General features: G+C 50.8%; 40 protein-coding genes. 34 read left to right on the top strand and 6 right to left on the bottom strand.

Going from position 1 to position 57,381, the window contains the following annotated elements:
- The 9 genes from B5D52_RS13035 to B5D52_RS15955 all read left to right on the top strand — a co-directional run.
- A partial coding sequence (locus tag B5D52_RS13035; RefSeq protein ID WP_143287351.1) for a glucose PTS transporter subunit IIA occupies positions 1–1,347 on the top strand: 1,347 nt, incomplete at its 5' end.
- A gap of 2 nt (positions 1,348–1,349) precedes the next feature.
- The gene (locus tag B5D52_RS13040) at positions 1,350–2,789 is read left to right on the top strand and encodes a glycoside hydrolase family 1 protein (RefSeq protein ID WP_016147013.1); all 1,440 of its coding nucleotides are present in this window, start codon (positions 1,350–1,352) and stop codon (positions 2,787–2,789) included.
- A gap of 45 nt (positions 2,790–2,834) precedes the next feature.
- Positions 2,835–3,668 (top strand): Cof-type HAD-IIB family hydrolase, encoded by an 834-nt coding sequence (locus B5D52_RS13045; protein ID WP_016147012.1) that lies wholly within the window; start codon positions 2,835–2,837, stop codon positions 3,666–3,668.
- A gap of 337 nt (positions 3,669–4,005) precedes the next feature.
- Entirely contained in the window at positions 4,006–4,842 is an 837-nt protein-coding gene (licT, locus tag B5D52_RS13050; protein WP_159446505.1) for a BglG family transcription antiterminator LicT, read from the top strand.
- 92 nt (positions 4,843–4,934) lie between these two features.
- Positions 4,935–6,803: a beta-glucoside-specific PTS transporter subunit IIABC gene (locus B5D52_RS13055; protein ID WP_040332709.1), complete on the top strand. Its 1,869-nt coding sequence runs from the start codon at positions 4,935–4,937 to the stop codon at positions 6,801–6,803.
- A gap of 25 nt (positions 6,804–6,828) precedes the next feature.
- On the top strand, positions 6,829–8,253 hold the full coding sequence (locus B5D52_RS13060; protein ID WP_016147009.1) for a glycoside hydrolase family 1 protein: 1,425 nt from the start codon (positions 6,829–6,831) through the stop codon (positions 8,251–8,253).
- A gap of 233 nt (positions 8,254–8,486) precedes the next feature.
- Positions 8,487–8,888 carry a hypothetical protein gene (locus tag B5D52_RS13065; protein WP_016147008.1) on the top strand — a complete coding sequence of 134 codons (402 nt, stop codon included), beginning with the start codon at positions 8,487–8,489 and terminating at the stop codon, positions 8,886–8,888.
- Between the two features lie 66 nt (positions 8,889–8,954).
- Entirely contained in the window at positions 8,955–9,146 is a 192-nt protein-coding gene (locus B5D52_RS13070) for a hypothetical protein (RefSeq protein ID WP_073993887.1), read from the top strand.
- Between the two features lie 65 nt (positions 9,147–9,211).
- Entirely contained in the window at positions 9,212–9,643 is a 432-nt protein-coding gene (locus B5D52_RS15955; RefSeq protein ID WP_143149532.1) for a hypothetical protein, read from the top strand.
- A 680-nt stretch (positions 9,644–10,323) separates the two neighbouring features.
- On the opposite strand, the gene B5D52_RS13075 is transcribed toward B5D52_RS15955, so the two are convergent.
- Both B5D52_RS13075 and B5D52_RS16755 read right to left on the bottom strand, forming a co-directional pair.
- Positions 10,324–11,181: an AraC family transcriptional regulator gene (locus B5D52_RS13075; RefSeq protein ID WP_016147007.1), complete on the bottom strand. Its 858-nt coding sequence runs from the start codon at positions 11,179–11,181 to the stop codon at positions 10,324–10,326.
- A 96-nt stretch (positions 11,182–11,277) separates the two neighbouring features.
- Positions 11,278–12,213 carry a GNAT family N-acetyltransferase gene (locus tag B5D52_RS16755; RefSeq protein WP_078689225.1) on the bottom strand — a complete coding sequence of 312 codons (936 nt, stop codon included), beginning with the start codon at positions 12,211–12,213 and terminating at the stop codon, positions 11,278–11,280.
- A 261-nt stretch (positions 12,214–12,474) separates the two neighbouring features.
- Between B5D52_RS16755 and B5D52_RS13085 the strand changes: the two genes are divergently transcribed.
- From B5D52_RS13085 to B5D52_RS13115, 6 genes are all read left to right on the top strand, one after another.
- Positions 12,475–14,199 carry a sensor histidine kinase gene (locus B5D52_RS13085; protein ID WP_016147005.1) on the top strand — a complete coding sequence of 575 codons (1,725 nt, stop codon included), beginning with the start codon at positions 12,475–12,477 and terminating at the stop codon, positions 14,197–14,199.
- The gene (locus B5D52_RS13090) at positions 14,183–15,799 is read left to right on the top strand and encodes a response regulator transcription factor (RefSeq protein WP_016147004.1); all 1,617 of its coding nucleotides are present in this window, start codon (positions 14,183–14,185) and stop codon (positions 15,797–15,799) included. Before B5D52_RS13085 ends, B5D52_RS13090 begins: the two co-directional genes overlap by 17 nt.
- A complete protein-coding gene (locus tag B5D52_RS13095) occupies positions 15,796–17,079 on the top strand; it encodes an ABC transporter substrate-binding protein (protein ID WP_016147003.1) in 1,284 nt (427 codons plus the stop codon). Before B5D52_RS13090 ends, B5D52_RS13095 begins: the two co-directional genes overlap by 4 nt.
- 104 nt (positions 17,080–17,183) lie before the next feature.
- Entirely contained in the window at positions 17,184–19,544 is a 2,361-nt protein-coding gene (locus tag B5D52_RS13100; RefSeq protein WP_016147002.1) for an S-layer homology domain-containing protein, read from the top strand.
- Between the two features lie 857 nt (positions 19,545–20,401).
- Positions 20,402–23,008 carry an AAA family ATPase gene (locus B5D52_RS13110; protein WP_016147001.1) on the top strand — a complete coding sequence of 869 codons (2,607 nt, stop codon included), beginning with the start codon at positions 20,402–20,404 and terminating at the stop codon, positions 23,006–23,008.
- 30 nt (positions 23,009–23,038) lie between these two features.
- On the top strand, positions 23,039–24,331 hold the full coding sequence (locus B5D52_RS13115) for an McrC family protein (protein WP_016147000.1): 1,293 nt from the start codon (positions 23,039–23,041) through the stop codon (positions 24,329–24,331).
- Between the two features lie 453 nt (positions 24,332–24,784).
- Here the strand turns inward: B5D52_RS13115 and B5D52_RS13120 are convergent, their stop codons facing one another.
- From B5D52_RS13120 to hsdR, 3 genes are read right to left on the bottom strand one after another with little or no spacing between them, the layout of a single operon-like run.
- Positions 24,785–26,161, bottom strand: a complete 1,377-nt coding sequence (locus B5D52_RS13120; protein ID WP_016146999.1) for a restriction endonuclease subunit S — start codon at positions 26,159–26,161, stop codon at positions 24,785–24,787.
- Positions 26,161–27,579, bottom strand: coding sequence for a class I SAM-dependent DNA methyltransferase (locus B5D52_RS13125; RefSeq protein WP_016146998.1), 1,419 nt, complete (start codon positions 27,577–27,579; stop codon positions 26,161–26,163). The genes B5D52_RS13120 and B5D52_RS13125 overlap by 1 nt, the downstream gene beginning before the upstream one ends.
- Positions 27,576–30,839, bottom strand: a complete 3,264-nt coding sequence (hsdR, locus tag B5D52_RS13130; RefSeq protein ID WP_016146997.1) for a type I restriction-modification system endonuclease — start codon at positions 30,837–30,839, stop codon at positions 27,576–27,578. The genes B5D52_RS13125 and hsdR overlap by 4 nt, the downstream gene beginning before the upstream one ends.
- A gap of 808 nt (positions 30,840–31,647) precedes the next feature.
- Here hsdR and B5D52_RS13135 point away from each other — a divergent pair.
- The 19 genes from B5D52_RS13135 to B5D52_RS13220 all read left to right on the top strand — a co-directional run bounded on the left by B5D52_RS13135 (position 31,648) and on the right by B5D52_RS13220 (position 55,965).
- Positions 31,648–32,586 (top strand): flavodoxin family protein, encoded by a 939-nt coding sequence (locus tag B5D52_RS13135; protein WP_016146996.1) that lies wholly within the window; start codon positions 31,648–31,650, stop codon positions 32,584–32,586.
- 222 nt (positions 32,587–32,808) lie between these two features.
- Positions 32,809–34,917: an FAD-dependent oxidoreductase gene (locus B5D52_RS13140; RefSeq protein ID WP_016146995.1), complete on the top strand. Its 2,109-nt coding sequence runs from the start codon at positions 32,809–32,811 to the stop codon at positions 34,915–34,917.
- 3 nt (positions 34,918–34,920) lie between these two features.
- Positions 34,921–37,641 carry an FAD-dependent oxidoreductase gene (locus B5D52_RS16760; RefSeq protein ID WP_016146994.1) on the top strand — a complete coding sequence of 907 codons (2,721 nt, stop codon included), beginning with the start codon at positions 34,921–34,923 and terminating at the stop codon, positions 37,639–37,641.
- A gap of 6 nt (positions 37,642–37,647) precedes the next feature.
- Entirely contained in the window at positions 37,648–38,157 is a 510-nt protein-coding gene (locus B5D52_RS13150; RefSeq protein ID WP_016146993.1) for a DUF1097 domain-containing protein, read from the top strand.
- A 6-nt stretch (positions 38,158–38,163) separates the two neighbouring features.
- On the top strand, positions 38,164–38,955 hold the full coding sequence (locus tag B5D52_RS13155; RefSeq protein WP_016146992.1) for a DAPG hydrolase family protein: 792 nt from the start codon (positions 38,164–38,166) through the stop codon (positions 38,953–38,955).
- 388 nt (positions 38,956–39,343) lie between these two features.
- On the top strand, positions 39,344–40,390 hold the full coding sequence (locus B5D52_RS13160; RefSeq protein ID WP_016146991.1) for a Gfo/Idh/MocA family protein: 1,047 nt from the start codon (positions 39,344–39,346) through the stop codon (positions 40,388–40,390).
- A gap of 17 nt (positions 40,391–40,407) precedes the next feature.
- Entirely contained in the window at positions 40,408–41,322 is a 915-nt protein-coding gene (locus B5D52_RS13165; RefSeq protein ID WP_016146990.1) for a sugar phosphate isomerase/epimerase family protein, read from the top strand.
- Between the two features lie 23 nt (positions 41,323–41,345).
- A complete protein-coding gene (locus tag B5D52_RS13170) occupies positions 41,346–42,290 on the top strand; it encodes an ROK family glucokinase (protein WP_016146989.1) in 945 nt (314 codons plus the stop codon).
- 26 nt (positions 42,291–42,316) lie between these two features.
- A complete protein-coding gene (locus tag B5D52_RS13175) occupies positions 42,317–43,393 on the top strand; it encodes a substrate-binding domain-containing protein (protein ID WP_040332702.1) in 1,077 nt (358 codons plus the stop codon).
- Positions 43,394–43,444: 51 nt separating this feature from the next.
- The gene (locus B5D52_RS13180) at positions 43,445–44,935 is read left to right on the top strand and encodes a sugar ABC transporter ATP-binding protein (RefSeq protein WP_016146987.1); all 1,491 of its coding nucleotides are present in this window, start codon (positions 43,445–43,447) and stop codon (positions 44,933–44,935) included.
- Positions 44,936–44,937: 2 nt separating this feature from the next.
- Positions 44,938–45,960: an ABC transporter permease gene (locus tag B5D52_RS13185; protein WP_016146986.1), complete on the top strand. Its 1,023-nt coding sequence runs from the start codon at positions 44,938–44,940 to the stop codon at positions 45,958–45,960.
- Positions 45,961–46,062: 102 nt separating this feature from the next.
- The gene (locus B5D52_RS16605) at positions 46,063–47,232 is read left to right on the top strand and encodes an AraC family transcriptional regulator (RefSeq protein WP_242825617.1); all 1,170 of its coding nucleotides are present in this window, start codon (positions 46,063–46,065) and stop codon (positions 47,230–47,232) included.
- On the top strand, positions 47,183–48,454 hold the full coding sequence (locus B5D52_RS16610) for a GH39 family glycosyl hydrolase (RefSeq protein ID WP_016146984.1): 1,272 nt from the start codon (positions 47,183–47,185) through the stop codon (positions 48,452–48,454). The genes B5D52_RS16605 and B5D52_RS16610 overlap by 50 nt, the downstream gene beginning before the upstream one ends.
- A gap of 242 nt (positions 48,455–48,696) precedes the next feature.
- A complete protein-coding gene (locus B5D52_RS13195) occupies positions 48,697–49,800 on the top strand; it encodes a Gfo/Idh/MocA family protein (RefSeq protein ID WP_016146983.1) in 1,104 nt (367 codons plus the stop codon).
- Between the two features lie 12 nt (positions 49,801–49,812).
- Positions 49,813–50,244, top strand: a complete 432-nt coding sequence (locus B5D52_RS13200) for a C-glycoside deglycosidase beta subunit domain-containing protein (protein WP_016146982.1) — start codon at positions 49,813–49,815, stop codon at positions 50,242–50,244.
- 11 nt (positions 50,245–50,255) lie between these two features.
- The gene (locus B5D52_RS13205) at positions 50,256–51,239 is read left to right on the top strand and encodes a sugar phosphate isomerase/epimerase family protein (RefSeq protein WP_016146981.1); all 984 of its coding nucleotides are present in this window, start codon (positions 50,256–50,258) and stop codon (positions 51,237–51,239) included.
- A 239-nt stretch (positions 51,240–51,478) separates the two neighbouring features.
- Positions 51,479–52,834: an MFS transporter gene (locus B5D52_RS13210; protein WP_051113145.1), complete on the top strand. Its 1,356-nt coding sequence runs from the start codon at positions 51,479–51,481 to the stop codon at positions 52,832–52,834.
- Positions 52,835–52,989: 155 nt separating this feature from the next.
- Positions 52,990–53,928, top strand: a complete 939-nt coding sequence (locus B5D52_RS13215) for a flavodoxin family protein (protein ID WP_330365061.1) — start codon at positions 52,990–52,992, stop codon at positions 53,926–53,928.
- 894 nt (positions 53,929–54,822) lie between these two features.
- Positions 54,823–55,965, top strand: a complete 1,143-nt coding sequence (locus B5D52_RS13220; RefSeq protein WP_016146977.1) for a hypothetical protein — start codon at positions 54,823–54,825, stop codon at positions 55,963–55,965.
- 147 nt (positions 55,966–56,112) lie between these two features.
- Here the strand turns inward: B5D52_RS13220 and B5D52_RS13225 are convergent, their stop codons facing one another.
- Positions 56,113–57,120 (bottom strand): sugar ABC transporter substrate-binding protein, encoded by a 1,008-nt coding sequence (locus B5D52_RS13225; protein ID WP_016146976.1) that lies wholly within the window; start codon positions 57,118–57,120, stop codon positions 56,113–56,115.
- Positions 57,121–57,381 lie beyond the last annotated feature (261 nt).

Below are 57,381 nucleotides of genomic sequence, written 5' to 3' on the forward strand. Positions count from 1 at the left end.
CTGGGCTGCAATTCTTTCCTTGCAGCGATGGTTTCTTCTATGCTGGTCTATCCCAATCTGATTACCTTGCTGAGCAGTGACACGCCGACCTATCTGTTTGGTGTCATCCCGGTCATGCATGGCAGCTACGCTTCGTCGATTATCCCGGCCATGCTGGCGACCATCCTGCTCAAGTATGTCGAGATTCTGGTCGATAAGATCACGCCTGACTGGTCGAAAAACTTCTTAAAGCCCCTGCTGATTGTCATTATCACCGCACCCATCACGCTGTGCCTGCTCGCACCGCTCGGTTTGATGATTGGTAATGTGCTCCAGGTCGTCATCAACACCATTTATGGCTTTGCACCGTGGCTGGCAATGCTGCTGTTTGCGGGATTTATGCCGTTTATTGTCATGACCGGTATGCACTGGGCCTTTGTTCCGGCTTGCCTGATGTCTCTGGCAGACCCTGGTTTCGAGCTGATGCTGCTGCCTGCCATGCTGTGCAGCAACACCGCCCAGGCCGGTGCAACCTTCGGTGCAGCGTTTAAGACCAAGGATAAGGATATCAAGCAGATGGCATTCCCGGCAGCAATCTCGGCACTGCTGGCTGGCGTTACCGAGCCTGCCATGTATGGCGTTACCCTGCGCCTGAAAAAGCCCATGATCGGCGCTTGCATCGCAGGTGCGATCGGTGGTCTGATTGCAGGTTTTGTAAACCTCAAGGCATTCGCATTCGCAACTCCTTGCTTGACCGCAATTGTTCAGTTTATCTCTCCCGAGGGCGGCAGCAATTTCATGTTTGCTTGCATTATCTTTGCGGTTGTTCTGGTATTGTCGTTTGTTCTGGCCTTTATTCTGACTCCGGCAAATGCAGAGGAGGCATCTGATACGCCAGCAGCGCCTGAGACCACTCCCGCATCTGTACCGCTTTGTGATAAAATAGTAATTGAAGCACCCATCCCGGGTGAGGTCATTCCGCTGACCGAGGTGAAGGATCAGACCTTTGCCAGTGGTGTGCTGGGCGAGGGTTATGCCATTGTTCCGTCTGAAGGCAAGGTGTATGCACCCTTTGATGGCACCTGTGACAATCTGTTTGATACCCTGCACGCAATGGGTCTGGTATCCGACAGCGGCGTGGAGCTGCTCATTCATGTCGGTCTGGAGACGGTGAAACTCAACGGCGCACCGTTTACCGCACATATCAAGAGCGGAGATACGTTCAAGAAGGGCGATCTGCTGTTGGAGTTTGACATCCCGGCCATTCAGGCTGCGGGCTGTGAGATTCAGACACCGGTCATCGTAACCAATGCTGAGGATGTAGGAGACATTTCCATCCAGGGACGCAATATCGTAATAGGAGGATAATAATGGTACTTTCCAAGGATTTTCTGTGGGGTGGCGCGACGGCTGCCAATCAGTGTGAAGGCGCTTGGGATCGCGACGGCAAGGGCATATCGGTTTCGGATATCTGTACGGGCGGCAAGTTCGGCCAGAGCAAGCGCATCACGCCGGTACTCGAGCCGGATACCTTCTATCCGAGCCGTGAAGCCATCCAGCATTACGACCGTTTCCGTGAGGATATCGCACTGTTTGCCGAAATGGGCTTTAAATGCTATCGTTTTTCCATTGCATGGGCACGTATTTTTCCCAATGGCGATGAGGCTCAGCCCAACGAGGCTGGTCTGCGCCATTACGAGGAAGTCATTGACGAATGCCTCAAATACGGCATCGAGCCGCTCATCACCATTTCGCACTACGAAGTGCCGTTCGGCCTGACCAAAAAGTGCAATGCCTGGGTCAGCCGTGACATGATCGATTATTTCCTCAACTACTGCCGCGCAATTTTCACCCGTTATAAGGGCAAGGTTAAGTACTGGCTGACCTTCAATGAGATTAACAGTGCGTCCGCGCCTATGGGTGCGCTGCTCAATCAGGGTATTTTGAACGATCTTGAGCATCCGACCGAGTTCATGAACCAGCCGGATATCCCGCAGCAGCGTTATCAGGGGCTGCACCATATGTTCGTCGCAAGTGCACTCGCCGTGCAGATGGCGCACGAGATCGACCCCAATTACCGCGTGGGCAATATGATGATTTATTCGGCCAGCTATCCGCTGACCTGTGATCCCGATGACGTACTGGCTTGCCAACATTACAACCGTCTGTACAATTACTATTGCACCGACGTGCAGGCACGCGGCGCATACCCGGCGTTTGCTGCCCGTATGCTCGAGGAAATGGGCGTCAAGCTGGATGTTCAGCCCGGAGACGCAGAGATCCTCAAAAATGGCACGGTAGACTTTATCACCTTCTCGTATTACATGTCGTCGTGTCAGACTGCCAAGGATATTAAGGGCGGCGAGGGCAATATTCTGGGCGGCGTGCCCAATCCCAACCTGCCGTCTTCTGATTGGGGTTGGCAGATTGACCCCAAGGGTCTGCGCTATGCGCTCAATGACCTGTATGATCGCTACGGCCTGCCGCTGATGGTGGTAGAAAACGGTCTGGGCGCTAAGGATGTCATCGGGGCAGACGGTTCGATCAACGACGATTACCGCATCGACTATCTGCGCCAGCATATCGAGCAGATGAAGGAAGCGGTCAAGGACGGCGTCGATCTCATGGGCTACACGCCCTGGGGCTGCATCGATTTGGTCTCGGCTTCGACCGGTGAGTATGCAAAGCGCTATGGATTTATTTACGTCCGTCGTTATGATGATGGTACCGGAGACTTTGCGCGCCTGAAGAAAAAGTCGTTCTATTGGTATCAGAAGGTAATTAAGACCAACGGCGAGGATCTGGCCTGAGGTCGTGATAAGCTCGGTCGCGATTGGTATTGCAGAGGATTTGACATGCATACAAAAATCATTTTTTTGGACGTAGATGGCACGCTCGTGGATTATCAAGGGCGTCTGCCGGACTCGGCCCGACTTGCCGTACGCCAGGCGCGTGCAAATGGACACCGCGTATATATTTGTACCGGGCGCAGCCGTGCAGAAATCTATCCATTCCTGTGGGAGATCGGACTGGATGGTATGATCGGCGGTAACGGAAGTTATGTCGAGGATGCAGGAGAGGTTATTTTGCATCAGATGATGACAGCTGCGCAATGCCGCGCGGTGGTGGATTGGCTGCAGGCGCGTGGACTGCCGTTTTATCTGGAAAGCAACAGCGGTTTGTATGCGAGCGTGGATTTTGCGAGCGGGGCTGCAGATGCAGTGCGGGAGTACAGCTGCCGCAAGAATGGTGATGACGGAACAATGACCGTACAGCAGGCATTTCCGGACATGATTTATGATGGCGAATTGTATCGAGCGGATGTCAATAAAATCAGCTTTGTATTGCGGAGTATACAAGATTATGAAGATGCAGCGGCGGCGTTTCCTGATTTAAAAGCGGGAACTTGGGGTGGAAGCGGAGAACGTGCGCTGTTTGGTGATCTGGGCGTCAAGAATATCACCAAAGCCCATGCGATTGATACGCTGCTGAACCATCTGCACGCTGACCGGGCAGATACCATTGCCTTTGGCGATGCGAAAGTAGATATTCCGATGCTGAAATACTGCGCATACGGGGTCGCAATGGGCAATGGTGGCGATGAGATCCGTGAAATGGCGGATTTGGTCACAGATGATGTAGAGCAGGATGGCCTGCTGCATGCGTTTTGCCGGTTGAGGCTGATCTAACTTCAAAATTGCACTCCGCTTGTTATGCAGTATCATGTACTGATAATGGGTGGAGTGCCTTCTTTATGCTAAAGTATAATTGTGGGCGCAGTAAGAAACCGGATTTTTCACATCAGCATACCGGGTTTCGTGTAAAACGTACAAAAAGTTTTAAAATATTTGTTCACAATCGCAGTAGACAAGTGTTCATAAAGTGAATATACTATGTACAGTAATCAAATACTTGGATTGTCACTGGTAATGCAGGCAAGACCGCTATGAAACCTCGTATTGGGAGGTTTTTATGGTGGTGCTTGCTTTTTTTGTATTCTTTTTTAGAAAAAAGAGGGGGATTTGGTTGGGAAACTTTATTGTGCGGCGTATCCTGAACAACAATGCGTTTGTGTCCACGGACGAGCAGGGACAGGAGATCGTCGTCATGGGCAAGGGCATTGTGTTTCAAAAAAGCGCTGGTGACCGCGTTCCATTCGCGAGAGCGGAACAGGTCTTTCAGCTCTCACAGGAGAACACCAGCCGCTTTCAGGAACTCATCGCCCGGATTCCGATGAATTACATGGTTCTCAGCGAAAAAATCATCCAGATGGCCGAGGATAAACTCGGAAAGAAGCTGGATGAGAGCATTTACATCACCATTACCGATCATATTTATTCGGCTGTCCAGCGCTATCAAAATGGCCTGGTGATTCGCAATACCATGCGCTGGGAGATCCAGCGCTACTACCCGGATGAGTACGCTGTCGGCTTGCAGGCCGCGCAGATCATTCGGGAAGCCCTGTCGGTTTCTTTTGCTGAGGACGAGGCCGCATTTATGGCGCTGCATTTTGTCAACGCCGAAACCGGCATCGAGATCGGACAGATGTATGAAGTAACCGAGTTGATTCACGCCATCTGTGATCTGGTGCACCAGCACTTCCAGATGGATTTCGATACGACCTCTATGGCCTACTACCGTTTTTTGACACACGTCAAATTTTTCGCTCAGCGCCTGATGCTGGGCACCTATTACGAGGATGACGACAGCGAGTTGCTGGACGCCGTCCGCAGCAAACACCCAGAAGCCTACGCCTGTACGCAGAAAATCGCGGCTTATATCGCTAAGACCCGCGGTCAAAAACTGGGCGAGGAAGAAGAACTCTACCTGACCGTGCACATCGCACGCGTCGCCAAGTCCTGATAAGAAAACCGATCTCAAGCGCGCGGAGGTTTGGTTTTTTGATAAAAAACAAAAAGTTCCTCTGTCTTCAGAGCAGAAAGGTTGAATCGTTCATGGATTGGAAAGAAACAGCAAAATTGATCACCGAGCGGGTGGGCGGCAAGTCCAACATCCGCGGTGCGACATATTGTACCACTCGTCTGCGCCTGACACTGGCCGATGAAAGTCTGGCCAATGACGACGCAGTATCCGAAGTTCCCGGCGTCATCAGCGTCGTACATGCCAGCGGCCAGTATCAGATCATCATTGGCAATCGCGTTCCCCGCGTCTTCCAGGCAATGCAGGAACTCGGTATTCTGGATCAGGCTGCCGCTCCCGAACCCGAAAAGAAGAAAAAGAGCATTCCGGCTGCCATGATGGACGCCCTGCTGGGCTCCATGACCCCGGTTATTCCGGCGGTCATTGGCTGTGCCATGATGAAGGTTCTGCTCGTCCTGCTGCCCATGCTGGGTGTGCTGACAAGTGAGAGCATGACCTATCAGGTATTGACCGTCATCGGTGATGGCTCGTTCTACTTCCTGCCCATTCTGGTCGCCGCATCGGCTGCCCGTTACTTCAAGGCAAACCTGTTCCTGAGCATCACCATTGCAGGCATTCTCATTCATCCGACCCTGCAAACCCTGTTTTCGTCCGGTGACCCGGTATCGCTCTTTGGTATCCCGGTAACCGCTGCAAACTATCCCTATTCCATTCTGCCGGCCATCATTATGGCTTGGGTACTGTCCAAGGTAGAAAAGGCAGTTGACCGCATTACCCCTGCAATCACCAAAACCTTCCTTGATCCCATGCTGATCGTGCTCATCTGCGCACCGATCGCTCTGTGGATTGTCGGCCCTGCCGGTGCCATCGCTGGCGATGCACTGTCCGGTGCACTGGTATGGATTCAGGAGAATCTGGGCTGGCTGGCTGTCGGCATCATCGGCGGTATCTATCCGGTACTCGTTCTCTTTGGCATGCACCACGTCCTGACCCCGATTGCCATTGCATCCCTGAGCTCTCTGGGCTTTGAAACCATCGTTATGGTCGCACAGCTGGGCGCAAACCTGGCACAGGGCGGTGCTTCGATGGCTGTCGCACTGCGTTCCAAGAATAAGAATATGCGCCAGACAGCTGCCGACGCTGGCTTCTCCGCACTGGTCGCTGGTATCACCGAGCCTGCCATGTACGGTGTTACCCTGCGCCTCAAGCGCCCCTTCATTGCTGTTCTCATTGCATCGTTCACCTCGGGCTGCTTTGCCGGTCTCATGCAGCTCAAGAGCTTCTCGACCGCATGCCCCGGTCTGGTTACTACCATTCAGTACATTGAGGCTGACCGCCCGATCTCCATTCTGTACATCGCACTGACCTGCGTCATCGCGATCGCAGTTTCCTTCGTTCTGACATTGATTCTGGGCTTCCGTGATCCGGAATCGGCTTCCGCAGAGACCGCTCCGACCGCTGCTGCACCGGCAGTACAGCCGTTAACCACCGAACGCCGTCTGGTCGATTGCCCGATGGATGGTAAGCTTATTCCGTTGGGTGAAGTTGCTGACGAGACCTTTGCATCCGGTGTTCTGGGTGCAGGCGTCGCACTCGAACCCACCGACGGTACGGTTTACGCACCCTTTGACGGCACGGTTGAAACCCTGCTCGACTCGCATCATGCCATCGGCCTGCGCAGCACGGACGGTGTGGAACTGCTGGTACACATTGGACGTGACACGGTTGCACTGAATGGCCAGCACTTCACCGCCTTTGTCAAGGTAGGCGACACCGTGAAAAAGGGTCAGCGCCTGCTCGCATGCGATCTTGACGCAGTGCGTGCAGCTGGATATGATATTACTACCCCGGTAATCGTTACCAATACCGACGAATTTCTGGATATTGTCCCGGTACAGCAGCCGGCCGTCAAGCACGGAGATCGCTTGCTGACCATTCTGTAAAACCAATCGGAAAGGAAAGATAATCATGCAGATGCAGTTTCCAAAAGATTTCCTTTGGGGCGGCGCGACCGCTGCCAATCAGTACGAAGGCGGCTGGGATGAAGGCGGCCGCGGCCCGTCGATCGACGACGTGTTTACCGGTGGTTCGGTCAATACTGCTCGCCGTATTACCATCCCGCCCGAGGCGGATGCTTTCTATCCCAACCACGAGGCAACCGACTTCTACCACCACTGGAAGGAAGATATCGCACTTTTTGCCGAGATGGGATTCAAGGTCTATCGTATGTCGATTTCCTGGTCGCGTATCTTCCCGAACGGAGATGACGCACAGCCCAACGAGGAAGGCCTGGCATTCTACGATGCTGTGTTCGACGAGCTGGCAAAGTACGGCATCGAGCCGTTGGTCACGCTGTCGCACTACGAGAATCCGCTGCATCTGACTACGGAGTACGGCGGCTGGAAAAACCGAGCACTCATTGACCATTTCGTGCGCTATGCGGATACCGTTCTGCGTCGCTATCGCGGCAAGGTGCGCCGCTGGCTGACCTTTAACGAGATCAATATGCTGTCGGTTCCCTTTGGCTCGTTCATTGCAGGCGGTATGCTGCCTGAGACCTGTACCGCACAGGATCGCTGGGATGCGATGCACAATCAGCTGGTTGCCTCGGCGCGCGCTGTACGTCTGGCACATGAGATCGACCCGGAAAATCAGATGGGCTGCATGATTGCTTATATGTGCGTCTATCCTCGCACCTGTTCTCCTGAGGATCAGCTTACCCAGCTGTCTGTCGATCGCCTGCACAACCTGCTTGCCGGTGATGTGCACGTACGTGGCGCATATCCCAGCTATGCCGAGCGCCTGCTGGCAGAGGAGGGCGTGACCCTGAAGGTTTCTGAGCAGGATGCAGCAGACCTCCGTGCGGGTACGGTTGATTTCTATACCTTTAGCTATTATGATTCCCGCTGTGTCGGTACGGCGCAGGAGGGCGATCCTTCGACCGGTAACGGCGCACTGGGCGGTCTGCGCAATCCCTATCTGCAAGCGACCGAATGGGGCTGGCAGATCGATCCCAAGGGCCTGCGCTGGGTGCTCAACCATCTGTATGATCGTTACCAAATTCCGCTCATGGTCGTCGAAAATGGCCTGGGTGCAATGGATGAGGTCGCGCCGGATGGTCGGATTCACGATCCCTACCGCATCGACTATCTGCGCCAGCATATTGAATCCATGCGGGAAGCCATCACCGATGGCGTCGATCTGATTGGATACACACCCTGGGGCTGTATCGATCTGGTATCGGCCAGCACGGGCGAGATGCGCAAGCGTTATGGTATGATCTATGTGGATAAGCACGATGACGGAACGGGAGATCTTTCCCGCCATCGCAAAGATTCGTTCTATTGGTATCAGAAGGTGATTGCAACTAATGGCTCTGATTTGAATGATTGAGGTCATCTTTTTAAAAGTGAAAACGAGATAAAAATAGAACCCTCGGCTTAGCCGGGGGTTCTTTCTGCTTATGCGCGGCGGGAAAAGTAGAAATCAGAGATAGAAGCTACAAAAAACTATTGATTTTTGTGGGGTTATGTTATACTGACCCTATAAATGTATGCTTGATTTTGCGATAAATGAATCTGGGTCAGTTGGGCTTGGTGATTGAAGAGGTCAGAAGGAGGTTGTGTATGCCCGGTGTCTTATATAGTTTAACGCTGTTCAATCAATGGCAGGAAGGATTTTTTATTGGACTGTTTGAGTCGCATGAGTACGCGCAGCAAACAGCAGAGCGTTACTTGTCTGCCGTCCCGGGGTTTCGAGACTATCCGTGTACTTATGAGATCACAGAAAAATCGGTGGTTGGTTCTGTAGCGCCATCTGGGAAAATCTATGTGGTCTGGGGATGGAATGAGAATCAGGAAGGATATGATACGGATATTTGGTGCAGTGACTGCTATACAGATCGCGAAGAAGCAGAAAAGGTTCTTGCAGATACGAAGCAGTGTCTGAACAGGCAGGAGTGGAGTTTAGATGGCTATCCAATAAATCAGTGTCATTGGACGGATGGTTTTGTGCGAATGTTTTATTAGAACAGAAGAAAGACAGGACTGGAAAAATATTAAAATGGTAGAGTTTACTGCGAAAGGAAGAGTGCTGTGCGAAAAGAATTTGAAATTCAAGGATGCATTGAAGTCTCACTCGAAGTAACAGAAGATGAATTTTGGAATGCGTTTATTGGATTTGTGGAGTCCAAAGGCTGGTCATTTGGCGGCGGCATCCGAGAAATTCAAGATGGATACTATATTTTGGCTGATGGCAGCCGAGGGCAGCGGGTATTGGACGGGTAGAGGATACAACCAAGATCTCTTAGCTTTTTGGGGATTTGTCTTGAATATTGGGAGATGTGATTTTTGTGAAGCAAATACAGATGCAAATGACAGACTATTCGGTATCATCAGAATGGTGGAAAAAACTGATCACACATTTTATTCAAACCAATGATGAAATAGAAATTCGCTGTTGGAAAGAGGAAATTTCAGAAATTGCACAGGCTTCTTTGTATGGAACACCTGTATCTGACGGTTGGGAGGTATCCATTAGAACGATAGTTACGAGAAACCTTTTGCAAGAATTACAGACAGAAAACCCGACTGATAAAAGCATTTACAATAAAATGACAAAATATTGCACACTCCGTGTAAAAAATCCTTCTTACTCGTTTGTCAGCGAACACTATGGAACGGAAATTTATATAGCTGTGAGTTCTGATTGTGCCGTTGTTTGTTTCACTGAACTCATTCATCCGTATACAGATTGTTTCAGCATCAATATCACAGGCAGTTAAAACGTTAGATGTACTGTTCGTTGCGGACGGTTTGCTCATGTGCATAACTTTAGACTAAATAAAAATCCCTCCTGCATTTTTAATAGGAGGGATTTGCTTTACTTCATTTTTATTGTAAAGCTGCGGATGATCGATCCTGCACCAGCAAATACTCGATCAGGTTTCGAGTTGGTCTGTATTTATAACTCCAATCTACGATTTGCTTGAGCTGAAGTTCGATCTCTTTATCGCCCAAAGTGCTTTGTTGAGTGTAAAACAATCTGCGTGGATGAAACAGATATCCAGAAGGTCTTGCAGCCACTTTTGCTTAGTATGGATAGGATGCGTTCGTAATGTTCATCACGCGTAATAAGTTCAAGCATAGATAACTCCTTTGACACCGTAAAATTGCGATACGAAGGGGATATTTCTAAACGTAACTATATCATATTATTTGTTCTTGTAAAAATTAATACCGAATCATGTGTTTCACGAAATATATCTGTCAAAATACGCGTGCTTTCAATCGATTCATGTTTGACGTATATGCAAGCAAAGCTGTTTTATGCAAAAATAAATGCGGTGGAGAGATATTCCACCGCATTCTGATAAAATGTTGACATTCCTCCAAGTGCCTCTGGTGTAGATGAGAATAGCGATCATCATACGCCGAATAAGGGTATGCTGATGAAGCACATGCGTTATTTCTTTTCCACAGGCAGCCAGATCTCGCAGTAATAGTCTTGATCTTGAGCACCGTTTTCAAACTTGCTGGCATCGCTGTACAGTTCTACGTTGATACCGGCGGCAATTTTGTAGTCCGGATTCGTTGGCAGCCACTGAGAGAAAATCTCGTGGTTCAGTCCCTGGAGGGCTTGGGGCATTCGGCCGGTGCAGGGGAATACCGCCCAAGTGTGGGCGGGAATGGTACGGGTCACAAAGCCGTCAGGAATTTCCTTGGCGGGATCGTAATTGTCGGCAATGAGGTATTCAAACTCGTTGCCGCTCATGCTCTCGTCCAGGTTGATACCGTACATACCACATACTACCTTGCCGCCGCCTGTGCTGAAGTGTTCCGCCCAGAACTGAGGAACCTGTACGGCAGCATCCTCATACTTAAAAGTTTTTGCGCGGCAGAGCACGGTAAAAGCATCTTTTTTCATAATCTTACAATCCATGTTTTGACCACCTTCCAATGTCACTTTGATTCGAAGCGGAGCAAAGGAACGCACCGCGCCTCCGCTTTTTCTGAGTGCGGTAGGCGTGAGACCGTGGAAGCGGGTAAAAGCTTTGGTAAAGCTATCCGGTGAATCATAACCGAACTCGAGCGCAATGTCGATAATCTTCCGGTCCGTCGTGAGGATCTCCAGACCGGCGACGGAAAGCCGGCGCTGACGAATGTAATCACCAACCGTAATACCGCATAGCATGGCAAAACCTTTCTGAAAATAAAAAGGGGATAGAGCTGCTTGCTGTGCAATATCGCGGATGGATAGTTCCTCCCGGAGATTGTTCTCGATATACTGAATCGCTTGATGAATACTTGTTACCCAATCCATAGGCTACACCGTCCTTCTGTATTCAGCATACTCGCAATCAAAGTGCGCTGCCCGATTTTTTGTGCGAAGGTTTGTCCAATACGTAAGTTTGGTGATTTACCGCTTCAAAATGAATTCCTGTACAGGATAGCCAAACTCTTCGGTCAGTTTTCCTGCTGAAAAACCTAAGTTTTTGTACAAAGCTCGTGCGGCAATACCGTTCGGATCGCCTTCGCGATAGGTGAAAACTGTGATGTCCTTGTGAGCGCCCATCTGCGTCAGCATAAATGATATCATCTGCTGCGCAATGTGCTGTCGCCTGTACGTGGGATCTACAGCTAAAAAGCATAGTACATTATCTTTTCTAGAAAATAAGAGGGTGCCGACAATATGATTTGCCTTTACTGCACAGATGGCAGATGCGTTTTCCATAAAATGCAAAACTGTTATTTTGTGTGCCTCCAGAGCTTCCTGGGTTTCTAGTCCCGGAAAGCTATCTTTCACGCATTCAACCAGTTCCATCCATGCGTCAATGTCTTGCGTTTGAGCAAGTCTAATTTTCAAACAAGGATATTTCAGAAGCATTAAATACTCTGTGCCTTTCTCCTCTAAAATTTGAAATCCTGCTCTTTTGTACAAGTGAAAAGCAGGATTTTTCTTTTGGACAGAGAGGGATACCTGAGAAAATCCCTTTTTATAAAGCAGAGATAACAGGTTGCTTAATAGCTTTCTACCAATACCTTGGCCACGATATCCCGGCAGCAGCGAAATGGCAAGAGAAGGCGTATCTTTGTCAATGTGGCCATAATCCTCCATGATACGGCTCCATGCAGCGCCTACGATTTTCCCGTTTATCTCAGCTACAAGGCAGTGATCTCCGAACCGAGTGCCAAAGTCGGCAATATAGAGTTGTAACTCGGGCAGATCGATAACCGATCGGGACGGAGGCACTGTCCCCTCGGGAAGAAAAATCGCCTGATAGAGAAATTCTCGTAGGAGGGGATATTCTTCTGGTTGCATTGCGCGGATGATAAAGTCTGATTGTTTCATCATTCAGCCCTCCTTTTGGCTCTTATCATAGTATATCATACAGAGGAATGGACTGTCTCGAATATAACGAAATCATATCAAGTCCATGGATAGAAAGGACGATCTTTGAAAAGCAATCGAAGAATAAGGTGTTTGCGAACCCAGCAGGATAATCGGACGATTTAGAAGAGTGCTTGAGACCTTCTCAAAAGGTGTGTTAAAATGAAACCAGCTTGGCGGGTATACTTGTCGATTCAGTCGTTGTGGGGAAAGGAGGAACCGGGTATGAAAAACCATCAGTTACAGCATCGCCTGCTTAAATATTTTATTTTTGTGGCGATCGTGCCTGCCGTATGTATTGCACTGCTTTATTTCGGTATTACGCAAGCCGACACACGTGCGCGTCTGGAACAAGACTGCAATCAACGTCTGACGCACGCGATGAATAAGATCGAGAACAAAGTGACTCAGCTCAATGAGTTTACCGGATGGATTTTCCGTCAAGAGGACTTACAAATGCTGCTTGCCCGCCCGGAAGCGCAGGCCAGTTGTTATGATGAAGTATTCCATCAGGCGGTACAGGAATTGCGGTCTCAATTTTCATATCGACCGGTCACACGGGGTATTCTGTCTCTGTTTTTAATCGGGGACAATGGGGTAGACATTCGAGCGGGCAGCGAGGCATCGCTCATCGATCCGAAGGATTTGACCGATCTTATCACTTGCAGTGACGCATGTGATACCTACTGGGGGTGTTTGACCGATAATCTAACTGCTTTCACCGACCATCCGCAGGTGCTTTTTTATCGCCATCCAATGATCGATTCTGATACCGGCGCGCAGACCGGTTGGCTGGTGCTGTTGTTTTCCAGCGATCTGTTCCGGGACGAATGCGCTGATTTGTTGACCAATGCTGAAAATCAGGTCATACTGTCCAATCAAAACGGCGGCACGCTGGCTTGTTTCGGTTCGCAGCAATCGCAGGAAACCCGACTGGAAGGCAATGTGGAGTCACTGTCTACTGGTTGGACATTGTCTGTGCAGATGAGCGCCGCAGCGCTGGGGGAACAACGACGGACTGCGCTGTGGATGACGGGCCTGATCTTTTTGGTGGCGCTCATTATGACGGCTATTTTGGCCTGGATGCTGTCGCGCAGTCTGGCTCGTCCAGTCGAACGCATGATGCAGACTGTGACCCGCATCTCACAGGGCGATTTTTCACGCAATCATCCGGTCGTGCTTGGCGGCACAAGCGAGATGGACACGCTGGAACGACATATTGGAGACATGGGAGACAGTATGGAGCGCCTGCTGCACATCCAGCTCGAGCGCGAGCAGGAAAAACGGGCACTGGAGATTCGGATGCTGCAAAACCAGCTCAATCCACATTTTCTGTACAACACACTCAATACGATTAAGCTCATGGCGGCACTGCAAGGCAAGACTGCGATCCAGAACATGATCGAGGCGCTCGGCCGACTGCTGCGTGCCAATTTGTCAGCCGGAGAGGAACAAATACGCCTGTCGCAGGAACTGGACATGCTGGACAGTTATTTGTACATCCAGAATACAGCCAAAAAGGGCGTTTTACATCTGGTGAAGGAGATTTCAGAGCCGGATGTGCTGGAATGCCTAGTGCCAAAGTTTCTGCTTCAGCCGGTGGCCGAAAACGCGATTGTGCACGGATTGGTACAAAATCCGTTGGGCGGGACGATTACGCTATCGATTCAAGCTGTTGAGCATACGCTGCATTTGATTGTGTCTGACACCGGACAGGGGATGACACCAGAGACGTTGGATGCGCTGCGTCATCGAATACGTGCTGCCGAACCGCCTCGCACTGACGGAAAACACGGTTTTGGTTTGTGGAGCACGGCGGCACGGCTGCGGCTGCAATATGATGATAAAGCGGGGATATCGATCGACAGTCGGGAAGGACACGGGACAACCGTGCATATTTGGCTGCCGGTACAGCGGGGAAGGAGGACACAGGATGCCAAAAAGGAATAAGCGAGTATTGCTGGTGGATGATGATGCTATGGTTCGCATCGGTCTGAAAACGTTGGTAGACTGGTCAGGGCACGGCTACCAGCTCATCGGTGAAGCGGAGAACGGTGCGCAGGCGCTGAAAATCGCACGTCAGGAACAACCTGAAATTGTGATTACCGATATGAAAATGCCGGGAATGGATGGTGTTGCGCTTATCCGAGCCCTGCAAGAGATACAGCCGCCGCTGTATGTGGTCGCGCTAAGTGGTTACGATGATTTCCCACTGGTACGCGAGGCTATGAAGCAAGGTGCTAAGGATTACCTGCTCAAGCTGGAACTGACACCTGAGACTTTGCTGCAAAGTTTGGCTGGTGCGCCTGATACACCGACCAATGATATACCTCAACCAGACCAAACTATGCTGCGCAGTCGAGTGCTGCGTGATTTGGTTTTCCATTTTTATTTGAACGAGGACGACTTGGAAAAGCGCATTCGAGAAACTGGGATTTGTTGGACTGGGGAGACCGTTTATTGTCTGCTGCTCAAAGCCGGAGAATTGTTTCGATTTGAAGAGGCCACCGAGGAGGAATGCCACACTTTGCTGTTCTCTATCCGCAACATTGCGGAGGAAATTGTGGGAGCTTGTCTGGATACGGTCAGCACCGAGGGCAAGACCGGAGAGCTGTATATTTTAGGTGCATTGCGGCCTGAACTGACAGGACAGGATGCCGACGCGTTGGTCGAACAGACTGCCCATCGTCTGCATGATATGCTTCAGCAGTATGTTGATGTTTCGTGTACGATTGGAATCGGACAGGGCGAGAATACAGCTGGTGGTATGGCAGAGGCGTGTAACCGGGCGGCGGATGCCATGCGCAGCCGGTTTTATCGGCTGAACGATCCGGTCATCTGGTGGCAGGCCGATCTTTGTCCACAGACCGAACCAGAGACTTTTTCTACAGCCGAAGCCCGCAGGCTGCTCGCTGAGGGGATTTCTTCGCTGTCGGCTGAGACTGTCGATGAGGCTATCGATCTGGTGCAGAAAGCAGCTGCGCGTCAGCATTGGACACAGCGCAACGCCTATGCGGTCGCCTTTGCACTGGCGGTCACGGTGCAAGACTGTCTGGAAGCGTATGGATTCGATATTCCGTCCCAAATGCCGCGCAGTCATGGCGATCTGCTGCGCTGGATGGATTTACACCATATGGGAGATGTCCGTGATTGGCTGGAACGACTGCGTCAGGATCTGCTCGAGTACATTCAGAAGGAACGTGCGGACGGCAAACAGGCGGTGGTGCGACGTGCACAGGATATCCTTACGCAGCGTTTTGGTGGAGAAATTACTCTGCCGGAGTTGGCTGAACAGTTGGATTTAACACCGGGATATTTAAGTGCGCTGATGAAGAAGTATACCGGAAAGACCTTTTCCGAGTATCTGACCTATTTGCGCATTGAGCAGGCCAAAAAGCTGCTGCGTGAGACCAATGATAAGATCTATGCGGTGGCAGTAGCGGTCGGATATGAAGATGCATTTTATTTCAGTCGCATTTTTAAGCGTGAGACCGGAATGACGCCGGGAGATTGGCGGAAAAGGGCAGAGCAGAGGGGAGATGCCCTATGAAACGACGTATAACGGTGATTTTTCTGCTCTGTGTGCTGACGATTGGAGTGACGGCTGTTTATCTGTTGCCTCAAAAGAGAACGGAGGACGACCAAACCGTCCATACGCTGCGTGTCGCGCTGTGGGATTACGGCACGGTCAGTTATGACCGCCGTATCATCGAGCAATTCACCCAAGAATATCCCAATATTCAGGTTGAAGTGGTCAGCTGCTCGCCTGAGTATTATGACAGCAGTCTCGAATCCATGCTGGACAGCGGAGAACGGTTGGATGTGATCTTTGTCAATCAGCTTCCGCAGCTTGCCAAGTTGATTGCACGAGATATCGCATTGCCGCTGGATGATTATGTCGAGCGGGACGTGATTGATCTGGACGTTTATCCCGACACCGATGTTCTGCGCGATCCGGATACCGGTGCCTTAATGGGATTGCCGTATCGCCAAGATAAATTTGTGCTCTATTACAACAAGGATTTGTTTGAACAAACTGGATGTAGCATCCCGGAAAACGGCATGACTTGGGAGAAATTTGCCGATCTGGCGCAGACGCTGACTGAACGGCTGCAAAAGACACAGGCGAATCGGTGGGGCGCGACGCTGATTTTGGAGCCGAAGCATATTTTATATTATATGAGCCAGCATGCATTTGACTGGTCACAGGATGATTTTCAAAATTTAGCAGCGGGATTACAGTTATGGCTGGACATGCAGGATAGCGGCGGCGTTGCGGATATTGTAGGCAATCAGATGCGCTTGGATTCGCAGCGTATGTTTGAAACCGGGCGGTATGCAATGTTTATACAGGGAAGCTGGTATATGAACTTCTTGCATATGGATGCCCAAAGTGGTCAGCTGGATTTTTCGTGGGGTGTGATCGAACGACCGGTTTGGTCGGAGGAACAGCCCAATGAGAATGATGCTTGGATCACACCGCTTATCATACACCGCGACACGACTGAACCCGAAGCGGCTTGGACATTCTTAAAGTTTGTGTGCGGAAAGCAAGGTGCGGAGATCCTGACAGATGAATGGATTTTACCAGCTTATCAGGATGCCGACATTAGGGCGCAGCTGCGTCGAAATATGCAGGCAGAAGGTATTGATGCAGATATTTTTTTAGAAGGTTTGTCCGATCCGCGGCCCCTGCCAACTCAGCAGGAGCTTGCGCTTTCCGAGCAAATTTATGAACTGTATCGGCGGGTGTTGCTTGGATTGGATACAGTGTCGGAAGGCATCGAAAAGATGGAGCAGACCCGACAAAATTGGAAAAATGCAGGCTAGTGTGGATTTGTACAAAAAATCGTTTGATTCTCCATGTTCTTGTTCCAGCCTTTCCCGTATACTGAAATCAGCATCTAAGGATGCAGATGAAAGGAGGATTTCTCATGAAGAAGGGCTGGAAACGAGTAGGAGCGGTTGTTCTGACTGCTTCAATGTTAGTTACAGTGGCAAGCGCTGCGGCACAATATGGAGCGGTGGACCCCAATGATCCGTATGCGCCGCCGGTCAGCGGTATGTTCCACGAGCAAAAGATCAATGCCGATGGCTTAGTCGGACAGTACAGCGTATATATTCCGGAAAATTTTGAGCCGTGCACCGATGGCGTGATGATTTTGACTCCGGATGGCATGACGGCTAAGAGTTTTGTGGAAAGTGAAGAAGGACAGGCGTGGAAGGCTCTTTCAGACGAGCTGGGTATCGCGACCGTCTATGTAGAGCCGCAGGATGGACAGACTTGGAATCTCGATCTATCGGACGACGATCGTGACGATCAGGCGTTCTTAAAGAAAGTTTACGATACTATCCGCAGTAAGTCTCAGACATTGGATGCGCCGTTTGACATGGATGAGCGTGCGTTTTATCTGGTTGGATATGAAGAAGGCGGTGCTTCTGCACACGAATTTGCAATGGCATGGCCGGCAATCTTTGCGGGTGCAGCTTCGGTCGGCGGCAGTGCCGTACCGGAAAGTGCGATTGATACGCTGGGTGATGCGTTGAGTTATCCGTTTGCAGAGGCAGATAGCTTGGCAGGACAACAGGAAAATGCGATTCCAAACTGCGATGTTCCGGTTCCCATGTGGATCGTTGAGTCAGAGGATGAAGCAGATAACAGTGATGCAGTGGAAGCTTACTGGGCTACGGCCAACGATGCTGAACAAACAAGTGCAAACTCGTATGCACAGACCGTATATGTCAGTGAAGAAAATGACCGGCAGCGCGTCTGGGTGACAGACGGCGCAAAGGCTGATGAGATGACACCAGAAGTTCTCTATGAAGAGTTTCTGTCTAAGGTGCAAAGATTTGTTGGCGATCCGGAAGGTCGTCTGGAGTGGACGGTCGAGCATACCAATGACGGAAAGACGGGATTTTTCACCTATGAGCAGATGATTGATGGCAAGCAGCGACGCTGGATGGTATATGTCCCCTCGTCTTATAACAGCAGTGAAGCAGTGCCGCTTGTAGTCGCGACGCATGGCTACTCCAGCGCAATGACTGCGTTTACCGGAGATAGCCGCTGGCAGGATGTTGCAGAGGAAAACGGTTTCATTGTTGTGTTTACACAGGGATATCCGACTGATGGCGTCATGGGTAATATTCCAGTACCGTATTGGAATAACCCGCTGATGGGCCTGACCGTCGAGGAACCGGTTGATGAACTGTCGTATTTTCGTCAAGTCGTTGCACAGGTTAAGGAAGACTACACGATTGACGCGACACGCGTTTATGCGACCGGACATTCCAACGGTTCTTGCATGACATGGCTGTTGGCACTGAAAGAAAGTAACTTGTTTACCGCATTTGCTCCCATTGGTTCCAATATGGGTGCTTATTATGAGACGATAAAGATGAATGATGTTGCTGTCCCAGTTTGGAATATGAAGGGTGAGTACGACAATGAAGACGGTGCGTCGCTGGCAGAGGGCACGCTCAGTCATGATACCATTTCGTACTGGACGCAGGCCAATGGTGTAAGTGCAACAGCAGTCGAACAAACCGATGAAACTGGCCGGTATGTGACGCAGGAATATCAGGATGCAGATGGTGTGCCGCTGGTTCGGTTCACGGAGGTCAAAAATTCTCCACATGCATATCTGCCTGCGCAAGCTGAGATGATCTGGGAAGACTTTTTCTCCAAATATAGCAAGAAGGACGGCGTTCTGTACTATGAAGGTAAGGCTGTCACAACGCCTGAGGCAGCACCGAGCGAGTTTACCGACATTGACGGTCATTGGGCACAGGATGCGATTGAGCAGGGCGTAAAGCAGGGCCTGTTCAGCGGAACTTCAGCTACACAGTTTAGCCCGGAGCAGACGGTAGATCGTGCAATGGCAGTCACAATCTTGGGCCGCAGTGCAGGCACTGCAGGGAACGCATCTGCTGCCGCAGCTTATACTGATGTAAGCGCGGATGCGTACTATGCACCGTATGTCGGTTGGGCAACTCAGCAGAGCATTACCAACGGCACTAGCCAGACGACTTTTGGACCGACTGAGGCGGTAACGCGGGAACAGATGGCCGTTATGCTGAGCGCATATGTCAAGGCCCAGGGTAAGACACTGCCCGTAGCCAATGAAGCTGCAGCTTATGCGGATGATGCTTCGATTAGCAGTTGGGCCAAGGACGCAGTTGCGCAGATGCAGACTTCGGGTATCATGACCGGTAAGGAAAACAATCAGTTTGACCCGGCAGGTGCAGTTACCCGTGCGGAACTGGCGGTTGTTATGCAGCGTATCGCAGCTTTGTGATATCATACATCCCCCTTTTTTACATTCTGGATACCCTAGGTGAAACGGCGCTATATTATAGCGCCGTTTTGCTTTTGAGAGAGGTGTTAGGATAAATGGTTTATGGAGACATATGGGAATGAATCGGGTTATAGATCCGAGTGAATAGGTAAGTACTGGAAAGAGGAGATGTAATAGCAGATGCTTTTGATAAGTTGTGAGTGGGGAAGATGGATTGGTACAGGCAACTAGACTTGTGTGAATGTGATTTCCTTGCAGATCTCGGCTGAATATGCTATCATTATATACAACGCTGTCAGGTGTTGGAATTGGCCTTGGCGGTACGAATGTATGGATCAAATGCTCTGCCGCATGGCAGAGCATTTTTTTGTATACTCCGCCTCTGACGAATTATACAGAAGCCGCCTTTTAGGAGAAGATCAAGGATGATTTGCGCAGGTGTACTTCCTGTTGCTTTTCGGCCAGCTTTATAAAAAGGCAGGCCTGGTTTTACCATTCAAGGATATAGCGGCTGCTGTGGAGCGAGGGCGTACAGGTTACTTCCACCTGATATGATTCGCGTTTTACATCAGATACTTAGTTCGACACAAGAGATCAAAATTGGTCGCAAGCAGAATAAGACAAACTGGTTGATGAATTTCATTCTGGGATGAAGTTATCAGAAATAGCAAAAGAACACGAAAGAAGTCGTGGATCGATCGAAACCAAATTGGCGCACCTAGGTTTGCTTGAAAACGCTTACTATAACAGAAAATAGAGTTGATCTATATGCTTATCTACTACTTTATCGCCGGAAATGGTCTAAAGATTTGTTCTGTGACTGATTCTGGACTTTACAGATGGAGGGTACCATCTAAATGAATCAAGAGATACTGAAAAAAATGAAAAGTCGCCCGGAAGTGGCTGTCAATTCCATCCGTCGTGTTGTCAGTCAATATAAGGAATCCTTTGAAGCCTGGTTTCCAGAAGAAATGTATAAGTGGCGGGCAGTCCAGTGCTTTCAGGAGCATTGGAACCCGGAAAGAGTGGATTTTGCAGAAATGCTGAAGGAATCTCTGGCACAGGCGGGCAATCTGATGGACACCAATTACGCGTATCCCTGCAAGATGATCGCATTTTTTGCGGAAAAGGAGCCTAATACGGTTCGATTCATGTTTCAGCGACTTCTGGACCCTCAAGCAGATGTGGTCGAGCAAATACAGAGCTTTGAGAAGAGCGCAGATGGTTTGTTAGCCAAGTATCAGTTCAAAGAGAGCATGAAACAGCATTATCAAGGCGATCGAACGATCTGCACCTACCTGTTCTTTGCGCAGCCAGACCGGTATTTTCTTTATCAATACGGTAAACTCAAGGCTTTTCTGGCAGAGACTGGCTTGCGCGCCACCTGTAAAATGGGAGATATCCAGAATGTACTTACCTACCAGGAGGTTGCCAATCAAGTTCTCTCTTGTGTTCGGCAGGACAGTGAGCTGCTGAATCTGTTTGAAACAAAACGGGCGGAGTTGGGAAACTCGTATTATCCCGATTCTGAGCATCACCTTTTAACGGACGATATTATCTACTTTGCAAGTCGGCTTTATAAAAGCGGCTACTGGCCGGCTTCGGCAGAGTATGATCCGGAGATCAGTGCAGAACAGTGGTTAGAACTTCTTGCAGACAGATCGGTCTGCACAGCAGAAAATTTGGAGATTCTGAAAACCATGCAGGAGTTGGGAGGCGAGGCGACCTGTAAACAGCTGAGCTTGCGATCTGGAGGAAGTTCTGCCCATTATAATGGCAGTATGATCCAGTTGGCCAGACGGGTACAGGGAAAAACCGGTTGTCCATTAGTTCAGAGTAAAAATGAAGATCAGAAATGGTGGCCGATTTTGTTTGTGGGCCGCACGGCCCTTCCCGATCAGCCTGGTACATACTCTTGGAAACTTCGCGATGAATTGGCAGAGACGCTGGAACTTCTGTCGCAGAAAGAGGTGAATAATCCCATGCCTTTTGCAAAGAATACAATTCTTTATGGTCCTCCTGGAACGGGCAAGACTTACCAGACAGTCAACTATGCTGTAGCGATCATAGAGGGAAGAGCCCTGGAAGAAGTTCAGACAGAAAACCATGAGGAGGTTTTGCAGCGATACCGAAAGTATCGGCAGGATGGGCGCATTGAGTTTACAACTTTCCACCAGTCTTTCGGCTACGAGGACTTTATTGAAGGCATTCGCCCGGTTTTTGCGGAGGATAACGAAGAGGAAAACGGTGACATTTGCTATGAGATTACAGATGGTGTGTTTAAGAAATTCTGTGCGACCGCGCAGCCTCCAGCAGTAGACCCAAATCAAAACCCCTACGGCTTCTCAGCATCTCCCACGATCTGGAAAGTGTCGCTTGGAGGTACAGGGCAGCACCCACTTCGGGATTACTGCATGGCAAATAGCTGCATCCGCATTGGATGGGATGAATACGGAGAGAACATTACCGATGACATGGACTACCATGTAGGCGGAAAAACGGTGTTGAACGCATTTTTGTACAGAATGCAGCCTGGAGATATTATTCTTTCCTGCTATACCGCGCACTCCATTGATGCGATTGGTGTCGTAACTGGAGAGCCTGAATGGCATCCAGAATTTGACCACTATAAGCGGCTGAGAACAGTGAGATGGCTGATTCAAGGCCAAAACATCGATATTGAAGAGTTTCGACTAGAAAAAAGTCTGACGCTGTCCACGGTTTACCGGCTTAACACGACGGTTGAAACGGTCATTGAAGTTTTAGGCAAGCATGGATTTTCAGGTGCAGCCCCAGTAAAGGGCACCAAAGGCCCCTATGTATTTATTATTGACGAGATCAACCGCGGCAACATCTCCAAGATTTTTGGAGAACTCATCACTTTAATTGAGCCTTCCAAGCGCCTGGGGCAGAGTGAAGAATTGCAAGCCAAGCTGCCTTACTCTCACAAAGCCTTTGGAATCCCTGACAATGTCTATTTGTTGGGTACCATGAATACAGCGGATCGCTCTATTGCTCTGTTGGATACTGCCCTCCGTCGTCGGTTCAGCTTTGTGGAAATGATGCCGGACAGTGGTGTTCTGGATGACGTAAAAGTCGAGGGTATTTCCATCAGCGGTCTGCTTACGACACTAAACCGCCGGATCGAGGTGCTGTTTGACCGGGAACATACGCTCGGCCATGCTTTCTTTACGCCTCTGCGTCAGTCTCCGACGATTCAGACCTTAGGTGAGATCTTCCGAGATAAGGTTGTTCCGCTTCTTCAGGAGTATTTCTATGACGACTATGAAAAGATCTGTCTGGTACTGGGGGACAGGAAACGGCCAGAGCAGCAGCAATTTTTTAAGGTTGAAACAGTTGATTTGCAAAGCTTGTTTGGCGTGGAGCCAGAGTTTGAGGTAAATCCCACATACCGTATCAATCCAGATGCCTTCTTTGATGCGGAAGTATACCGAAATCTCTGACTGGTGCATTCCATTGGGAGGTGAGCTCCGTTGAAACAATATACCATTCGGGAATATATGGGTTTTAGCCGAAATGGACCACCGCGGGCAGGTATAGTCTCTCTGCCGGAACACGCCTTCGATCAGCTGGAGCAGTTTATTCTATCCAATCGGGATGCAAATTCCGGAGCCGAACCACTGGAACTCATGAGTCTGAGTGCCAGGCAAGGTTTGGGTAAGGTGATTACTGCCAAAAATTATGTAGGAGTTATCACCACTAGAGACGGAACTGAGATCGAAATTCTGCCCAAACTGACGTTGGCAGGGGACAACAGTGACCAGGCTGTTCGTAAAGTGTTTCTTACTATGCTTCGAACGGTTCAGGAGGCTCCGTTCAAGGCATTTCGCACTGCCCACTTGAATACCTCTCGCATGCACTTATTGGATCTGTTCGTGCGCATGTTTTTGGACGAGGTACATCGGCTGATTAGGCGAGGGTTGAAATCGGATTACACAGCAAAACAGGATAATGAAACTTGTGTCCGCGGGAAAATCGTATTTTCGGAGCACATCCGAAAAAATCTGCTGCACCGGGAACGAGTCTTCGTGGAGTACGATGTATTTAGTGTGGATTGCCCGGAAAATCGCTTGGTGAAGTCTACGGCGCTCTACTTACAGCGGAACACCACGAATTTGCAAAATCGCAAAGATCTTCGGAAGGTATTATCCGTTATGGAGCAAGTCCCGGTGTCCCAAAATGCAGAGCAGGACTTCCTACGCTGTGGTCAATCCCGCACCATGGCAGACTACCAGCGACTGCTGGAGCTGTGCCGGGTATTTTTACAGGGTAAGAGTTTTACCGCATTTTCTGGCGGACAGGCTGCCCTAGCGCTTCTTTTCCCTATGGAGCGAATTTTTGAGAGCTATGTGGCAACGGTTTTACGACGGTGTTTGGATGCCAAACAATATCGTGTGCATGTGCAGGCGAAAGGCAAGTATCTCTTTGAGTTGCCTCGGAAACAGTTCGCTCTGCGGCCGGACCTCGTCATTGAAGATTTGAATAGCGGGGAGCAGACCATATTAGATACCAAGTGGAAACTATTGTCTCCTCAGTGGCACAATTATGGAATTTCGCAAGCAGATATGTATCAGATGTACGCATACCAGAAGGAATATCAGGCGAAACAGACGGTGCTGCTTTATCCAGATTGTGATGCAATGGCAGGTCAAAAGGTGCCGCTCTGCTATTCTTCTACTAGTGGGAGCCTAGTCAGGGTGCAGACCTTGCATTTGGACGATCCAATTGCCGTAGTCGAAGCTGTAAAACAGCTGTTGGATTTATGATACCCATATCACCCAGAGAAGGGGGAAATACCCAATAAAGATGATCTACTTTGCATGCTGCTATTGACTGGGTGCGGCGGGAATACTACAGATGATTCCTATGGAAGCTAAAGAAGTGATGGACACGCAGGAAGTCATTAGCCGGTTGTGGCAGCAAACGAGTTTCCGCTGAATCTGTTGTAGGAAACGGAATGAAAGCATTCCAAAGCCAAGTGAGGAAGAGCTCAATGCCATGTATATGGACAGTTTAAATTCTGTAAGCAGCACAAAATCTATATTGCCGAAACAAAGAATAGGGGACTGGCCGTACAGGCCAGCCCCTTTGTTATTGTGGTCCCTTTGCCGCTTCTATCGTTATGCTAGACATGTCCTCGGCTTTTTTTGTAAAGATCGATATAATTACCCATGAATAAAATTTCAATCATACGCGATCTGTTGCATTCCGTGGATACGCTACCTGTCGGATGCGGACAAGACTTGCCGGAGCAGCTCGACCGCACTCTCCTCGCTGGGGTCATTGGTGCCGAGTTCGCCGCGGAAGGCACGGGCGAGGATGGATTTTTTGATGAGGTCAATCTGTTCGAGAACTTTTTCGGCGGCTTCCTTGGCCTGCTGTTCTTTGGTGAGGAGGTTGTTGAGGATGCGGACGATTTCAGTTTGTTCATAGACAGAAGGTGTTAGTATAGGAATCCTTGACAATGCTTGACCTGTTAGATGTTTTATAGTTGTTCCCGTAAAATATTTTGCCAATGTTCCATTGATACTCATAAAGTATAAATTGTAACAAAGGAATTCACTGATAACTTTTTCATTTGGACGAAATCTATGTAATGCTTTTTGGAAAATCAAGCGTGCATCAGGTCCTTTCCAAATTGCACACCTACCCGGTTCACCACCTTCGCATATAAATAAATCTCCATTCTTTACAGAAAGCAATTTTATTTCCTCTTCGGTTGCCTGCATCAAAGATACATCGCCCATATCAAAAGAAAACCAACGAACATTAACATTACGCAGATAAGGAACCATATCTCCTTTATTTTTTGCTTTATCCAGCATTTTACCTAACTTTGAAATTCCAAGCTCTGAATATGTAAGATGTTTCCAACTCTCCATCCCCACGCCATGTTCTTTTCTCCACTGGGCAGTGAGTTCACCGGTAAAGGCTTTGTGGAGAATGGCAGCTTTGCGAGTTTCAAAGCTATCCAGTGCATCCTGTGCCTTTTGCTTGGCCTCATCCAGTTTGGCGAACAGGCTTTCAATGCGGTCCACAATGCGCTGCTGTTCTAGCAGAGGAGGAACTGGGATGGGGTAAGTTCGCACATGATCCATGCTGATACGCTGCTGACCAACGGTTCCACTATATGTTGCAATACCGCCACGAATAAACTGTTCCTGAGATATAAACCAGAATGTATATTTTTGATTCATGTGTGATTGGCGCAGTATGACAAGCTCAGTTGTACCCCCGCCGATTCCATTAGGCAGATTGTTTAGGAGCATAGATTTTCGATTTTCAAAACATGGGGAAATCTTTGCAAAAGCAACATCACCATCTGCAAATTGTGTGTGTCCTTTTTTTGCTTTACACCATGGCTGAACATCAAACGAATATTCGTTTACAAACCCCGGTGCTATCTTTTCCATAGGTATAAATGCTGCATCTACGAAATCTTCTGCAAGATTTTTGGGATTTATTTGATACAACTTACCTAAATGAATCCAACACCAATTCTCCGGAATCTTGTACGGCTGCTCGCTCTCGGGCACCAATGCCGCCTGTAAGAGCTCTTCCGGCGTCAGGTTCTCTTTTTTTCGTCCTCTCGCCATCAGTCCTGCACCTCCAGCGCACGCAGTTCCTTCACAACGCTCATGAGCAGGTCGACAGCCTCTTCCAGGTTAGCTGCCGCTTCCTCTGCACTTTCTGCCGGGTCTGGCAGGTCGTTGTAATCGAGGACCGAGTCGTCCCGAATCAGTCCCAGATCTAGGCTGTTGCCCTTTTCCGCGATCTGCTCCCGCGTGAACACGCTCCAGCGTTCGTTCTGTACTGCGTGACGGTCTTTGGCTTCGTAAGCCTCTTCAAAGTTTGCAAAATGCTCAGCTTTCAGTGGTGTGTTCTTGCCAAAGCTGGGCATATTGGTGCGCAGGTCATAGAACCAGACCTCTTTGGTGTTTCCCTTGTCGGTCGTGCCGCGCTCAAAAAACAGAACGTTGGTTTTGACACCCTGCGCATAGAAAATACCAGTCGGCAAGCGCAAAATGGTATGTAAATTGCACTTATCCATCAGGTCACAGCGAATCTTTTCGCCGTCACCGTCGGCAAAGAGCACGTTATCCGGCAGTACGACTGCTGCGCGTCCGGTTCCGTCGGTCACCAGACTGCGGTAGATATGCTGTAAAAAGTTGAGCTGCTTGTTGCTGGTCGGATAGGTGAAGTCGTCACGGGTCGCACGCTCACCGCCTTTTTTAGTGCCGAAAGGCGGGTTGGTTAGCACCAGATGATATCCGTTCATGCTCCTGCCAATGTTGGACAGGGTATCTCCAAGGATGATCTGACCCTCAATGTCGTGCAGCATGGCATTCATCAGCGCCAAACGGTGGGTATCATGCACCAGTTCGCAGCCGGTAAACGCCTGCTTGCGCTCAAATTCTGCTGTTTCGGCATCCAGATCGTAAAATTCATCGGTTTGATCTTTCACGTACTGGCTGGCCGCAATCATGAAACCGAACGTACCACACGCCGGGTCATTGCAGCGCTCACCCAGCTTGGGCTTCATCAGACGGGTCATAACGTCGATCAGCACACGGGGCGTAAAATACTGCCCTGCGCCTGATTTCTTTTCGTTTGCGTTCTTTTCCAGCAAACCTTCGTAAAGATTGCCCAGACCTTCTTCCTTGGCCGAATACCAATCCAGTTCGTCGATGGTCGTGATGATCTTTTCCAGATTCTTGGGCTCGTCGATATTGGTGGCAGAACCCTGATAGATTTCGCGCACACGACCGGTGCACTCATCGCCCAAGTGGGTCAACAGCTCCTTGTAAAACTTTTTCAGCTCAATGCCGCTCTTTGCCCTGAGCTTGTCCCAGCGGTACGCCTCTGGAATCTGACGCTCTGCACCGGTCTCCTTAGCCATCTTGAGAAACAAGATATAAGTCAGCTCGGTGACGTACTGGTGATAGGTGATGCCGTCATCTCGCAGTACATTGCACAGATTCCACAGCTTGGATACGATTTCTTGGGTTGTCATGCGATGGTTCCTCCATCATCGTACAGGTATCCGTTCAGCTCCTGCACGATGCTTTCTAATTGATTTTCAAATATTTTATTGATTTTTGCAAAACCGCCTCTATTGCGAAAACGGCCGTCTTCGTCAAATACCTGAACGCTGAAGACCGATTCTTCTAACAGATATTTCTCCATACGTCCGATCCAGGTCAGCTCCTGTTTGGAGAAGTCGTGCGCCTTCTTGAGCTTGTCCACAGCTCTGTGAATGCGCTCCTCATGACCGACCAGCACTGAGCCGATGGCATAGCGGCGGATGAGACTGATGAGGTCTGCCGCGATTTCCTCGCTGGTCAGTTCAGAAATTGCCGTGTTGAGCTGCTGCACGGTGAATCCTTCTCGATCGAGCGCCAGTCGCAGCGATTTCAGGCTCTCGCGCGTGAGATCGCTCGGTCGGGTGCAGACCAGATTGAGCGCCGTGATTTCGTCGCGGTGGTTCTGGACATACTGCGCAAATGCATCTAGATAATCTTCCGGCCGGCTGCCCTTGCCATAGCTGCGCGTATGTGAGAGCAGTCTGTCTTCCTTGTCGGAGATTACAACCGTTCGGCCGCCGCTGGGCTGCATCTGCTGCACCATTTGGAATAAGTCCCGGCAGGAAAGCAGACGGTTCCGTGCAGCGGCAGGCGACTCGTGTTCAATTTCGGCGATAAACTGTGACGGGTCTTTTCCACCGGTCATCGCTCGGAAATGCTCCTGCGTATCCTTGCTCATACGGCGCTTTTTTCGCTGGAGCTTGGCAATGATCTGGTCAATCTGGTTTTGAATCTTTCGGTTATCGTTCAGCACTTCCAAGCCGTCCAAAAGCTCATCAAAGGTCGCCGAAGGATTGACAACGACCGGCTTCATAGTGTTCACCGGATCGAGCGCGTCATATACGCCAACCGCGTCGTAAATCTCAAAATGTGTCTTGTCGATCTGCGGGCATAAACGGGTCGCGCGTCCCAGCATCTGCTCAAACAGAATACGAGACTTTACGCGACGCAGAAATACCAGCGAGGTGATCTGCGGTACGTCAATGCCGGTGGTCAGCAGGTCAACCGTGACCACCATACTGGGGTAGCGCTCGTTTTTGAAGCGCTTAATCATTTCCATGATTCGCTTTTTATCGCCGCCGCCAGCTTTGCCGGTGATCTTCATGATTGCATCGTTATCTACACCTTGCTCCGCATAGATTTCCTTCAAAATCTTTACGATCAGGTCAGCATGGTCGTCATTGACGGCATAGATGAGCGTTTTACCCTGTTCTTCCGGGTTTTCTGGATCAATCTCACGGGCAATTTGGGTCAGAACGGTACGGTTAAAACTCTCGGTGATGACTTTGCGGTTAAACTGGTCGATGTCAAAATCCAGTTCATCTTCTAGAAGCTCACTGTTGGTCACCTCGCCCGTAACCGGGTCATAAAGCGTGACCGTATCGCCAAGCTGATAATAGATTCCTTCCGTACCCAGCTCTGTTGTGTAATAATGCGGCGCATCGTGGTCTACCAGATAGCCTTCGATGACCGCCTCACGATAAGTATACTTGAACACCGGTTCTCCGAAAATTCGGGTTGTCTGCAAGGCGGGTGTTGCGGTCAATCCGATTTTAACCGCATCAAAGTAGTCGATGACCGCACGGTATTTGCTCTGGTAGTCGGTCTGATCTCGGTATAACAGCTCATCATCGCTCATGTCACGGTCAAGAATATATCCACGGTGTGCCTCGTCCACGATGATGACGTCGTAGTCGGTGACAGCCGGCATGGTGTCTCCATCCTGATACAAAATCCGCTTGACCATGCCCTGCACGGTGGCAATCTGAATACGCGTTTCCTTTTCGATGCTTTTATCTTCCAGACCCTTGATGTTGTAAATGTCGTCCAGCGTCATCAAGTCTTCCAGCTTGACTTCCTTGAATACGTCCATAGCTTGCTCGCCCAGCGCGGTGCGATCGACCAGAAACAGAATCCGGCGAAAGCGCTTGGTGGTCAGGAAACGATAGATCATACCCAGCACCGTGCGGGTTTTACCGGTGCCGGTTGCCATGGCAATCAACGCAGTCTGTCTGCCGGAGATGATTGCCTGCTCGGTTGCACGAATGGCTTTGATCTGGTATTCACGCAGGTTTAATCCATCCGGATCGCGCAATAGATCGTATGACAGCGCCTGCAAATTGGCATTGCCCGCAGCAATGTCTTTTTGCAGCAGTTCCTGTATGCCCGTCGGACTCATCCAACCGCGCAGCGCTCGGGGCACATTGGAAGGACTGCGCAAGTCCAGAAACCAGATGCCGGATTTGGTTTGCAGCTGCTCCAGATACGGTCTGCCGTTGGTGGCAAAGGTAAACGGGACCTTGTATTCTCCCCAGGTGCCAATGGTGTATTTGGTATCTTCTGCACGGATATTTCTGGGATATTCCTTGCCCTGATAATCGATGACCGATGGAATGTCCTTGTGAATGGCTTTGGCCTCAATGATTCCCACAAGCTCTAGGTCGATGAAAAGCGCATAGTCCGCAAATCCGCGTTTTCCGATCTTGGAATCGGTCGGCCATTCTGCAATGGCACGGTAATGCCCGCGTGCCGGACGAGTTCCTTTGGAATACCGCAGGTTTTCCGTGTCCGCTTCCCATCCGACCTTTCTTAACTGCTCGTCAATTAAATAGCGTGTTTCTGCTTCTGATTTCTGTCGTTGACTTGCTGCTCGCTTTGCACGTTCTTTGCGTTCAGGAAAGGGAATAACCGAGGCAAATTGTACCTGATCTTGTGCCTGCTTGGCGAGCCTAGCATCTTTTTCATTCTCTGCATCCCGATCTTTGACGACCGCATTTTGCTTTTGCGGCATCACGAAATTATGGTGCTGGTAGTTCCAATCTCCGTATGTCTGCATAAACCATTCGCATAAGCTATGTGCCATTTGCAGCAGAGATTTCGCATCGGAAACAGAAGCATAATTTTCATGGGCGGCTTTGTTTCTGACTTTACGCAGCGAATGGAGAATGTCGCACAGCTCTCGGTCGATGAGGCCTTCACGAAACAGAATATCGATTTTGGACGCAGCGGTCTGATCGAAAGGAAGGGGGAGTTTGTCATAGGCAAACATTAGATTTACGATTGTTTCACCGATCATGCCCAATTTCATCAGACAAGAATTGGGATCTGAGTAACAATATCGCTCTGCCAGACAGCCGAAATCTGCGAGAACGGGAAATTCTTCTTTCAAAAAGTCAAAATTAGAAGGCATGTTGTTACTCCTCTCTTTTGTTTCGATGCAAGCGAATGATAAAGCAGTAAATCTATAATCGCGCATACTATTAAAATTGTATCATGAATGTATGGTGTTCTCAACAGAGAGCACCTAGCTTTCATAATTTGAAGTTATTTTACCATGATTGTTCTAATGTGGAAGATAAGGATTGCTCTAATGTAATGCAAATTTTCACCTCGTTTTATATCCGGAATGTTCTCTATTTGTGCAATAATCTAGTTGATAGCATTCTCTATTGTATTCCCAACAAGTCCGCATATAAAAGCACGTAAAATCTCCTAAATACCTTCTTATTTCCATATTATCAGATAGAAATAAGGGGGTATTTTTTGCACGCAGATCGAATAGTTTGATAAAAAAGAGCATAATTTTAAGACCAGAGGGTGCCCTGAACAAAAAAATTTATATCACACTGTGCATCGACTGAAAAAATCAGCAGAATTTTGGATAATGCTCTCCACTTATATTATGTTCTTAACTCGTATATTTCAAAAATGACAATGCCCCTTGATGCAACAATAAATCTATTGCATCAAGGGGCTGTATCTTTAAATTTAGATGCATTTTAAGAAGCATCCTAGCCGTGTGTGAGCATATGTAAGATCAAAATTTCACGATTAAAATTGACCTAACTTCGGGGGAGAAGGAATGAGAAAACGCAAGGGGTCAAAAAAATATAATGAATCTAAAAGAAAAGGAACGGCGCGAAATAAATAGGGACGGTATAATGGACACAACAAGACAACCTTTTGGATGATCGGTTGATAGAAAGGAATGAGGCTGTATGTATAAGGTGATGGGTATTACGGCAGGGCGCAAGAACAGCAACAGTGAAATTTTGCTCAAGGAAGCGCTCATGGCCTGTGAGGAAGCTGGCGCAGAGGTGACGATGATTAACCTGCGTGACTATAATATTCTGGATTGTACGGGCTGTACGGCGTGCACCAAGGGGATGAGTCAGGGCAAGAATGTGGGCTGCGTGCTTGACAGTAAGGATGATAAAAAGAAGATCATGGAAGCCATGCTGGAACAGGACGGCGTGATTATTTCGGTACCGACCTATGATCTGATGCCGGCATCTCCGTATCTGACCTTTGCGCAGAGAAGCCTGAGTTATGAAACGTCATTTCTTGAGACCATTGGTGCGATTGCGCATAAAGATCGCGTTGCCGGTTTAATTGCGGTTGGAGGTTCGACGCGGTCGTGGCAGTCGATGGCGCTTGAGGGCTTGCAAGCGACGATGTTTACGACAGACTTGAAAGTCGTCGATATGCTGCTGGCTACCCGGGTACCGGGCAATGCACAGTGCCTGCTGGACGATGCACTGATGGCACGCGCGAGAAAAATGGGTGAGCACATCATGCAGGTAGTACAGACCCCGCCGGAGGAACGCACTTGGCTGGGTGAGGAGGACATGGGTTGGTGCCCAAACTGTCACAGTAACGCACTGGTACTGGGTGAACCCCAGTGGGATGGTCTGCACTATCCGATCGAGTGTCAGGTTTGCGGTGCAGGCGGAACGCTGGAGCAGGTAGATGGCAAGTGGAAGTTTGTCATTGCTGAGGACGGTCTGCTCAAGGATCGTACGACGGTTGCCGGACGTGCCAAGCATCTCGAGGAGATTGCAGCCACCCAGGGGGGCTATTATGGCGATCCAGAAGCTATGAAGAAGGTACAGGAGCGCAAAGCAAAGTATGTACGCAAGACGTTTCCTGCAGTTTGAGTATAGAGCGTGCAATAAATGACGGTTGATTATTGCGCGTGCGGATAACCGTATGAAACAAGATGTAAATATCGACAAGAAAATAGAAACGAGAAGGAAGTGTGCGCGCGGATTGGCTGATATACTGAAATATAGAGAGAATATCGGCAACCCGGACGGTATGTGACCGTGCACATCGGTTCGGAACGCACTTTTGAGAATGCTTTACATGGAGGATTGTCTATGATTACACTCCAGATTGATGGAAAAACCGTGACCGTCCAGTCCGGAACCAACGTGCTGGAGGCTGCGCTGCAAAATGGGATCTATATCCCACACTTGTGTCATCATCCCGACCTGCCTGACATCGGCTCGTGCCGTCTGTGTCTGGTCGAGGTTGAGGGCAGGGAAGGGGTCGTCCCTTCGTGCAAGCTGATGGCCGAAGAGGGTATGGTCATTCGCACGGACAGCCCGGAGATTTCGCATCTGCGCCAGCTGTCCATGGAACTGATTCTGGCTGCCCATCCGGAGGACTGCTCGACCTGTCCCAAGTACGGACGCTGCGAGCTGCAAACCCTTATCCAGTATATGGGCACCTCGGCAACCCGTATGCATACCCGCGTTAAGGGTTTTACCCGAGATGAGCGCAATCCGCTTTTGATTCACGACATGAACCGCTGTGTTCTGTGCGGTCGCTGCGTGCGCGCCTGCCAGGATCTGCGCGGCGTGGGCGTGCTACAATACAATCAGTCGAATATGGAAACCTACATCGGCACCCTGCATGATAAATTACTTAAAGATGTCGATTGCCGGTTCTGCGGTGCGTGCGCCGAGGTCTGTCCGACCGGTACCATCCGTGACCTGATCAACTACACCCCGACCGAAAAGCGGGACACGCTCATTCCCTGTCAGGCGACCTGTCCGGCGCATACCGATGTACCGCGCTATGTCCGCTATGCCAAGGAGGGAAAATTCGAGGAAGCCACCGCGGTTATCCATGAAAAACTACCGTTTCCCGAGTGCTTGGGACGTGTATGCGCCCATGCGTGCGAGACCAAGTGCCGCCGCGGGGATGTCAACGAGGCGGTGTCCATCCGCAACATCAAGCGTTATGTCGCCGAGCACGCCGAGAATGTGCTGTGGAAGAAGAACAGTAAGCGTTTGCCTGCGACCGGAAAAAAGGTATGTGTCGTCGGCGGCGGCCCGGCAGGCATGACGGCAGCCTTCTATCTGGCGAAGCAGGGATATGCGGTCACACTCAAAGAAGCATACCCCAAACTGGGCGGACAGATGCAGTACGGCATTCCGTCCTATCGTCTGCCGCGTGAGGTCGTAGACAGAGAGGCGGCTTATCTGACTGAGTTCGGCGTAACGGTCGAGACCAATTGCCGAGTCGACCATCCAAAAGAACTGCTTGACCAGTTCGACGCAGTCATTCTGGCAGTCGGTACCCATCAGGGCGTGCGTCTGCCCATGACCGGCAGCAATCTGCAAAATGTCCTGCTCAATACCGATTTTCTGCGCAACGCGTCCATGGGTCTGCCGACCGGCATGGGCGACAAGGTCATCGTGCTGGGCGGCGGTAATGTCGCCTTTGACTGTGCCCGCACGGCCAAGCGGCTGGGCGCACAGGAAGTGCACGTTGCCTGTCTGGAAAAGCGCGAAGCCATGCTGGCTGATGACGAGGAAATCGAGCAGGCACAGGAAGAGGGCATTGAGGTACATCCAGGACAGACCTTCGAGGCCATCTGCGGCGAAACCGCAGTCACCGGTGTCAAGTTCTGCAACGTCAAGAGCTTTACTTTTGATGAAAACCGTCGTGCGATCATCGAGAAGGAGGAAAACTCCGAGCACGAGATTGCAGCGGATACGGTCATCTTTGCGGTCGGTCAGCGTACCGATCTGGCAGAGGATTCCGGACTGGAGCGCGGACGCGGCAACTGCATTGCAGCCGATCCCGAACACTTCACTACCAATATTTCCGGTATTTTCGCCTGTGGCGATGCCATTTATGGCACCAAAACGGTCATTCAGGCGGTGGAATCCGGCCGAGAGATTGCGTCCGTGGTTGACCGATACTTGGGCGGCGACGGCGATATCTCCGAGGTTCTGGCACCGGTCGAGAAGCCCGATCCCAAGATTGGCAAGGTCGAGGGCTTTGGTGATCTAAGCCGCGCAGGCGAGGATTTCGTTCCGGCGAACGACCGACAGGACAACTTTAACCCCATCAGCCGGGGCATCTGCGACAGCAGCCTGTGCGGTGAGGCCGCACGCTGCCTGCAATGTGATCTGCGCTTCACCATCACGGGCAGCCGCCTGTGGAGCGATTACCATACGGACAAGGAGGCGTAAGAAATGAGCATGATGCAGAACAACGCGCAGGCGCTGGTCAAGCTGCGCGGTATGACCCGTGCAGATTTGGAGACTCGATTTGACACCTATGCACCGGTACAGGGTAAAATTGTCGGCGCACTGTACAACGCGGACACCGATGGCATGAAGAATATCCTGCTCAAGTTCAATCCGGCGGGTGTTGTGGCCGGACTCAAGATTTTGACCGTGCTCACGGGTGCGGAGAGCGCCGAACTGAGCGTCAACTGTGAGGTCAACGCCCAAGAATTGCAGGCGAATGCCGGACAGGTTGACCTCAAACTGACCGTCACCGAGGAAAAGATGGTCAACAAGCGTGCACATCAGAATGATCTGCTGGTACCTTTTGATACCCTGACCGCACTGGCTGTGCGCCTGATGGATGAGCAGCCGGGCGTGCTGGTGTGCGTGGATGACCAGACCCCGACCGAGGTTGCCCCCGAGACTACACTGGACAAGCTGGTGGGTGAGGACATCAAGGGCGTGCTCACCGACCATGTATTCTACGCGCCTGAGCAGCTGGCAAGCGTGCGTGCGGACAGTCTCACAAGCGGCATGATTCATACCCTGAAAAATGAGCACTGCATGGTGCATGAGACGGGTGAGGAACTGCTGCGCCTGCGCCAGAAGAGCTGCGGCAAGTGTATATTCTGCCGAGAGGGACTTTATCAGCTGTCTCAGGTTATGCAGGACGTATCCGAAGGACGCGCCAAGGCAGGCAATCTGGCACTGGCTGAGGAGATCGGCAGCGCCATGACCGTATCTTGCAACTGCACACTCGGCGAGAGTGCAGCACAGCCTGCGCTGTCCGTGCTCAAGTCCTTTGGCCGAGAGGTGGAAACCCATTACAAGAACAAGCAGTGCCCGGCAGGTGTGTGCTTGTCACTGACACAGATCTATATCGACCCGACGCTGTGCAAGGGCAGCGGCGCATGCGCAGCTGTCTGCCCCGAGCAGTGCATTCAAGTGAAAGATGGCTATGTGTCGGTCATTGATTCCTTTGACTGCACGCGCTGCGGCAAGTGCCTCACCGCCTGTGCGCAGGGCGCGGTCAAGAAGGTGTCCGGCCGTGCACCCAAGCTGCCCGACCGTCCGGTGCGCATCAAGGGTGCCAAGGTGGCAGTAACCACCGAAACCACCGAAAAGACGCCGCGCAGGAGACGGCGCACCGCGCTCAGGATCGAGCGTCCGGTACACACCCAGAGTCAGCCCATCCAACAAACAGAGAAAATGCAGGTGAAGATTATGAAGACCATGGAGACAGATGTAGTCATCGTAGCAGGCGGCCCGGCCGGTCTGGCGGCAGCCATCACGGCAGGCGAGCGCGGCCTCAAGTCGGTGATTCTGGAGAAGTCCAGCGCAACCGGCGGCGCAGCCAATATGGGTATGGGCCCCTTGGGCATTGATACCCGCATCCAGCGCGAGCAGTTTAACGACATCAGCGTGGAAAAGGCGCTGCACATGCACATGAATTACACTCATTATCAGGTCGATGAGGATCTGGTACAGACTTACTTCAATAAGTCGGCTGATACCATCCAGTGGCTGGAAGATATGGGCGTCGAGTTCGCCGGTGCATTCCGCTACTTCAAGGAATCCGAGGCTACTTGGCACATTGTAAAGCCGGAAAATGGTGTCATCGGCCCGCGTGCGGCTAGTGCCATGGTCAAGGTGATGACCCAGCGGGCCAAGGAACTGGGCTGTGACATCCTGCTCGAGACCCCGGTCACTTCGCTCATTCAGGAGGATGGTAAGGTCTGCGGCGCGGTTGCGGTCGACAAGGATGGAAACGGCATTGAGGTGCGTGGCAAGGCGGTCATTGTGGCAACCGGCGGCTTCGGCAACAACAAGGACATGATTGAGCAGGAATTCGGCCTGCATCTGGGAGAGGACTTCTTCCCGTTCCAGATTCCGGGCATCACGGGCGACGGCCTGCGCATGATGTGGGATGCAGGCGCAGCCAAGTTTGGCGCGAACATCGAGGCAATCTATCAGATTCCCGACAACCTCAATTGGTTCCTGCTCGATGCCGTCCTGCGTCAGCCCAACTTGCTTATCAACCAGTGGGGCGACCGCTTCATGAACGAGGGTGACATGGGCAACACCACCTATGTCGGCAACGCCCTGCGCTTGCAGCCGGGCAATTACGGCTACTGCATCATGGACGAAGGCATCCTCAAGATGTACAAGAAGAATGGCCCGGATATCGCGGATATCGTCCATCCGGCTGACGCCTTTATCGCCTTTGACGGACAGGCAGCCAAGGCAGTCGAGGATAATTACGAGGGCTATATCGAGGCTGAGACGCTGGAAGAGCTGGCCGAAAAGCTGAACATCGACGCAGACAAGCTGCGCGACACCATCGACACCTACAACGAGATGTGCGAGCGCGGCGTGGATACCCAGTACCACAAGCCCCAGAAGTACCTGCATCCGATCACCGGCCGCGGCAAGTATCTGGTCGGCAAGTACTACGTTGCCGCTTACGGCACGGTCGGCGGCGTGCGCATCAACAAGTACTGCGAGGTACTGGACGCAGACGGCTGTCCGGTTGACGGCCTGTACTCTGCGGGTTCGGATGCCAACACTATCTACGGCGACAGCTATAACTTCACCCTGCCGGGCAACACCATGGGCTTTGCGGTCAACAGCGGTCGTATGGCAGGCGAGAGTGTTGCCGATTACATCGCGGAATGTGAGGGCTAAGACAGGATGGAACGCGGAAAATGGACGGAAATCTGGACGCTTGCCCTGTGCATCGCCCTGTTTCCGCCCATCTGGGCGGTATGCGCCCCATATATTCAGGTAACGACCGGCAGCGTCGCACTGATTTGTGCCGGATTGTACGTTGCCCACGGCAATAGCGCCAAAAACGCACTGAAAATCAGCATCGGCTTCCTGCTGGGCGACCTGTGGGCGATTGCGGCACTGCGTCTGATGGCAGCCTTGCCGGTTTCCCAGAGCGCAGCCCTGTTTGTGACTCTGTTCGTCATGGGCGGTCTAGCCGTGCTGATTTCGGGATTTATACCCAAGTATATCGATACCCCGTCCTGGCTGTGCGGCTGGGCCATCGGATTGACCATCCTGTCACCCGTACCCCAGACCGAAGTGCTGTCGCTCGCATGGCAGATTGCGGTCGCTATGCTGGTCGGTGTGTGGTACGTCGGCGTGTTCGTCGGCGCGGTACAGAGCAAGATGGTCGCAAAATTTACAAAGGAGTGAGCGAATATGGCAAAGAAAGTTGGCGTTTGTCAGGAAGAACGCGGACTGCCGTACTTCAAATATTTTGAGCAGGATTTAGCCCCCATCCCGCAGGAAAAGCTGGATGTCCTGCACGCAGGGCCATCTGAGCAGATGGGCGTGCCTTTTGCCGACAAGAACCTATTTCTTGCAGGCAAGGACGATGATTACTGCCAGGTCGGCTTTGGCGTCTACGAGGACGGTACAGCATTTGTGTGCAATACCACGTATATGCCGAATGTGACCGGCGAGATGCTGGACTGGTGGTTCCCGTGGCACAGTGTGGGCTCCGATCTGCGCTATAAGATTTGGGATCCGGAAGATCACTATTTTGCACGTGCAGACAACGCAGCTTATGTGTGCGACCCAAACGTACCCATGCACCAGAAAACCTGGGGCGTGAACCACTATGTGCTCGAAGACGTCGGCGGTGGGCCGGATGCACTCAAGCTGTGCTTCAAGAGCCCCAAAGACTTCGGCTATGATCCGAACCAGGTCGGCACCGACGTGTGTCAGTCCATGGTTTGTGCGGTCGGTGAAGGCAACTGCGCCGCAGCAATGACACATAAGTGGTATCCGTACCGGGACGGCGTGCTGTTCTGCTCGCGGTTCTGGATCGGCTACGGCATGGTGGACGGCAAGATTCAGAAGATCGTACCAGACGACGTGCGCATCCCGGACTTTGTCCCCATGGGACTGTTTGCCCATAACATCAAGGAATTTACCAATCTGGCCGCCATTTTGCCGGTGGTTTACGCGGAAAACCGCGATCAGTTCTGATTTTTTGGCCGAAAAAGGACGACTCCAACCTTTTTGCAAGGGCTTTGGGCACGATTCCTGTTCACCTCCTCTCAAATTTGCATAGAAAGACGGCTGTACCGTGCGGTTTCTCTATGTGAACGCCCAAAACATCGAAAAACCTCGGTACACAAGCCCCCTTTTTGTAAGTTATTCATAAGAGACTCAAAGCTCCAGGTCAAAAAATATATACTCGCAATGACCTTTTTCCCACGTCCAATGGCGTTTTACGGAAAAAGGTCATTTTTTATGCCCTCTGACTGCAAGAAATCCGAAGTCAAAAATGGCGAAATATACTATCATTAAGACAACAAAAGACTGGCAGAAAACAGGAGAAAGCGCAGAAAAGACAGAAAAGGAGCTGACGAGGATGAACGTAAAATTAGGTATTATCGGTTTTGGCGGCATGGGCAAGTGGCATGCACAGAACGCGCCGCGTGCGGGCGTAGAGATCGCGGCAGTGTGTGATATTGACCCGGTCAAGCAGCAGGAAGCGGTCGAAATGGGATATAAAATGTATCCCTCTGCCGAGGAATTGCTGAGAGATGACAATGTCAATACCGTTATTTTGACCGTACCGAATTATCTGCACAAAGAAATGTGCATTAAGGCCGCGGAGGCAGGCAAACATGTCATCACCGAGAAACCGGCGGCGATGAATGTGCAGGAACTGGACGAGATGGAGGCTGCATGCAAGAAGGCTGGCGTATTTTTCACCTCTCACCAGAACCGCAGATGGGATAAGGATATGTTGATCGTTAAGAAAGCATATGACGAAGGCCTGCTGGGCAACATCTTCACCATCGAGTCTAAGTTACACTCGGGCAATGGTTACATGCATGAGTGGCATATTTATAAGAAGTACGGCGGCGGTATGATTTACGACTGGGGCGTGCATCTGATCGATCAGATTCTGTTTATGATGCCGCAGGCCAAGATTAAGTCGGTTTACGCCGATATCAAAAATGTCCTGCACGAGGAAGTAGACGACTACTTTAAGATCATCCTCAAGTTGGATAACGGAGTAACCGCACATATTGAGCTGTCCACCTACATTCTGGAATATCAGCCGCGTTGGCTGGCAGCTGGTGATAAGGGTACGCTAGTCGTCAAAAACTTCGGCTGTGAGGGCAATATCTACCGCACTGGCAAGATGCTGGAAAAGCTGCCGCCGCAGATCACCGAGACCGAGGCCGGCCCAACCCGTCAGTTCGCACCGGTACCGCCCGGAGGTATCGTCACCGAACCGTTGCCCACGGTCGAGACCGATTGGGTGAATTTCTACCGCAATGTTGTGGACGTACTCAACGGCAAGGCCGAGTCGCTCATCAAGATCTCCGAAGTACGCCGTGTACTGTCGGTGATGGAAGCGGCATGGAAGTCTGCCGAGACCAATGAAGCGATTTTGTTTGAATAATAGAGGAGGAACTTACAATGAAACTGGGTTTTATCACCGCGATCTGTGATGGTATGAGCTTTGAGGAAGTCGTGGATTTCGCGTCTGAGAACGGTCTGGAATGTCTGGAAGTTGCCTGCTGGCCGCAGGGCGGTGCGCAGCGCAGATACGCAGGCATCAGCCACATTGACGTTGCGAATCTGACCTCGGAAAAGGCAGCGGAGATCAACAAGCTGTGCGCTGATAAGGGCGTAGAGATCTCGTCTCTGGCATACTATCCGAATACTATGGACCCCGATCCGGTCAAGCGCGAGAGCTATATTGCGCACCTGTACAAGCTGATTGACGCATCGGCTATGCTGGGCGTGAACATGGTCACCACCTTCCTCGGCCGTGACCCGCACAAGACGGTCAAGGAAAATCTGGAGATGGTCAAGGAGATCTGGCCGCCGATCGTTAAGTACGCCGAGGACAAGGGCGTTAAGATTGCGATTGAAAACTGCCCGATGCTGTTCACCGACGATGAGTGGCCGGGTGGTCAGAACCTCATGACCTCGCCTGCAAACTGGCGCAAGGTGTTCGAGATCCTGGACAGCCCCAACTTCGGCATCAACTACGACCCGTCGCACTTTGTATGGCAGCAGATTGATTACATCAAGCCCATTTACGAGTTCAAGGACAAGATTTTCCACGTCCACTACAAGGACATCAAGCTGTACCGCGACAAGCTGGCTGATGTTGGCATCATGGCAACGCCGCTCGAGTACATGTCTCCCAAGCTGCCCGGCCTCGGCGATGTCGATTGGGGCAAGTATGTATCCGCGCTGACCGACATTCACTATAACGGCTATACCTGCATTGAGGTTGAGGACAAGGCATTTGAGTCCAGCTTGGACGATGCCAAGAAGGCGGTTGTACTGAGCGCCAAGTACCTGAGAAATTTCGTCATCTAAGCGACAGACAGAAGGGGAAGAACATGAGCAAAACATACGCATTCGGCGTGGATATCGGCGGAACGACCATTAAAATGGGTCTGTTTGAGACCAACGGCAAGCTGCTCGAGATGTGGGAGATTCCGACCCGCACCGAAGCCGACGGCAAGTTCATCTTAAATGATATTGCACAGGCTGTGGACGATAAGCTGAAAGAAAAGAAGATTTCCACCTTGGACGTGGAGGGCATCGGACTGGGCGTACCCGGTCCGGTTGGCCCGGACGGCACGGTGTTTAAGTGCGTTAATCTGGGCTGGGATGTGTTCAACGTCGAGCATCGACTGGGTGTACTGACCGGCCTGCGCGTCAAAGCCGGAAATGATGCCAACGTCGCGGCATTGGGCGAGATGTGGCAGGGCGGCGGTGCAGGCTACCAGAATATCGTCATGGTCACGCTGGGTACCGGTGTCGGTGGTGGTATCATCATCGATGGCCGCATTCTGCCCGGCATCAATGGCGCAGCCGGTGAGATCGGTCATCTGCCGGTCGAGGACAACCAGCCCGAGACCTGCACCTGCGGCAATCAGGGCTGCCTTGAGCAGTACAGCTCGGCGACTGCAGTTGCACGCAGCGCCCAGCGTTATCTCGACGAGCACCCGGAGGCCGAGACCAGCCTGCGCGGTGTACAGAACATCGAGGCCAAGGACGTGTTTGACGCGGCAAAGCAGGGCGACAAGGTTGCACTGGAGCTGACCGAGCGTGCGTGCGCATATCTCGGCAAGGGACTTGCTATGATCGCATGCGTGGTCAATCCGGAAGCCTTCGTCATCGGCGGCGGTATGGCGCGTGCAGGTGAGATTCTCATGGAATCGGTTCGCCGCAACTTCAAGCAGAAGGCCTTCCACGCCTCGCGTGAGACCGAGTTTAAGGAAGCAAAGCTGGGCAATAATGCCGGAATCTATGGCGGCGTGCGTATGCTGCTGAGCTGAGAGAGGAAGAAAAAGACGTGAAAAAGATGAAAAGATTTGCCGCTTGGGTGCTGGCGGCTGCCATGCTGACCGGCCTGACTGCCTGTGGAGGCGGCAGCGAAGAGCAGGCTGACGCGGGTGAAAACGCGGACAAGACCCATATTTATGTGCTGACCGCAGCCGAGGATCACGGCTGGACGGGTTCGGTTGCAACCTTTGCCAAGGAAAAGGTTGCCGAGATCAACGAGGAAGGTAAGTATTCGGCAGAGGTTATCACGGCCTCCGATGCTGCCGAGCAGATCACCAAGCTTGAGGATATTGCAGCTTCGGGCGGCGAGAACATCGCGGTTGTGATTCAGCCGATGGACGACACCGTACAGTCGGCCATCCAGCAGGTCATCGAAGCGGATATCCCGTACGTCACTTTTGACCGCATCATCGATGCGGTCGCACCGCAGGCAGTTTCCAACGTCAAGGGTGACAATCAGGGCGTTGGCGCGGGCGCTGCGGCCTACTTCGTATCGCTTGGCTTGACTCCTGGTGAGACCGTCTATGTCTACGAGGGCGATACCTCGTCGGTTACCACCCTGCGCAATCAGGGCTTCACCCAGTACCTCACCGGTGAGCTGGAATTTGACGGCCAGACCATCCCGGAGGACAAGAAATGGAGCGAGGACGATCTGAATGCGATTGTATATTCGGGCGCGATGAACTGGAGCCGCTCGGAGACCAAGGAGTCCTTCGAGTCGCTCATGGGCGATACGGCTAACACCGCGATCAAGTGGTTCTATGCCGAGGATGACGAGCTGACCATGGGCATTCTGGAAGCCCTTCAGGGCGGCGGCATTGCCGAGGATGCCAAGGCGGCATTTCTGGCAAATAAGCCGGTCATTACCGGCTGCGGCGGACTGGGTGAACTGTACGACGTACTCAAGGGCGAGAGCTATCAGGATATTGCGTTCCAGCTGGGTGGCTTGATGTCGGTTACGTACAGCCCGGCCATGATCCAGACCGCGATCACCGACATGACCGATTATCTGGACGGCAAGGCGGTCGAGCAGGATCACGTCATCGCCTGTGAGAATGTCACCGCGGAGAATGTAGACGAATACCCCGCATTCTAAACTTTTGGGAGCCATAGCAATATGGCTCCTTTTCTATGACAGGAGGAAACCATGAAACTGTTAGAGATGCACGGCATCTATAAGTCATTTTGCGGGGTGCCGGTGCTGGAAGATGTGCCGCTGAGCGTCAAACGAGGCGAAGTACACGCGCTGCTCGGAGAAAACGGTGCAGGCAAGTCCACGCTGATGAATATTCTGACCGGTGTACATAGCCGAGACGAGGGCACGATCTATTTTGATGGAGAAGACTGTCAGCACATGACGGTCACGCAGGCCGAGAAGCTGGGAATTGCATTTGTGCATCAGGAGCTCAACCTGTTTGAGGACCTGACCGTGTGGGAGAATATTTTTCTGACGCGAGAGTACACCAAAGCGTTTGGCCGGGTGGATAAAAAGCGTATGGTGGAGCAGGCGCAGGCATTTTTTACCCGGATGGGGGTGCACTTGGACCCGCTGGCGCTGGTCGGCGACCTTAAAATCAGCGAAAAACAGCTGCTCGAGATTGCCAAGGCGCTGTTTTTCCAAGCCAAACTGCTCATTTTGGACGAGCCGACTACTTCACTCAGTCAAAATGAGATTGCGCACCTGTTCGACATGATCGGCAGACTCAAAGAAAAGGGCATTTCGTTCCTGTTCATCTCGCATAAGATGCCCGAGATCTTTCAGATTGCAGACCGGTATACCGTGCTGCGAAACGGTAAATTTGTGCGCACGGGCGAGATTTCCGAGATCACGCCGGACGAGATCACCGCGCTCATGGTGGGAAAATCCGGTCTGACGAACGACATTTACCGTCCCCGTCCGACTGGAGAGACCGTGCTCAAACTCGAGCATTGGAGCGGAGACGGTTTTGCCGACGTCGATCTGGAAGTCAAGCGCGGTCAGATCATCGCGCTGACCGGCTTGCAGGGCTCGGGCAGCGGGGAAGTGCTGCAAAGTATTTTCGGCTGCCGTGCAGTGGACGGCGGCACGATGGAGGTCTTTGGAAAACAAGTGCAGCCCGGTTCCATCCATCGCGCCATGCGGGCCAAGATCGCTATGCTGCCTGGTGACCGCAAGGAGAACTCGGTCGTACCCGACATGAATCTGCTGGAAAATATGTATCTGGCTGAGCATACGCTGTCGCTCGGTGATTTTTGCATCCATAAGCGGCTGGAAAACCAGCGTTTTGACCACTATCGAGAGCTGCTGCATATTCGCATGAACCAGCCCGCGGACAGCATTCTGTCACTCAGCGGCGGCAATCAACAAAAGGTATTTTTAGCCCGCTGGCTCAATACCAACGCTGAGCTTTTGCTGCTCGATAACCCGACGCAGGGCATCGACGTGGGTGCCAAGGCTGAGATCTACGAGTTGATGCTGGAGCTTGCCGCGTCGGGAAAGACCATCTTGCTCAGCACACAGGAAATTCCAGAGATTTACAAGACCGCCGATGCCTGCGCGGTGTTTTATAACGGCAGGCTGATGAAAATACTGGCGCATGACGAGGTCGACGAGGAGACCGTTATGCGCTATGCAACAAATGCGAATGAGGTGTCGTAACCATGAGCAAACAGAATCGATTGTCGCCATCCAAACTGTTGGCGCAGTACCACTATGTGGTCGTGTTTTTAGTCGTCTTTGCCGTGTATGCCGCGGCAAGTTCCAGCCTGACGTGGAATGGCATGATGAATATTTTCCGTCACTCGGCGGTCATTGGTATTTTGGGCTTGGGTATGGGACTCATCTGCCTGACCGGTGAAATTGACCTTTCGGTCGGCTCCATGCTGGCGCTTTTGAGTGGATTTTCGGTCGTGGTATTTAACCTGACCGATAGCATTGCCGTGACCTTGCTGTTTGCCGTGGTGTGCGGTGCATTGCTCGGACTGCTCAACGGTTTTTTGGTCGGCGTTGCCGAGATGCCTGCATTCATCGTCACCCTGGCGACCATGCTGATTTATCGCTCAATTGCGCAGTACGCCTGCCAAAATCTGGATAAGGAACTCATTGGCGGCGGCAGTTCGGTGTATCGCATGATCACCGATCATAACAGTTATCAGAGCTTTTACCAGCTGGGCAATGGCCGTCTGCTGACTATCCCGGTGGTCGGCATCATTCTGACTGTGATGACGCTGGTACTGGTCTATGTCACTACGAGCACCAAGTACGGCAAAAAGCTGTATGCTGTCGGCAGCAACCAGAAAGCCGCACGTCTGGCTGGTATCAGTGTGAGCAAGATCAAGCTGTCCGCCTTCGTGCTGACCGGTATGCTGGCCGGCTTGGGCGCATTTCTATGGATTGTCATGAACGCCTCGGCAGATCCGGCGACCACTGGCAACAGCTATGAGATGTACGCCATCGCTGCTGCGGTACTGGGCGGCATCAGTATGTCGGGCGGCCGCGGCCGGTGCCTGGGCGTGTTGTTCGGCGCGATGTCTTACACGGTCATTGACAAGATCATCGTTGCTCTTAAGATGGATTCGCTCATCAATGACGCGATCAAGGGCGTTATCCTGCTGCTGGTTATCTTCATTCAGGTCGCAGGTCCGCGCATGCGTTCCAGACTGCACGGCAAAAAGTCAGTGTAAGTTACTGCAAGAAAGCATAGGTTATGGTATAATACTGTCAGGAATACATCATAGAGATAAGGGTACATAAAGAATATGAGTGGAAATTTGAAAAAAGAGATTTTGCCAATTTATATTTCCAATGTCCAACAGCAGTTTGACAGTTTTCATCAGGATGCCGAACTGTTTTATGTGCTCGAGGGCAGTATGGAAATTACGATGGGAGATTATCATACCCATCTGAAATATGAAGACATTTTTGTGGTTAATTCTAATCGTGGATACAGCTATAAGGCATCCAAAGACGTGCTGTTTGTCAAGATATCCATTCCGTATCAGATTATAAGCAGCATAGTCAAGAGCACGGATGTGGTTTTCTTGTGCGACTCCACTCGAGATGAGAACCATCAGTACGATGTCCTGCGCCGCTTGTTTAAAAACCTGCTCAACCGGTATTACAGCGTGCGCGATCGGGAGAATGATTTTGGCTACAAAGCGCTGTGCTATCAGGTACTGGACATTCTTTCCACACATTTTCTGCTGCGCATCACCGACCAGGGCAGTACAGATGATAGGGAGCGGTTTGACGACCGGATTGTGCAGATCAATAACTACATCCATGCCAATTATAATCATCCCATCAGCTCAAAAGATCTGGCAGACAAACTGCATTTGTCGCAGAGCTATTTGTCACGTTTTTTCAAAAAGACCTATGGCATGAGCTTTACCGAGTATTTGACCAACATTCGGCTTTATCATGCGATGGATGACCTGCTCTATACCAATACCCCCATCACGCGCATCGCCTTTGACAATGGATTTGCCAACATTGCGGCGCTGACCAAGGTGTTTAAGGACAGTTATGGGGAAACGCCGTCCTCCATGCGCAAGAACCAGAAAAACAAGGCACAAGGTGCAGAGCCTGCGGATAACAGCCCGGTGGTCAAGCAGCGTCTGGAAAATTACCTGCGTTCGAGTGGGGAAGAGCAGGAGCTTATCCCGGAAAACAACGACCAGACCGAGAACTGCTCGGTGGCTGCCAGTCAGCCGCTGGTTGGATTCTGGGGAGATACCATCAACATCGGTGCGGCAAGCGACCTGCTCAAGTCCGAAGTGCGCGACCATATTATTATGCTCAAAGAGCTGCTGGGTTTCCGGTATGTCCGTTTTTGGAACATCTTCTCCGAGGAAATGTTCATTCAGCCCACGGTTGAAACAGATGATTATAATTTTTCCAAGCTGGATGCGATCATTGATTTTTTTGCTCGAGCACGAGCTCAAACCCTATATTGAACTGGGCCTGAAACCCAAACGCTTGTATCGTGACGTGCAGAATGCTATTATCGAGGAGCGCCATAACATTTATCACATCGAGGTACCGGCGTATCGCAAGGTCATCAGTGCGATGATGCGCCATTTCCACAATCGATATCGCCGTAGTGAGCTGAACACCTGGCGTATGGAATTATGGTTCCATGAAGATCAGTGGGGGAAGAAGGGGGCAGCGGAACGGTATTTTGAACGCTTTGAGGTCATCTATGAGACGGTTAAGCAGTATGCCGATCATCTGGAGGTCGGCGGCTGCGGCCTGCGCATCGGCTTTTCCGACATTGAAAGCCAGACCCTACCGTTCCTGCGCCAGTGGAGCGAGCAAAATTGTCCGCCGGATTTTATCTCGGTGCTGTATTATCCGTACGAGCGAGGCGAGGTCAATCAGGACCGGTATTCCAGACGGTCGTCAGACAATGAAGGCATGATGCATAAGGTAGCGGTGATGCGGGAAATCATGGGCAAGGCCGGAATGTCGCGCACCAAACTGTATATCACCGAGTGGAATCTGACCGTTTCCGACCGCAATTATATCAATGATACCTGCTTTAAGGGTGCATATATCGTCAAGAATATCATTGACAATTATGGACAGCTCGATCTGCTGGCTTACTTTTTCGGCAGTGACCGTGTGTCCGAGTATTTTGACTCACGCGGTTTGCTGCACGGCGGATCGGGCCTCATCAGCAAAGATGGTATTTTGAAACCTGCCGGGTATGCCTTCCGTTTTCTGAGCTGGTTGTACAATTACTTTGTCGTGAAGGGCAAAAACTTTATTGTAACGACGGACGGACACGATTCCTACGCCATCGTGTGCCATAACCAAAAGGCGCTTAACTATAATTACTATCTGACCCGAGAGGATGAGATTCCCAAGGACAGCATCTGGAAATATTTCGAGGATCAGGAGAGCCTGCACCTGAATTTACAGCTCAAAGATGTCAAAAACGGGAAGTACCAGGTCAAAACCTATCAGATCAACGAAAAGATCGGCAGTCCCATTCATTTCTGGGCGGAGATGGGGTTCGAGACCGAGCTGTCGCGCAAGGACATTGCCTACTTGCAGCGGGTGTGCGGGCCGCGCCTGACCATCCGCACCGAGCAGGCATCCGAGCACACACTGCCGATTGTGTGCAACATGAAAGCCAACGAATTCTGCTTTATTCGCGTGCGAAAACTATCATAATGGAAAAAGAGCCGTCGCGGGCATTCGCGGCGGCCTTGTCTTTTGCCGGAGAAGGTCAAAAAACAGCGATTGTTTTTGACCTTTTTTTGTGCCTGTTTGCAGGGAAGTCTAAAACAAGTCAAATTTGCTGTTTGTTTAGGTTGTTGCAAATGAAGTGGATAAATAAAATGTTTGTTATAATCATTGTACAAAGAACGAAGAAAAACTTCCCACAAGGAAAGAAAAATGAGGAGGTCACATTTATGAGTAAGTTAAAGATTGGTGTCATCGGCTGCGGCGGTATCGCAAACCAGAAGCATTTCCCCGCACTCAAGGCAAATGCCGATCTCAATGAGATCGTAGCATTCTGCGACACCCAGAAGGAGCGTGCAGAGAAGGCGGCGCAGGAGTTTGGTGCACCGGGCGCAAAGGTTTACACCGATTACCATGAGCTGCTGGCTGATCCCAATGTCGAGGTCGTTCATGTCTGCACGCCCAATGTTGCACACTGCCCGATCACCGTTGCAGCGTTCGAGGCTGGCAAGCACGTTTACTGTGAGAAGCCCATGTCTCACTCCACTGCTGAGGCTGAGAAGATGGTCGAGGCTTGGAAGAAGTCGGGCAAGCAGTTCACCGTTGGTTATCAGAACCGTTTCCGTCCCGAGGTACAGAACCTGCATGCAGCTTGCATGAACGATGATCTGGGCGAGATCTACTACGGCAAGGCACATGCTGTTCGTCGCCGCGGTGTTCCGACTTGGGGCGTATTTATGGATAAGGCACAGCAGGGCGGCGGTCCGCTGATCGATATCGGTACCCACGCACTGGACATCACCCTGTGGTGCATGAACAACTATGATGTAGACAGCGTCAGCGGTTCGGTATTCTACAAGCTGGGCAGCCTGCAGCAGGCAACCGAGGGCAATCTGTTTGGACCCTGGGACCCCAACACCTTCGAGGTTGAGGACTCTGCAATGGGCTTTGTCAAGATGAAGAACGGCGCGACCATCAATCTGGAAGCCAGCTGGGCACTGAACATTCTGGAGTCCCGCGAGGCATCTACAACCCTGTGCGGCACCAAGGCCGGCGCTGAGATCCACTCGGGCATGAGCTACTCCAAGAACGAGCTGATCTACAACCGCGGCCGCAACAATCAGCTGATGGAAGAGACCCTGTCTCCGGTCGGCGGCGTTGCATACTTCGGTGGCGGCGGCGGTGAGGAAGGCACCATCGACTGCCGTCAGTGGCTGGAAGCAGTTCAGAACGGCACGCAGCCGCTGGTCAAGCCCGAGGAAGCACTGGTTGTCACCAAGATTCTGGACGCAATTTATCAGTCCGCCAAGGAAAACAAGGAAGTCAAGTTTTAAGGGGGCATCGTGATGGGATTCGCAATGCGCATGCAGCTCAACGAAGAGATCATCAAAAAGGCATCATTTCAGGACATGTACATCAACGGTCAGAAGAACGGTTTTGAGTTTGATGTACAGCTGGCCTACTATCGCGGCCATTACCTGTCCGACATCGACCTGCTCGAGGTCTATGTGGACGGTGAGAAGATGCCGCAGGAAGCGGTAACGTTTGAGCTCAACGGTAAGGAAATGCCGGTCTATAAATTGACTTACGCGGTGACCGAGTTCTGGAGCCAGGTTGAGCCGGCTAAGATCCGCGTCATCAAAAAGGGCGGCCTGACCGCGGGCGAGCACGAGATCGAGCTCAAGCTGATGCTGCGCGTTCCGTACATGCAGATCGGCCCCGATCATTCCTTTATGCCACTCGATAGCGGTGATAAAATTACGGTAACGGTTGCGTGAGGAGGTACAGCATGAGCAACATTAAGCTGGGCGCGACGCTGTTCTGCTACGGAACGGAGTACGCGAGATATCAGTACGATTTTGAAGAGTGTGTCAAGCAGGCGGCGGCAGCCGGTGCAGAGGGTTATGAGATTGTCGGCACGCAGATGCTGCCCTCTTACCCCAATGTCAGCGATGAGTTTCTGGGTCTGGTGCAGGATCTCAAGAACAAGTACGGCATTGGCCCGGTCGGCTATGGTGCAAACAATGATAAGGGCATGATGCACGACCGCAACCTGACCGACGATGAGATGCTGGCCGATACCATCATCGACCTGAAAGCAGCCAATAAGCTGGGCTGTAAGGTCATGCGCAGTCAGTACATGCTGTCCCCGGCGGCATTCGAGCGCCTTGCACCGTACGCTGAACTGTACAATGTCAAGGTCGGTATCGAAATCCACAACCCGGAGACCCCGACGTCCCCGGTGATGCAGGAATACCTGGAGGTCATCAAGCGCACAGGTTCCAAGTATCTCGGCTTTGTTCCGGACTTTGGATTCCTGTCGGTGGCACCCAATAAGCCCCAGTGGATGAAGGCCGTTCAGGCGGGTGTCAAGGAAGAGCATCTGGAAATGGCGGCAGAGATGCGCCGCACCGGTGTTCCGCAGGAAGAAGCACAACGCAAGCTTATGGAAGCGGGCGCACATCCGGCGATTAACGGCGTGCTGGCTGGTATGTACGGCTTTGTACAGTTTAAATCCAAGGACGCACTGCCCGGTCTGCTTCAGGAACTCAAGGACATCCTGCCGTACAGCTTTGAGATGCACGGTAAGTTCCATTACCTGAGTGAGGACTGTGTTGAGCCCAGCATTCCCTACAAGGAAATCCTGGATATGCTGGTGGATACCGATTTTGACGGTTATCTGATCTGCGAGTACGAGGATGAGCTGTACTGCGGCGGTACCGAGTTTACCAAGCGTCAGCTTGCAATGGAGAAGAGACTGTTAGGACGATAAAAACGACGGAAAAAGCGACATGGGCCGGTGCCTGCCAGCACCGACCCACGTCTTAAGAGTGATAAATATAAAGAATTTACCGGATTTATTTTATCTCTCTTATATTTGCTTGTCAATCGTCATTCACGGATTCTGCGGAGAATCGTGAGAATCTCACAAAAAGATACACTTTGATAGCTGGCGCAGTTAGAGACGCCGGGAGAAGTGGAAATATGGATAAGAGAGGGCGTAGAACAGAGATGAAACTTTCAAAACGCACATTGTTTGCATACGGTGTCGGCGACTTTGCCAGTAACCTGTGCTGGACGTTCATCGGCAGCTTTCTGAGTATTTATTACACCGATGTTGTCGGTATCACACCGGTGGCAGCGTCTGCGATCATGCTGATCGCCAAGATCTGGGATGGTATCAACGACCCGATGTTCGGTGCGATTGCCGAGCGTACCAATACTAAGAAGGGCCGTTTCCGTCCGTACATTTTCTATGGCGCACCCGTTCTGGCGGTGCTGTCCGTACTGGCATTTACCACCTTTGGCACCGGTCGTACGGCAGTCATCTGGGCAGCTGTTACCTATATCGGCTGCGGTATGGCGTACACGGTTGTTAACCTGTCATATGGTTCGCTGTCCACGGTTATGACCACCGACCCCGAGGATATCGCACAGCTCAACAGCTACCGCATGATGGGCACCAACTTAAGCTCGGTTCTGCTCAATGCAATCACCTCGCCTATGCTGCTGTACTTCTCCGGTTCGGAAAACTACACCAAGCAGTCTTACCTGTATGTTGCAATCATCTTTGCAGTTTGTGCGCTTCCTCTGTTCTACTTCGTGTATGCAAACTGCAAGGAAACCATCCATCCGGTTTCGGAAGGTCAGAAAATGCCGGTTCGCATGAGCATCCGTGCTGTTCTGACCAACAAGCCTCTTATGCTCCTGTTCTGCATTCAGCTCCTGGCCATGACCGCATTCTTTGGCCGCATGGGTGTTGTCATCTACTACCTGATGTACAACGTACAGAGCTTTACCCTGATTTCGGCCTTTATGTCGCTGCCGTCGCTGTGTACGGTTATTGGTATCTTCGTAACCAAAAACTTTGTTGTTCGCGTGGGCAAAAAGAAGATGGCTGCGATTGGCTACATCGGCGCAGGTGCAGCACTGATCGTTATCTATTTGGTTGGCTGGACGAATATCCCGCTGCTTCTGGCACTGCATTGCATCTATGGCTTCTTCTGCTTCTCGTTCCCCATTCCCATGGCGATGATTCCGGATGCAATCAACTACGAGGAAGACCGCATTGGCGTTCGCGCAGACGGTATGTCCTATGCAGCCGTTTCGCTGTCGACCAAGTTTGGTTCGGCATTTGGCGTATCCGGCGCTCTGCTGATTATGGGTGCATTGGGATACGTTGCAAACCAGCAGCAGACTGCTCAGGCACTGTTCGGCATCAACCTGACCACCAATCTGGTCTTTGGTATCATGTATCTGCTGTGCTTGGTTCCGCTCTTCTTCTATCCGCTCAATGAGAAGAAGAATGAGGAGATCATCAAGCGTTTGGAAGAAAAGCGCAACGCAATGGCCGCAGAAAAGGCATAAAGCGAGCTGGCTGGATCGCTGCGGGGATATCCCTGCGGCGATCTCGTCTGCCTCATGATGAACGCCTGAAAATGGTGCAAACCGTTTCAAATTTATAAAAAACACAGACAGAGAGGGAATTTATGTACATTCTGGGTTTATCTTTCGGCAGAAAGATGGGAAACACTGACATTCTGGTCAAGGAAGCACTGTTCGGTGCGCGTGAGGCAGAGCCGGACGCTGAAATCAAGTTTATCAACACCAATCGCCTTAAAATCGACCGCTGCATCGGCTGCGGTGCGTGCTCGGGTAGTCTGGAAAAGGGCGGCGATAACGACTGCATCATCAAGGACGATATGCAGATGGTTGAGGATGAGATCCGCAAGGCCGACTGCCTGATCGTGGGCGCACCGGTCTATGTCCTCCAGCCGGTCGGTCAGTTTAAGAACCTTGTAGACCGTTTTTCTTGCCGCCATGACGTATCCGCGATCAACTGGGTGCTCGACAAGCGCAGAGCGGGTCAGGCACCCGGTGACCCGGATGCCTTCCCGCAGGAGCGCTTCAAGCGCAGAACGGTCTCCTATATTTCGGTTGGCGGCGCTACCACCAAGAATTGGGTGTCTATGGGTACAGCAACCATGCATCTGTTCGGCTTCCCGGCAATGATGAAGGTGGTCGGCAACTACGACGCGCATCACATGGGAACTACCGGCAATCCGGTGCTGGATGAAAAGCTGATGAGCGACATTCACGAGATGGGCAAGCAGACCGCGCTGGCCTATCATAAGAAGGACGAGGAGATCGAGTGGTTCGGTGAGACCGGAACCTGCCCGGTGTGCCATCAGAATCTGCTGATGATGAACGGTACCACCACGGTTGAGTGCCCGATCTGTGGTATTGAAGGCAAGCTGAGTGTGGACGGCGACCGGGTCAAGGTCACCTTCTCCGAGCAGCAGCAGGCGCGTGCACGCGGTACCTTTGCCGGACTGCGCGAGCATACGGTCGAGATTCAGGGCTTTGGCGCAATCTGCGGTCCCAAGCTGGCGGCAGTCAAGGATGAACTGCCTGAAATGCTGGACAAGTACAAAAACTTTGACGCATATATCAATCGATAACAGATTTCTTGTCATACAGGACATGATTATTCTCCCCAAAAGCCGTGCAGACGTGTGCTGCGCGGCTTTTTCTCTGCATAAAAGAAAACGCAGAGACCGGAAACGATCTCTGCGTGCGTTCTTGCTGTTTGGGATAGATTAGCCGCGGGTGATGTTCATGCACTGCATGTACATTGCGAAGCTGATGGGATCCTTGGAGACATCCTTCCACTGGCGGATCTGCTTTCTGAGCTGCTGGTTCATAATCAATAACCTCCTCGTGTGAATAGGTGAATATGGTGGACAAGATAAATATCTTGTGTTTGACGTGTGTTTATATCTTGTTTACTGCGTTTATATTAAACCATTTTTTTGAACTTTTTTCAATGGGTAAAGTGCACAAATGTGTTTTGAGAATTGCGTATTATTGAATAATAATGATGGTTTAATAGGGAATATATGTGAAATATAAGTATAATATAAATTTTAATATGTAAAAATGGTATTGCGCTAGAAAAGTAAAATTGAACTTTTTGCGGGTAAAATGAAATCAAATAAAAACAGAAATTCTGAATTTTGTTTAGAAAACATATTTTGGAATTATGAGGCCGAAATGTGTCCATATAAAAATAATAAGGGATGTCAAGCAAAGGGATAATACGGAGAGAAAGAAGAATTGACTTTTCATTGTGGGCGGGCATCAAGCAAATGGTTGATCAGACATATTATCTTATGCATGAATAACGAAACAGCAAAGCCCTATTGTATTCCCAACAAATCCGCACGTAAAAGCACATAAAAATCCTCAAATACCTTCTTATTCCTATGTTATAGCATAGAAATAAGGGGGTATTTTTTTACACACAGATCAGACAGTTCAATAAACAATATTTCAGTAAAAAAGGACTGTTTGAAATGAGCAAGATTGTGACAAAGAAAGCACGTTTTATGCTAGAAGCAGATGGATTCTCCATCCATACATTTGAGATTTCCAGAAAACTGACAAAGAGTGAATGGAATTGCTGCAAAGAGAAACTGTACGATCAGAAGCAGGTTTCTTCCAAGGCATATGTTTACAAAGAGTCGAAAGGTGTATATCGAGTATCACAGTACGAACAGTATGGTTTGCGTATCACATTGGAGCACGCACACGATCAGGAGAACAGTCGTGGCTATTATGTGCGCATGGTGATTAATCCTCGCAAAGTCATCGATCCAGATGCATCCTACATCGGTATTTTCCCACCTGAAAAGTCCAGTATCACTGAGCTGCAAGCAGCGTTTCATGCACTTCTGAAGCGATCAGCATTCAATGACCAGCTGGATGACTACTATCTCAGTCGAGTTGATCTATGCGTGAATATCCGCTGTGACCATAAGAAAATCTTCCGCGAAGTTGTCCGTGTATTGCGAAAACTGCCCACGCCGCCAAAGTACAAGCGCGTGTCCCGCAAAGAAAAGGACAAGAAGAAGGCGAACAAATACAACAAACACTACATCAAGTTTCAGTGCGGTACACATAGCCTCGTCATTTATGACAAGACCTATCAGGTAACCGAACAAGGTTTGCGAGTCGATTATGAGGATTTACCCGGAGGTGTTCTGCGATTCGAAGTGCAGTATCAGCGTTCTGTGCTGCGTGGTTTGGAAAAGAAGCTCAACACGGATAATCCGAGTGAATTGTTATGGTATCTGATGCGGAAAAGTGAAAAACGCATCAGCAAGCACTTCGAGCAGTGCTTTGCCGATGTTCAGTTCTGCCAGATCGAGGAGATTGAGAAGCGGATTGTGGATTCAAAATACGAAGATGGGACCAAGCAAATAATGCTGGAACTTGCCCATAGAATGCAGCGCAAGCAATCGGTCGATCAAGTATTGGAGGAAATGGCATCCGAAGGCTTTGCGGTAGACGATCTACTCCGAAGGGTACATAAACTGGGTTTCAGCCCTATTCCGTTATGGAAGAACTTCTGTGCCCAGCAGATTCCCGGACCGGTGTCCTTGCTTCGGATGATTTCAGAGGGTGAGGTTGTGATTGCGTACCAAAAAGTAAAGTAATGGAACCACGTATAGCTTCCACTTAAAGGCAAGCAATATTTGAGTAGATATACACTTTGTGCGGCTAAATAAAAATCCCCCCGGTGTGGATTGATCCGACACCGGAGGGATTTGCTATGTGTTTTGAATTGCTCTGGAATAGAACAATCAGCTTAAATATCCATTGAGGGTATCCAAGCGCTCCTGTGCATTGTCCTTGGTAACGACAGCAGAACCAGAATCAATAAACTCAGGCAGAGTTTCGCCATCAATGAGTCTAACCGCTGCGTCAACCGCCTGATAAGCCATGTTATACGGGTCCTGTGCAGCTGCCATGTCCAGCTCACCGTTCAAAATAGATTCACATGCCGATTTTACGCCGTCAAAACCCAAGAAGATGGTATTTTCATAAGCCGGATTGGAAGCTGCGGTGCGAGCCGCTGCGATTGCCATATCATCGTTATTGGCACAAATGATAGCAATACCTTCGGGATGGGTCTGCATGATTGCTTCCATGCAGTTAACTGCTAGATCTGCAGTCGCGTTTGCATACTGGGTCTCTTCTTCAAGGAAATCTCCACCGTTTTCTTCGATACCTGCCATGAAACCAGCTTTACGTGCTTCATTGGTCGGCTCACCCTGTACACCGCAAATCTCGATTGCCTTGATTTCGGTCCAACCGGCAGCCTTTGCCGCCTCAACGGCTGCTTCCATACCCTGTTTCGCAGCAGCTTCATTGCCCGTACCAACAAAAGTCTTGACTTCCGGCGCATCCGGGATATTGCTGTCGAGGGCAACAACCGGACGGGTTTCGCCTGCGATCATGGTCTTGACTGTATCCGGCTGCAACGGTGCGATGACATACGCATCAAAATCCGTATTACTCAGATCGGTCTCAACCATGGACATCTGCTCATCAAACGCGGTCTCTGAAGTCGGACCCTTGATGGATACTTCAACATCGTCGTGCTCTGCATCATACGCCTTTGCGCCCGCCTGAATGTACTGCCAGTATTCAGCAGACGAAGTTTTCAGAATGACGCTGATTTTCTTCACATCGTCTCCCGAATTACCAGATTCTGCGGCCGATGTGCCGTCTGCATTGCCGCCGCATGCGGTCAATGTGAGCGCCATTGCGCCGGCCAGGGTTGCTGCCATCCATCTTTTTGCATACATAATCATACGCTCCTTTATCTTTCTACTACCATTTCACGCCGATACGTGAAAAATATCTTTTCGTCATGCTCATATCCTGATCGATATGAAACGAACACCTATACACCTTAGTTATGATTATTGAGTGCTGCCGAAGCCATTCGGGGTAGGGAAAAACGATCTTTGCGGGGCGCAAAAATTTTGCGGATTACTCAGTTGCCATAATTGCCTGAACAGCGGTAGCTGTGTCCACCTTAGGAATCAGCTCATAGCCGATGCGTC

It is taken from the genome of Butyricicoccus pullicaecorum DSM 23266 (genome assembly GCF_900167005.1).
GTDB classification, from domain to species: domain Bacteria; phylum Bacillota; class Clostridia; order Oscillospirales; family Butyricicoccaceae; genus Butyricicoccus; species Butyricicoccus pullicaecorum.

Coding starts and splice junctions, on each gene's coding strand:
- B5D52_RS13155 (WP_016146992.1), top strand. CDS start 38,164: ATGGCAAAGAAAGTTGGCGTTTGTCAGGAAGAACGCGGACTGCCGTAC.
- B5D52_RS16610 (WP_016146984.1), top strand. CDS start 47,183: ATGCGATCATTGATTTTTTTGCTCGAGCACGAGCTCAAACCCTATATT.
- B5D52_RS13075 (WP_016147007.1), bottom strand. CDS start 11,181: ATGGATTGGGTAACAAGTATTCATCAAGCGATTCAGTATATCGAGAAC.
- B5D52_RS16760 (WP_016146994.1), top strand. CDS start 34,921: ATGAGCATGATGCAGAACAACGCGCAGGCGCTGGTCAAGCTGCGCGGT.
- B5D52_RS13140 (WP_016146995.1), top strand. CDS start 32,809: ATGATTACACTCCAGATTGATGGAAAAACCGTGACCGTCCAGTCCGGA.
- B5D52_RS13180 (WP_016146987.1), top strand. CDS start 43,445: ATGAAACTGTTAGAGATGCACGGCATCTATAAGTCATTTTGCGGGGTG.
- B5D52_RS13095 (WP_016147003.1), top strand. CDS start 15,796: ATGAAACGACGTATAACGGTGATTTTTCTGCTCTGTGTGCTGACGATT.
- B5D52_RS13165 (WP_016146990.1), top strand. CDS start 40,408: ATGAAACTGGGTTTTATCACCGCGATCTGTGATGGTATGAGCTTTGAG.
- B5D52_RS13220 (WP_016146977.1), top strand. CDS start 54,823: ATGAGCAAGATTGTGACAAAGAAAGCACGTTTTATGCTAGAAGCAGAT.
- B5D52_RS13040 (WP_016147013.1), top strand. CDS start 1,350: ATGGTACTTTCCAAGGATTTTCTGTGGGGTGGCGCGACGGCTGCCAAT.
- B5D52_RS13170 (WP_016146989.1), top strand. CDS start 41,346: ATGAGCAAAACATACGCATTCGGCGTGGATATCGGCGGAACGACCATT.
- B5D52_RS13135 (WP_016146996.1), top strand. CDS start 31,648: ATGTATAAGGTGATGGGTATTACGGCAGGGCGCAAGAACAGCAACAGT.
- B5D52_RS13055 (WP_040332709.1), top strand. CDS start 4,935: ATGGATTGGAAAGAAACAGCAAAATTGATCACCGAGCGGGTGGGCGGC.
- B5D52_RS13200 (WP_016146982.1), top strand. CDS start 49,813: ATGGGATTCGCAATGCGCATGCAGCTCAACGAAGAGATCATCAAAAAG.
- B5D52_RS13120 (WP_016146999.1), bottom strand. CDS start 26,161: ATGGCGAGAGGACGAAAAAAAGAGAACCTGACGCCGGAAGAGCTCTTA.
- B5D52_RS13150 (WP_016146993.1), top strand. CDS start 37,648: ATGGAACGCGGAAAATGGACGGAAATCTGGACGCTTGCCCTGTGCATC.
- B5D52_RS13210 (WP_051113145.1), top strand. CDS start 51,479: ATGAAACTTTCAAAACGCACATTGTTTGCATACGGTGTCGGCGACTTT.
- B5D52_RS13045 (WP_016147012.1), top strand. CDS start 2,835: ATGCATACAAAAATCATTTTTTTGGACGTAGATGGCACGCTCGTGGAT.
- B5D52_RS13205 (WP_016146981.1), top strand. CDS start 50,256: ATGAGCAACATTAAGCTGGGCGCGACGCTGTTCTGCTACGGAACGGAG.
- B5D52_RS13125 (WP_016146998.1), bottom strand. CDS start 27,579: ATGACAACCCAAGAAATCGTATCCAAGCTGTGGAATCTGTGCAATGTA.
- B5D52_RS13085 (WP_016147005.1), top strand. CDS start 12,475: ATGAAAAACCATCAGTTACAGCATCGCCTGCTTAAATATTTTATTTTT.
- B5D52_RS13090 (WP_016147004.1), top strand. CDS start 14,183: ATGCCAAAAAGGAATAAGCGAGTATTGCTGGTGGATGATGATGCTATG.
- B5D52_RS13060 (WP_016147009.1), top strand. CDS start 6,829: ATGCAGATGCAGTTTCCAAAAGATTTCCTTTGGGGCGGCGCGACCGCT.
- B5D52_RS13100 (WP_016147002.1), top strand. CDS start 17,184: ATGAAGAAGGGCTGGAAACGAGTAGGAGCGGTTGTTCTGACTGCTTCA.
- B5D52_RS13215 (WP_330365061.1), top strand. CDS start 52,990: ATGGGAAACACTGACATTCTGGTCAAGGAAGCACTGTTCGGTGCGCGT.
- B5D52_RS13175 (WP_040332702.1), top strand. CDS start 42,317: ATGAAAAGATTTGCCGCTTGGGTGCTGGCGGCTGCCATGCTGACCGGC.
- B5D52_RS13225 (WP_016146976.1), bottom strand. CDS start 57,120: ATGTATGCAAAAAGATGGATGGCAGCAACCCTGGCCGGCGCAATGGCG.
- B5D52_RS13065 (WP_016147008.1), top strand. CDS start 8,487: ATGCCCGGTGTCTTATATAGTTTAACGCTGTTCAATCAATGGCAGGAA.
- B5D52_RS13110 (WP_016147001.1), top strand. CDS start 20,402: ATGAATCAAGAGATACTGAAAAAAATGAAAAGTCGCCCGGAAGTGGCT.
- B5D52_RS16755 (WP_078689225.1), bottom strand. CDS start 12,213: ATGATGAAACAATCAGACTTTATCATCCGCGCAATGCAACCAGAAGAA.
- B5D52_RS13195 (WP_016146983.1), top strand. CDS start 48,697: ATGAGTAAGTTAAAGATTGGTGTCATCGGCTGCGGCGGTATCGCAAAC.
- B5D52_RS13185 (WP_016146986.1), top strand. CDS start 44,938: ATGAGCAAACAGAATCGATTGTCGCCATCCAAACTGTTGGCGCAGTAC.
- B5D52_RS13160 (WP_016146991.1), top strand. CDS start 39,344: ATGAACGTAAAATTAGGTATTATCGGTTTTGGCGGCATGGGCAAGTGG.
- hsdR (WP_016146997.1), bottom strand. CDS start 30,839: ATGCCTTCTAATTTTGACTTTTTGAAAGAAGAATTTCCCGTTCTCGCA.